48 protein-coding genes and 1 riboswitch (1 of these 49 only partly in view) are annotated in these 57,671 nt (G+C 42.3%); of the genes, 19 read left to right on the top strand and 29 right to left on the bottom strand.

The features are described 5' to 3' along the window. The 9 genes from PSH54_RS12825 to PSH54_RS12785 form a co-directional block, all read right to left on the bottom strand. Window positions 1-414 carry an OsmC family protein gene (locus PSH54_RS12825; RefSeq protein ID WP_004588192.1) on the bottom strand — a complete coding sequence of 138 codons (414 nt, stop codon included), beginning with the start codon at window positions 412-414 and terminating at the stop codon, window positions 1-3. Between the two features lie 149 nt (window positions 415-563). After that, the gene (locus PSH54_RS12820) at window positions 564-911 is read right to left on the bottom strand and encodes a DUF3802 family protein (RefSeq protein WP_004588191.1); all 348 of its coding nucleotides are present in this window, start codon (window positions 909-911) and stop codon (window positions 564-566) included. A 140-nt stretch (window positions 912-1,051) separates the two neighbouring features. Continuing rightward, on the bottom strand, window positions 1,052-2,521 hold the full coding sequence (gene astD / locus PSH54_RS12815) for a succinylglutamate-semialdehyde dehydrogenase (protein ID WP_273606280.1): 1,470 nt from the start codon (window positions 2,519-2,521) through the stop codon (window positions 1,052-1,054). Between the two features lie 16 nt (window positions 2,522-2,537). Continuing rightward, entirely contained in the window at window positions 2,538-3,554 is a 1,017-nt protein-coding gene (astA, locus tag PSH54_RS12810; protein WP_004588189.1) for an arginine N-succinyltransferase, read from the bottom strand. An 84-nt stretch (window positions 3,555-3,638) separates the two neighbouring features. Then, window positions 3,639-4,844, bottom strand: a complete 1,206-nt coding sequence (locus PSH54_RS12805; RefSeq protein ID WP_004588188.1) for an aspartate aminotransferase family protein — start codon at window positions 4,842-4,844, stop codon at window positions 3,639-3,641. 444 nt (window positions 4,845-5,288) lie between these two features. Next, the gene (locus tag PSH54_RS12800; RefSeq protein WP_138685754.1) at window positions 5,289-6,449 is read right to left on the bottom strand and encodes an HDOD domain-containing protein; all 1,161 of its coding nucleotides are present in this window, start codon (window positions 6,447-6,449) and stop codon (window positions 5,289-5,291) included. A 46-nt stretch (window positions 6,450-6,495) separates the two neighbouring features. Beyond that, window positions 6,496-7,077: an anthranilate synthase component II gene (locus PSH54_RS12795; protein WP_004588186.1), complete on the bottom strand. Its 582-nt coding sequence runs from the start codon at window positions 7,075-7,077 to the stop codon at window positions 6,496-6,498. A 128-nt stretch (window positions 7,078-7,205) separates the two neighbouring features. Then, window positions 7,206-9,479 (bottom strand): putative bifunctional diguanylate cyclase/phosphodiesterase, encoded by a 2,274-nt coding sequence (locus PSH54_RS12790; RefSeq protein WP_273606279.1) that lies wholly within the window; start codon window positions 9,477-9,479, stop codon window positions 7,206-7,208. A 332-nt stretch (window positions 9,480-9,811) separates the two neighbouring features. Continuing rightward, window positions 9,812-10,801, bottom strand: coding sequence for a zinc-dependent alcohol dehydrogenase family protein (locus tag PSH54_RS12785; protein ID WP_273606278.1), 990 nt, complete (start codon window positions 10,799-10,801; stop codon window positions 9,812-9,814). A gap of 300 nt (window positions 10,802-11,101) precedes the next feature. Here PSH54_RS12785 and PSH54_RS12780 point away from each other — a divergent pair, with 300 nt between their 5' ends. Beyond that, window positions 11,102-11,341 carry a YdcH family protein gene (locus PSH54_RS12780; RefSeq protein ID WP_004588182.1) on the top strand — a complete coding sequence of 80 codons (240 nt, stop codon included), beginning with the start codon at window positions 11,102-11,104 and terminating at the stop codon, window positions 11,339-11,341. 145 nt (window positions 11,342-11,486) lie between these two features. Here the strand turns inward: PSH54_RS12780 and PSH54_RS12775 are convergent, their stop codons facing one another. Further along, entirely contained in the window at window positions 11,487-12,314 is an 828-nt protein-coding gene (locus tag PSH54_RS12775; protein WP_264390831.1) for an SDR family NAD(P)-dependent oxidoreductase, read from the bottom strand. Between the two features lie 306 nt (window positions 12,315-12,620). Here PSH54_RS12775 and galE point away from each other — a divergent pair, with 306 nt between their 5' ends. From galE to glpD, 7 genes are all read left to right on the top strand, one after another. Then, on the top strand, window positions 12,621-13,634 hold the full coding sequence (gene galE, locus PSH54_RS12770; protein ID WP_004588180.1) for a UDP-glucose 4-epimerase GalE: 1,014 nt from the start codon (window positions 12,621-12,623) through the stop codon (window positions 13,632-13,634). A 1-nt stretch (window position 13,635) separates the two neighbouring features. After that, complete coding sequence (locus tag PSH54_RS12765) at window positions 13,636-14,700, top strand: UDP-glucose--hexose-1-phosphate uridylyltransferase (protein ID WP_029774133.1); 1,065 nt, start codon at window positions 13,636-13,638, stop codon at window positions 14,698-14,700. Then, on the top strand, window positions 14,690-15,838 hold the full coding sequence (gene galK, locus PSH54_RS12760) for a galactokinase (protein WP_273606277.1): 1,149 nt from the start codon (window positions 14,690-14,692) through the stop codon (window positions 15,836-15,838). The genes PSH54_RS12765 and galK overlap by 11 nt, the downstream gene beginning before the upstream one ends. A 19-nt stretch (window positions 15,839-15,857) precedes the next feature. Further along, window positions 15,858-16,859: a Gfo/Idh/MocA family protein gene (locus tag PSH54_RS12755; RefSeq protein ID WP_273606276.1), complete on the top strand. Its 1,002-nt coding sequence runs from the start codon at window positions 15,858-15,860 to the stop codon at window positions 16,857-16,859. 31 nt (window positions 16,860-16,890) lie between these two features. Further along, complete coding sequence (locus PSH54_RS12750; protein WP_273606275.1) at window positions 16,891-18,219, top strand: alpha/beta hydrolase family protein; 1,329 nt, start codon at window positions 16,891-16,893, stop codon at window positions 18,217-18,219. Window positions 18,220-18,424: 205 nt separating this feature from the next. Further along, on the top strand, window positions 18,425-19,927 hold the full coding sequence (gene glpK / locus PSH54_RS12745) for a glycerol kinase GlpK (RefSeq protein ID WP_096041021.1): 1,503 nt from the start codon (window positions 18,425-18,427) through the stop codon (window positions 19,925-19,927). Window positions 19,928-20,128: 201 nt separating this feature from the next. Further along, entirely contained in the window at window positions 20,129-21,634 is a 1,506-nt protein-coding gene (gene glpD / locus PSH54_RS12740; RefSeq protein ID WP_273606274.1) for a glycerol-3-phosphate dehydrogenase, read from the top strand. A gap of 71 nt (window positions 21,635-21,705) precedes the next feature. Here glpD and PSH54_RS12735 read toward each other — a convergent pair whose 3' ends face one another. Then, complete coding sequence (locus tag PSH54_RS12735) at window positions 21,706-22,662, bottom strand: 2-dehydro-3-deoxygalactonokinase (protein WP_273606273.1); 957 nt, start codon at window positions 22,660-22,662, stop codon at window positions 21,706-21,708. A gap of 1 nt (window position 22,663) precedes the next feature. Next, window positions 22,664-23,422 (bottom strand): SDR family NAD(P)-dependent oxidoreductase, encoded by a 759-nt coding sequence (locus PSH54_RS12730; RefSeq protein ID WP_054983386.1) that lies wholly within the window; start codon window positions 23,420-23,422, stop codon window positions 22,664-22,666. Between the two features lie 178 nt (window positions 23,423-23,600). Between PSH54_RS12730 and PSH54_RS12725 the strand changes: the two genes are divergently transcribed. After that, complete coding sequence (locus tag PSH54_RS12725) at window positions 23,601-24,302, top strand: FadR/GntR family transcriptional regulator (protein ID WP_004588172.1); 702 nt, start codon at window positions 23,601-23,603, stop codon at window positions 24,300-24,302. Window positions 24,303-24,365: 63 nt separating this feature from the next. Here PSH54_RS12725 and PSH54_RS12720 read toward each other — a convergent pair whose 3' ends face one another. From PSH54_RS12720 to PSH54_RS12690, 7 genes are all read right to left on the bottom strand, one after another. Beyond that, on the bottom strand, window positions 24,366-26,498 hold the full coding sequence (locus tag PSH54_RS12720; RefSeq protein WP_273606272.1) for an alpha-galactosidase: 2,133 nt from the start codon (window positions 26,496-26,498) through the stop codon (window positions 24,366-24,368). 444 nt (window positions 26,499-26,942) lie between these two features. Continuing rightward, window positions 26,943-28,421 (bottom strand): SLC5 family protein, encoded by a 1,479-nt coding sequence (locus PSH54_RS12715; protein ID WP_024032020.1) that lies wholly within the window; start codon window positions 28,419-28,421, stop codon window positions 26,943-26,945. An 81-nt stretch (window positions 28,422-28,502) separates the two neighbouring features. Further along, the gene (locus PSH54_RS12710; protein WP_029774126.1) at window positions 28,503-29,264 is read right to left on the bottom strand and encodes a SapC family protein; all 762 of its coding nucleotides are present in this window, start codon (window positions 29,262-29,264) and stop codon (window positions 28,503-28,505) included. Window positions 29,265-29,276: 12 nt separating this feature from the next. Next, on the bottom strand, window positions 29,277-30,803 hold the full coding sequence (locus tag PSH54_RS12705) for a tryptophan halogenase family protein (protein ID WP_273606271.1): 1,527 nt from the start codon (window positions 30,801-30,803) through the stop codon (window positions 29,277-29,279). 173 nt (window positions 30,804-30,976) lie between these two features. Next, a complete protein-coding gene (locus tag PSH54_RS12700) occupies window positions 30,977-33,724 on the bottom strand; it encodes a TonB-dependent receptor (RefSeq protein WP_024032017.1) in 2,748 nt (915 codons plus the stop codon). Window positions 33,725-33,910: 186 nt separating this feature from the next. Beyond that, window positions 33,911-34,891, bottom strand: coding sequence for an aldose epimerase family protein (locus PSH54_RS12695; RefSeq protein ID WP_273606270.1), 981 nt, complete (start codon window positions 34,889-34,891; stop codon window positions 33,911-33,913). 181 nt (window positions 34,892-35,072) lie between these two features. Then, the gene (locus PSH54_RS12690; RefSeq protein WP_024032015.1) at window positions 35,073-35,462 is read right to left on the bottom strand and encodes an acyl-CoA thioesterase; all 390 of its coding nucleotides are present in this window, start codon (window positions 35,460-35,462) and stop codon (window positions 35,073-35,075) included. 36 nt (window positions 35,463-35,498) lie between these two features. On the opposite strand from PSH54_RS12690, the gene PSH54_RS12685 reads away from it, so the two are divergent. Next, the gene (locus PSH54_RS12685; protein ID WP_004588165.1) at window positions 35,499-36,203 is read left to right on the top strand and encodes a 2OG-Fe(II) oxygenase; all 705 of its coding nucleotides are present in this window, start codon (window positions 35,499-35,501) and stop codon (window positions 36,201-36,203) included. 101 nt (window positions 36,204-36,304) lie between these two features. Here the strand turns inward: PSH54_RS12685 and PSH54_RS12680 are convergent, their stop codons facing one another. The 6 genes from PSH54_RS12680 to PSH54_RS12655 all read right to left on the bottom strand — a co-directional run bounded on the left by PSH54_RS12680 (window position 36,305) and on the right by PSH54_RS12655 (window position 44,790). Beyond that, entirely contained in the window at window positions 36,305-37,537 is a 1,233-nt protein-coding gene (locus PSH54_RS12680) for a cysteine desulfurase-like protein (protein WP_273606269.1), read from the bottom strand. 9 nt (window positions 37,538-37,546) lie between these two features. Next, window positions 37,547-38,179, bottom strand: coding sequence for a 2OG-Fe dioxygenase family protein (locus PSH54_RS12675; protein ID WP_004588163.1), 633 nt, complete (start codon window positions 38,177-38,179; stop codon window positions 37,547-37,549). Window positions 38,180-38,377: 198 nt separating this feature from the next. Next, entirely contained in the window at window positions 38,378-40,975 is a 2,598-nt protein-coding gene (gene acnB, locus PSH54_RS12670; RefSeq protein ID WP_273606268.1) for a bifunctional aconitate hydratase 2/2-methylisocitrate dehydratase, read from the bottom strand. A gap of 308 nt (window positions 40,976-41,283) precedes the next feature. Continuing rightward, entirely contained in the window at window positions 41,284-42,342 is a 1,059-nt protein-coding gene (locus PSH54_RS12665) for an OmpA family protein (RefSeq protein ID WP_004588161.1), read from the bottom strand. Window positions 42,343-42,676: 334 nt separating this feature from the next. Next, the gene (locus tag PSH54_RS12660) at window positions 42,677-44,083 is read right to left on the bottom strand and encodes a protein adenylyltransferase SelO (protein ID WP_273606267.1); all 1,407 of its coding nucleotides are present in this window, start codon (window positions 44,081-44,083) and stop codon (window positions 42,677-42,679) included. Window positions 44,084-44,085: 2 nt separating this feature from the next. Next, complete coding sequence (locus PSH54_RS12655) at window positions 44,086-44,790, bottom strand: DNA-3-methyladenine glycosylase I (RefSeq protein ID WP_273606266.1); 705 nt, start codon at window positions 44,788-44,790, stop codon at window positions 44,086-44,088. A gap of 194 nt (window positions 44,791-44,984) precedes the next feature. Then, a riboswitch (Lysine riboswitch) is annotated at window positions 44,985-45,181 on the top strand. Window positions 45,182-45,309: 128 nt separating this feature from the next. Here PSH54_RS12655 and dapA point away from each other — a divergent pair. From dapA to PSH54_RS12630, 5 genes are all read left to right on the top strand, one after another. Beyond that, entirely contained in the window at window positions 45,310-46,194 is an 885-nt protein-coding gene (gene dapA, locus PSH54_RS12650; protein WP_029773500.1) for a 4-hydroxy-tetrahydrodipicolinate synthase, read from the top strand. Window positions 46,195-46,209: 15 nt separating this feature from the next. Further along, entirely contained in the window at window positions 46,210-46,950 is a 741-nt protein-coding gene (locus PSH54_RS12645; RefSeq protein ID WP_029773501.1) for a 2,3,4,5-tetrahydropyridine-2,6-dicarboxylate N-succinyltransferase, read from the top strand. Further along, window positions 46,950-48,155 carry a PLP-dependent decarboxylase gene (locus PSH54_RS12640; protein WP_273606265.1) on the top strand — a complete coding sequence of 402 codons (1,206 nt, stop codon included), beginning with the start codon at window positions 46,950-46,952 and terminating at the stop codon, window positions 48,153-48,155. Before PSH54_RS12645 ends, PSH54_RS12640 begins: the two co-directional genes overlap by 1 nt. A gap of 5 nt (window positions 48,156-48,160) precedes the next feature. Further along, window positions 48,161-49,282: a succinylglutamate desuccinylase/aspartoacylase family protein gene (locus tag PSH54_RS12635; protein ID WP_273606264.1), complete on the top strand. Its 1,122-nt coding sequence runs from the start codon at window positions 48,161-48,163 to the stop codon at window positions 49,280-49,282. 209 nt (window positions 49,283-49,491) lie between these two features. Continuing rightward, entirely contained in the window at window positions 49,492-50,526 is a 1,035-nt protein-coding gene (locus tag PSH54_RS12630) for a phospholipase A (protein ID WP_004588421.1), read from the top strand. Window positions 50,527-50,598: 72 nt separating this feature from the next. Here the strand turns inward: PSH54_RS12630 and PSH54_RS12625 are convergent, their stop codons facing one another. After that, window positions 50,599-51,492, bottom strand: coding sequence for a bifunctional GNAT family N-acetyltransferase/hotdog fold thioesterase (locus PSH54_RS12625; RefSeq protein WP_024032005.1), 894 nt, complete (start codon window positions 51,490-51,492; stop codon window positions 50,599-50,601). Window positions 51,493-51,924: 432 nt separating this feature from the next. On the opposite strand from PSH54_RS12625, the gene PSH54_RS12620 reads away from it, so the two are divergent. After that, a complete protein-coding gene (locus PSH54_RS12620; protein ID WP_273606263.1) occupies window positions 51,925-52,626 on the top strand; it encodes a spermidine synthase in 702 nt (233 codons plus the stop codon). On the opposite strand, the gene dtd is transcribed toward PSH54_RS12620, so the two are convergent. Further along, on the bottom strand, window positions 52,623-53,060 hold the full coding sequence (gene dtd / locus PSH54_RS12615; protein ID WP_273606262.1) for a D-aminoacyl-tRNA deacylase: 438 nt from the start codon (window positions 53,058-53,060) through the stop codon (window positions 52,623-52,625). The two genes, PSH54_RS12620 and dtd, sit on opposite strands and share 4 nt — an antisense overlap. After that, window positions 53,061-53,963, bottom strand: a complete 903-nt coding sequence (locus tag PSH54_RS12610; RefSeq protein ID WP_029773504.1) for a virulence factor BrkB family protein — start codon at window positions 53,961-53,963, stop codon at window positions 53,061-53,063. Between the two features lie 85 nt (window positions 53,964-54,048). On the opposite strand from PSH54_RS12610, the gene PSH54_RS12605 reads away from it, so the two are divergent. The 3 genes from PSH54_RS12605 to PSH54_RS12595 all read left to right on the top strand — a co-directional run bounded on the left by PSH54_RS12605 (window position 54,049) and on the right by PSH54_RS12595 (window position 56,725). After that, entirely contained in the window at window positions 54,049-54,705 is a 657-nt protein-coding gene (locus tag PSH54_RS12605) for a DUF2959 domain-containing protein (RefSeq protein ID WP_004588426.1), read from the top strand. A 130-nt stretch (window positions 54,706-54,835) separates the two neighbouring features. Next, window positions 54,836-55,927 carry an MBL fold metallo-hydrolase gene (locus PSH54_RS12600; RefSeq protein WP_273606261.1) on the top strand — a complete coding sequence of 364 codons (1,092 nt, stop codon included), beginning with the start codon at window positions 54,836-54,838 and terminating at the stop codon, window positions 55,925-55,927. Between the two features lie 63 nt (window positions 55,928-55,990). After that, window positions 55,991-56,725 carry a CBM9 family sugar-binding protein gene (locus tag PSH54_RS12595; protein WP_273606260.1) on the top strand — a complete coding sequence of 245 codons (735 nt, stop codon included), beginning with the start codon at window positions 55,991-55,993 and terminating at the stop codon, window positions 56,723-56,725. 813 nt (window positions 56,726-57,538) lie between these two features. Here the strand turns inward: PSH54_RS12595 and typA are convergent. Then, window positions 57,539-57,671, bottom strand: the end of a protein-coding gene (typA, locus tag PSH54_RS12590) for a translational GTPase TypA (RefSeq protein ID WP_004589455.1). Its footprint extends 1,691 nt past the window's final position; the window shows 133 of its 1,824 coding nt (coding positions 1,692-1,824); its start codon lies beyond the right edge, outside the window — the gene reads right to left on this strand; it ends in the stop codon at window positions 57,539-57,541.

Below are 57,671 nucleotides of genomic sequence, written 5' to 3'. Positions count from 1 at the left end.
TTATTTTACCTGTTCTTGCACAACTTCGTGGCTATGGGTAATTTCTACTGTTTTATCAAGCATTAAAGCAACAGAACAATACTTTTCAGCAGAGAGCGAAACCGCACGCGCAAGGTGTTTTTCCGAGACATTATTGCCTGTAACAACAAAGTGTAAATTAATTTTAGTAAATACACGAGGCGCTGTTTCGGCGCGCTCTGAGCTTAGTTGTACTTGCACATCAGAAAAATCTTGTTTGGCTTTTTTTAAAATACTTACAACATCTACCGACGAGCAACAACCTACCGACATAAGTACCATTTCCATTGGACTTGGTGCAGCGCTGTCGCTACCTGCATCAAAAACTACATTGTGATTAGAATTAGAACGGCCAATAAAGGTGTCACCTTCAACCCATTTTACATTTGCTTGCATGTGTTTATCTCTAAAAAAATTTTGTTGATTGTATAACAATCTGCAACGATACGTGAGCGCTGATATTAAATTTAGTGGTGTTATTAATAAGGCGAGAAGTAATAGAAGCGCAGTCATTAGGTCATACTGCGCTGTGTTAACGGGTAACGTTAAGAGGTTTGTGTTACCGCGTTATCAAATAAGTTTTTAATAAGCCCAGCAAACTCATCTATAAATGCGTGTTGTTCAACCGTAACGGGTTGTGAGGTTATGCTGCTTAGCACTTCTTGTAAGTCGTAAACAATACCGTCTACCTCGCGCACTATTTGGCTGCGTTGTTCGGTATTAAGATTGGTATGTTGTTCACAAATTAGCATAACGTTATGCGCTATTACGTCTTCTATGAGTTCCATAACGGTAGGGGCACCGGGTTTGATTTCGCCTGGCTTCTCAAATAACGCTAAATTTTGAGTTAGATACATGATCAAGTCATCGTACCCTTGCCTGTCTAAAACCATTGTGATTTTCACCTTTGAATAACTAATTGCATAGATTTAAGCAGAAAGCGCCACTAATTACTAGCTTTGCGCGATACCAATACAAAAAAAGCAGCCTAAGCTGCTTTTCTCATTCTTTATAACTACAAATAGAACAGTAATTAATCTATTTTTAAGCCTGGGCTTAGTGTTGCTGGCATCGTTACTTTTTCAAGTTCTACCGATGCTACAGGGTATGCACAGTAATCGGCTGCGTAATACGCGCTTGCTCTGTGATTTCCTGAGGCGCCAATACCACCAAATGGGGCTGCACTTGATGCACCTGTAATTGGGCGATTCCAGTTAACAATACCGGCACGAATACGGCGTAAAAAATGATTGTAGTCGGCTTCGCTGTCGCTTAATAAACCTGCTGATAAACCAAAGCTGGTATCGTTTGCTTTATCAATTGCGTGGTCAAAGTCATCAAAGCGGAACACTTTTAATAATGGGCCAAAGTGCTCTTCATCTGGGAAGTCGCTAATTGCTGAACACTCAATAATACCCGGTGTTACAAAACCAGTATTGGCTGTGTGCTCAAGCTCTACTAGTACTTCACCGCCAAGCTCAACAAGCTCGTTTTGTGCTTTTACCATGCCTGCTGCAGCCGCAGGTGAGATCATAGAGCCCATAAATGGCTGATCTTCATCATCGTAGTTGCCTACTTTAATGGCTTTAGTTGCAGTGATAAGGCGCGCTAAAATGTCATCGCCTTGTTGGCCTTTAGGTAAAAATACTTTACGTGCACACGTACAACGTTGACCGCTTGAAATAAACGCCGATTGAATAATATCGTGTACCGCGGCTTTAGTATCTGCCACATCTTTAATAATCAGAGGGTTATTGCCACCCATTTCAAGCGCTAAAATTTTACCTGGCTGGCCTGCAAACTGCTCATGTAAAATATGACCAGTACGCGAAGAACCTGTAAAGAATAAACCATCTATGCCTTTATGCGCAGCAAGGGCTTTACCTGTTTCTACTTCACCTTGAACAAGATTAATTACACCTGCAGGTAAACCGGCTTTTTCCCATAGTTTAAGCGTAAGCTCTGCCACCATTGGCGTAAGCTCTGATGGCTTAAATACCACGGTGTTACCAGCTAAAAGCGCTGGCACAATGTGCCCATTAGGTAAGTGCCCAGGGAAGTTATATGGGCCAAATACGGCAACTACACCGTGTGGTTTATGACGGATCATCGCACGCCCTACTGGCATAGCGTTTTCAACGTCGCCAGTGCGCTCTAAAAATGCTTTTTCAGAAATGGCAATTTTACCTACCATTGCGCCCGCTTCTGTACGCGTTTCCCACAGTGGCTTACCGGTTTCTTGGGCAATCGCTACAGCAAGCTCTTCGCTGTGCTCTTTAAGTGTTGCTGCAAAGGTTTTAACTATCTCTAGGCGCTCGCTAAAGCTTTTATCTGCCCAGCTGTAAAATGCTTCGCGCGCCGAATTTACCGCGCTATCTACTTGCTCTGCAGTCGCTGAAGATGCCTGCCAAATAACGTCGTTATTTGCAGGGTTTACTGAGTTAAATGCGTTGCCTTGGCCTTGTGACCACTGACCATTAATAAATTGTGCAGGATGAGTCATTATACTTTCTCCTTAATTAAACTGGGGTTGCGCTTACGGTGTCGCCCGATTGTAGCTGTAGGGCATCGGCTATTTGTTGCGATAAAATAAGGCTGCTTGCACGCTCATCAAAGCTAAGCGCTGCAACCGTTGCACGGTAATCTTCTAACTTGCCGTTAGCAAGCAGTACCATGGTATCGCCCGATGCTTCGCCTATTTCTACTTTAAAGTCTTTTGCATTACGAATAGTGGCAATGTTATCTACTTTTGCTTCTACTGTGGGACCCGCATCAAAAATATCGACGTAACCGTTGAAGGTAAATCCTTCATTTTTTAATAGCTCAATAGCTGGGCGTGTGTTGTCGTGTACTTTACCAATCACCGCTTGAGCGTCTTTGCTCAGCAAGTTTACGTAAATTGGGTACTTTGGCATTAGTTCAGCAATAAACACTTTTTGTCCTATACCTGTTAGGTAATCGGCGGTAGGAAAGTCCATTGAGAAAAAGTGCTCTTCTAGCCACTGCCAAAACGGGCTGCTGCCGTTTTCGTCAGACACGCCGCGCATTTCTGCTATTACTGTTTGTGCAAAACGCTGCTCATGTTGTTTTATAAACATAAAGCGCGCTTTTGAAAGAAGTTTACCGTTACAGTTTTTACGATAGCCATCTTTCAAAAATAAGGTACATAGTTCTGTCGCGCCGGTGTAGTCGTTACATAGGGTTAAAATATCAACCGCTTTGTATACATCTAACGTGCGTGATGAGTGAATTACTTTACTTAAGTGGTAATGATAAAACGCATCATCAAGCCCTACTGCAGCTTCAATAGCTGAAGTACCGACTACTTCACCGGTTTCGGTATCTTCAAGAACAAACAGGTAGCCTTCGTCACCAGGTTGTGACGTTTGTTTAGCAAATGAACTTACAGAATGGTCAATTTTCTTTTGCAGTAACTCTTCGTTTAACGGCAAAGATGTAAAACCATGGCCCGATTCGTGGGCAATTTTTAATAATGCTGCGTAATCATTTTGCTGGATTGGGCGAAGGATCATCATGAGTCCGCTTGCTCCCTTATCAATAACGGTAAATAGAATATGCAGGGCAAGCAGGCTTGCCCTTAATAAGGTGGTTTAACGCGCTTAAGCGTTTACTACGCTTGCTACTGCTTTTTCAAAACGCGCCATACCTTCGCGAATATCCGCTTCGGTGATTACTAACGATGGCGTAAAGCGTACTACATCAGCACCCGCTACAAGCGACATAAGCCCTTGCTCGGTAGCTGCTACTAAAAACTCTTTAGCACGGCCTTTGTATTGCTCGTTAACGGCTGCACCAATTAATAAACCTTGGCCACGAATTTCGCTAAACACGTTGTATTTTTCGTTTACCGCGTTAAGAAGCTCGTTAAATAATGCTGCTTTTTCTTTTACGCCCGCCAGTACTTCAGGGGTATTTACAGTATCAAATGCAGCTTCAGCAACTGCACACGCCAGTGGGTTACCACCGTAAGTAGAACCATGAGTCCCTACTTTTAAGTGCTGTGCAATCTCAGTAGTAGTTAGCATAGCGCCAATAGGGAAACCGCCGCCAAGTGCTTTAGCTGACGTTAAAATATCAGGCACTACGTTTAAACCTTGGTATGCGTATAGCTCACCAGTACGGCCAACACCTGTTTGTACTTCATCAAAAATAAGCAGTGCATTGTGTTTAGTACATAGCTCACGAACGCCTTGTGCAAATTCGTCAGTTGGCGAAATAATACCGCCCTCACCTTGCAGTGGCTCCATCATTACGGCACATGTTTTGTCGCTAATTAGCGCTTCAAATGCAGCTAGGTCATTGTAATCACAATGTACGATGTCGCCTGGCTTAGGACCAAAACCATCTGAGTATGCAGCTTGACCGCCTACGGTTACGGTAAAGAACGTACGACCGTGAAAACCTTTGTTAAATGAGATAATTTGTGATTTTTCAGCACCAAATTTATCAAGTGCAAAACGACGAGCTAATTTAAGTGCAGCTTCGTTTGCTTCTGCGCCTGAGTTTGCAAAGTAAACTTTTTCAGCAAAGGTCGCATCGACCATTTTTTTAGCTAAACGCAGCGCAGGCTCGTTAGTCATTACGTTTGATAGGTGCCAAATTTTTTCGCCTTGCTCTTTTAATGCACCTACTAATGCAGGATGGCAATGGCCAAGACAGTTAACAGCAATACCACCGGCAAAGTCGATAAATTCTTTACCTTGTTGATCCCATACGCGAGAGCCTTCGCCTCGAACAGGAATAACGCTTGAAGGCGCGTAGTTAGGAACCATTACGTGATCAAATAATTCGCGATTGACTGTCATTTTTTTTCCTCTTAATTGTGAGCAACACAAAACATCAAAATAGGTGTTTGGTTATAAATGTAACCAAGATATTTACGCACTAAATAGCAAAAGGTTGAGCGTAAAACTGCCTTGTGGTTCAATTTTCAGGCGCTCATTATTTCAGATATTTGTGGTGCTGTCTCGTTAAAAACTTTCATGCAGGCCTTTAAAATAAAGGCCTTGGGATATTATTTCATAGATAGTGAATAACTATCTGCATAGAAAATAAATGTCATTTTTTAATACTTATGCGCCTGCGCAGTGAGTCGCGCCTTACATTAAGTGCTTAAAGCGAGGTGTGCTTGGGGAGATGTTAATGAATGAATAGTCGCAAAAAAATTAACAAAAAATTCAATAGTTAATGAAAATTTGCCGCCATCAGCGGCAAATTACCTATATAAGGACCAGCGAGTAAGCTGCTTTTTAGTCAATTTGAATAGCTAGGTTGGTAAAATTGCTTGTTTCGAGGGCTTTTAGCTCATTTTTAGTGAATTGGTGATACGAAAACCATGCCTGCATTTCATCTTGTTCAATAAGTTGGTGCTGTTTTAGATTTAAATACTGCGAATAGCATCGCGCTTTAAGCATGACTTCACTCATAGGGAAAACATCACTACTTTGCTCAATACCATGAACAAGTTGCGCCATGACATGATTAAACGGCAAAAACTTAAAAGCCATTTTTCGAATAACTTTAGCACTTAACTCAAGCGACTTATTACTTAACAACGTGGTTAAAAATAAGGGATCTGGCTTTAGCTCCATCAATGCCGTGTGTAAATCTTTTTGCTGTGCTTCGCGTGCTATTTGCACTTTACGTTGCCATACCTGTTCAAAGGTTTTTAAGTACAAACGTACTAAGGCAATACGCCCTACATCTATAAGCATGCCCAGTGTAAACGCATGTACGGGGTTTACATCGTTAAGCTCTGCAATTTTTTGCGCGGCAATTGCATTGGCCATGGCGGCATCGCGCAAGCGGCGTTTTAATAATGGAAATGGCTCTGTGCTGTGTGGCATCCAATGGCGCATAGCAAAAGTAGGAATTACCAATTGTAAGTTATCAAGGCCAATATAGCGCAGTGCAAGTGCGGGGCTGTCTACTTTAACTGAGGTACTTTTGCTGCGCTGCTTTCGGTAGTAAGGCAGGTTTACCAATGACACTAATTCGCGGCCAAGCCAACTAGAATCATTTACCAATGGCTCTAAACGCCCAACACTTGCCGACTTAACCGCCAGTATATCTAGCATGGTAGCAACGTTATCTTCTATGCCTATGGTGTTTTGAATAACAGCATCCATATCTTCTAATTGCTTAAATATGGCTGTTTCTATTACTTTATGAAGTTGCTTGCTCGCTTGTGCTCGGTACTTATGATGCGCGGTGCTACTTTGCTGGCGTTTATGCTGTGCGGCAACTTCTACTTCTAATAAAGTGCGTTGCTTCATTGGTTCGCCATAATCAATTTCCAGCGTATGAATAAAGCCAATTTGTTGATGTGCAAAACTATGGCCAAGCAGCAAGTCGTGAGCACGCTGGTCAAGCATTGAGGCTATTCGCTTTTGCGACGCAAGTTCAGTCATAAAGTCCATTCAGTATAAGTCTTACCATTCGGTGGTTACTGTAAGGTTAGAAGCGAGATAAAAAGTTAGCAAGCAATTCGAGCCCTTGAGTTGTTAAAATAGCCTCGGGATGAAATTGCACACCTTCAAGAGCAAGCTCTGTGTGAAGTAGCCCCATAATTTCGTCAAACTCACCTTGCTCGGTTTGGCTCCATGCGGTAATGGCTAATTCACTCGGTAAACTGTGTTTTTCTACCACCAGCGAGTGATAACGACACACAGTAAGCGGGTTTTCTAAACCGGTAAATACCCCCTTATTATTATGAACAATAGGTGAGGTTTTACCATGCATGACTTGCTTAGCACGTATAACCTTGCCCCCTAGCGCTTGCGCGATGGTTTGATGCCCTAAGCAAATACCCAAAATAGGGTAAATGCCTTTTAGCTGCTCAACGACATTGAGTGACACGCCCGCTTCGTTTGGCGTACAAGGCCCCGGAGAAATAACAATATGCTTGGGGTTAAGTTGCTTAATTTGCGCAACAGATATTTCGTCATTACGCTTTACCAGCACCTCTTGGTTTAAGCGCTGAAAGTATTGTACTAGGTTATAAGTAAACGAATCGTAGTTGTCGATCATCAACAGCATTACACAACGACCTTATTTAATAATGTAGTGCTCTTTGCTCACATGTGTGGCTTGTAAAATGAGCGATAGAAGCTTTTATAGGGCCATTCTATCACTAATAATTACCCAACATACATTAGCAAAATGCCTTAAAAACTTACGCCTTTAGCTAAAAATGCTTCAAATTCGTTTGCTGGTATTGGCCGGCTTAACAAGTACCCTTGAATTAGGTCGCAGTTATACTCTTTTAGTTTTTCAAGTTGGGCATGCTCTTCTACACCTTCGGCGATAATATCGAGCCCTAAGTTTTTAGCTAATTGGCAAATACTCAATACTAAAGCCTGATCCCGTGTGTCTGTGGCCATATTGCGCACAAACGACTGATCTATTTTTAATTTATTAACCGGAAAACGCTGTAAGTAACCCAGCGACGAATAGCCCGTACCAAAGTCATCAATTGATAAGCTAATACCCAGTGCACTCAGCGCCTGCAGTACTGAAATACCAAACTCTTCATCGTCCATAATGGCGGTTTCGGTAATTTCTAGCTCAATTAAATGCGCGGGCACGTTAAAGTGCGCCAACCGCTGTTTTATGCTTTGCACAAAGTCTTGCTGTGTAAATTGCCTTGCCGATATATTAATAGCCAAGCGGATATTTAAGTTTTGCTGATGCCATTTTTTAGCTTGGGCAAAGGCACTATCGAGTATCCATTCGCCTAATGGCAATATAAACCCGCTGTGCTCGGCAATAGGAATAAACTGCGCCGGAGAGACAAACTTCCCATCATCAAACCACCTAATTAAACATTCGCAGCTGTTTATGGTTTGCGATTTAAGGTGCATTTTAGGCTGAAAATAAAGCTCAAACTGCTGCTTTTCAATCGCGGTATCAAGGCGCCGAGCAATATGCAGCTGTTGGGCGTGCTTAACTCCGCTTTCGGTATCAAAATGAGCGTAGGGAATATTACGTTTTACCGCCTCTTCTAAGGCAATATTGGCGTGCAGTAGCAGCGTTTTATAGTCATTACTAGTTGGGTAGCGTGTTACACCGCAGTTAAAGCTCATGCGCATTTCACCGTACGGTGTGCTGATAGCCTGGCTTAAACGGCTTTGTACGCCTTTGAGTAAGTCATCTAGGGTTGTTGAGCAATCTTTCTCGGTATAAATAACCACAAAGTTAGCATCGGCAATGTGGTAAAAAGTCAGTTTGTTTTTACTTTTTAACTGCTGAGAAAATTTATTAGCGCTGCGCGATAAGTGCATAGCAAAGGCATTTATACACTCGTTAGCCCCCGATAAACCATATTGCTCAAGCAATAGCTTAAAGTGGCTTACATCAATCAGCATTAAACTAAAAGGCTGCTCAAGCGAAATTAGCTCATTGGTGTATGTTTCTAAACTGGCTTGGTTAGGCAACTTTGAATACGGGTGGTGAAAGGCTAAATACTCTAATGAGCGCTCTGCCTCAAATTGCTCTGTTACATCGCGTATGTGTATATCAAAGGCATCTATTTCTTGCAGCCAATGTATTTGGTAAGTGAGGTAATGGTTATCTAGCTGTGTATAAAAACGCTCAACATGACTAGCCGACTGCTTAGTGTCTATTAGTTGCTGCTTTATATTAGGGCTGAGTAATGCAATGGGCGTACTGTGTTTATCGCTTACATACGCTTTATGCATAGCAATAGCGGCAGGGTTACAGTAGTTAAGCTCAAGGTTGGCACTTAAACTCACAATTGGGTTAGGGTTGCGCGTTGGGAATAGCGCTAAACGTTCGTTACGGGTACTAAGTTTTATAAATTTAGATGCGTAACGCCCTGTATAAATGCTTACCAGCACTATGGCAAACGTAAACAAAAACACAATATTGACTGTGGTGTGCAAGTTGCTTTCGGTGTCTTTGTAGCCGCTATCAACCGCATTTGAAATAACCGTTTCTGCATTTGTTAAGTGCCCCATCACTTGGGCTTGCAGTTCGGTGAGTTGCTCTAGTTGCTCTCTGGCTAAATCCCAACTAGTGCTGCTGCTTGATAGGTTTTCGTGTAATTTAAGTGCTAAGTCTAAACCACTTTTAAACTCATCACTTAAACTACTTTCTAGCGCTAATGTACTGTGGTTTTGATCTAGGTTTTTTATCAGCGCAAGTATACGTACATGGTTTTCTAAAAAGTCGATTAAATAAAGTTCACGCTTACTCGTTGCGTAATACTCATATAATAAGCGCTCTTGCTTTACTAGGTAGGTTTCGATTAATCGAATATCGCGTAGCGCCGGAATTTGTTGTTCCATTAAGGTCGATGAGGTGCGCTTAATGGTTTCTGCCTGATAATAAACCATCGCAGACAGTACACAACCTACCAGCACAATACCGATATAAAACTGCTTAGCTTTACTGGCAAATTTATTAGTGAATATTTTCATATAAACGCTTGATCTGACCCTAAAATATTAACAACTCATTTTAAAGCGTAATTATATACGATTAATAAAAGCACTATTGTTTATATTTGGTTATAAAAAAGGGTGCGCAAACGTTAATCAGGCGGGCATAAAAAAGAAAGAGGCCGGCGAGAATGCCGGCCTTAATGATACCAATCCGCAATAATACTTAATCATTTTCAGGGGCTAAACGTGTCGCTATCTACGTTAAAAAATTCTCATTTAGAGCAACTAAATAGCGAATTTTTTGCCTTGCTATCAACACGCTTTTCCATCCTCAAAATAGATCACTTCATTATGCGGATTGGTATAATTTATTGTACAGAAATAACAACTTTACCCATAGCTTGGCCACTTGCTAAGCGGTCATGCGCTTTAGCGGCTTCTTCTAAACTAAAGTCTTGCTCATCAAGTACTGGGCGCATACCGCCTGCTTCAACAATTTGTGCAAGTTTAGTCAGTTTGTCGCCGTGGTCTTGACGGTTAAAGTCGTGGATCATTGGAATAAGCATAAAGATTACGTTTAACGATAACCCTTTAAAGTGTACAGGGCTTAAATCTACTTCTAATAAAGAAAGCGTTGTAGATACCTGTGCATTTAGCTTTGCTGCAGCAAATGAGTTAGTCAGGTTACCACCACCTACGGTGTCAAATACCATGTCAAAACCAACGTTGCTTGTGTGTTTTTCAACGTACTGCTCTACGGTTTCGTCTTTAAAGTTTATGCCTGTAGCGCCAAAGCTTTCTATTAGTGCTAGTTGCTCTGCGTTACCGCCAGTTGAGTAAACATCAGCGCCAAAATGCTTAGCTAGTTGTACTGCTAAATGGCCTACACCACCTGCGCCGCCATGTACTAATACTTTTTGGCCTGCACTTACACTTGCACGTGTTAAGCCTTCAAGTGCTGTAATACCTACAAGTGGAATAGCGGCTGCTTCTTTCATGCTTAGATTTTTAGGTTTGTGAGCGATTAAGCGCTTATCAGCAAGAATAAACTCAGCAAGTGCACCTGGTAAATCGCCTAGGCCACCAGCACAACCGTAAATTTCGTCGCCTACTGCAAAGCCTGTTACGCCTTCGCCAACAGCTTCAACGGTGCCTGCAAAGTCCATCCCTAAAATGCCCGGTAGTTTTGGAGCAAAGGGTAAGTCAGCACCCATTTGACGAATCATCATATCAATTGTATTTACGCTTGTTGCAGCAATACGAACTAACACATTACCTGCTGTTACTTGTGGTTTTGCAACCTCAGCTGCTACAAACTCTTCAGTGCCACCAAAATTATTAATTGTCATTGCTTTCATGGGTATTGCCTCTGTTATCTGTTGATAAGTAATTATGTAATGAAGCTTCATTGTAGACACACCCTTTACAAATGATAATAAGGCTAAACATACAATCAGTTTCAAAATAATATTTATAATAGAGTTTAAAAATCACTCCATCACTGTTTAAAAGTAGGTGTTAAACAACATCCTACTAGTCGCTGCGCTATATCAATTTAAACTAGCTATGGTTGATTTATTATTGCCTAAGCCCCAGAGTAATATATGAAAAGGTAGTAATTCACTTAAGTAACTCATTTATCCTACTAAGGAGCGAATATGTTAGGCGAAGACCACTCACTTACCAATGACTTTCCACAGTACCTAAATACCATTGCAGAGCTAAATAAAAGCGACACAGAATTTGCTAAAAAGGCAGATAAATACGACAAGCTAGATAAAGAGATTCGTGTTTTAGAGCTTAAAGATGCGCCCATTAGCGATGAGCAAATGAATCAACTAAAACATGAGCGTTCAGAATTAAAAGATTGGTTGTACGAGCGTTTACAACAAGAGTAATGTTTCACACAAAAAAAAGAGTTCACCGTTAGGTGAACTCTTTGACGATCAACAAAGGGTAAAACATTTAAAACACATATCGGCTTTATAAAAAACAACTAGGCCTTATAAGGCATGAGTAAAATCTTTTCGCGTTAATTTACTACTAGCTATCAGCATTTAGCTGAGCAAGCAGGCTATCTAACGTATCAACTAACTGCTGATTTTTAGTAGGGTTGAGCGCATCTGGATGTGGCGGTGCAAAGCGCTCTGCATCGTTATCGAAATAAAGGCCAGTGGCATCTTTAAATTCGTCACTTAATGCGGCGCGGCAAAAAATATCAGCGCCTAGTTTTAAGTCGCCACCAGCAAGCCCGTAGGCATCTTTTACCATTTTACTACCTAGTAACGACTTAGGGTTTACCGCAACAACTAACGGCCCGTTACCTTTAAGTGCTAAACCTAAGTGACGCGACCACATAGTAATAGCCAATTTGCTTTGCGCGTAGGCTGCGCTATCTGATAGTGGCTTTTTGCCCACTAACGAGTCAAAGTTAACGCTAGTTTGTGCAGCCGATGACACGTTAACCACACGTGATTGCGTGTTCATTACAGGCAGTAACGCTTTAGTAAGTAAATAAGGCGCTAACGTATTAACTGCAAAACGTGCATCTAGCCCATTTACAGTAGTGATATTTGCCAATTTATAAACACCGGCGTTATTAATAACTACATCAAGTATTTTATTCGCGTTTTGTAAGTCGGCTAACACTGACTGAGCCAAGGTGTTTACTTGCGCCATATCGCTTAAATCGGCAATGTAGGTGGCTGTGCTTGCTTGCGGGTAATCAGCGTTTAAGCTTGCTTGTACAGTATTTAACTTGTCCTGGTTGCGGCCATGTAATAATACAGTATGCCCTTGCGCTAACAACATTTTAGCGGTCTCTAGGCCAATACCGTCGGTGGCACCGGTTAATAAAATTGTTTTTTTCATGTTGAACGTTCCTTTTTGTATTAAGACTTTGGCCATTGCATTAACGACAAATTACACACGCATTAGCTCACTGCTATTTGCTAATAGTACCACCACTTTTAGCGACTAATAATTAGTGGCTCAGTAGAATCAGTTTATAGAATTAATTGATAAACCTATGCGCCCTTATTAAGTAGGTATAGCCATTGTGCCTTTGCTTGGGTGAATTTTAAGCGTTTATTTGAAATAACGAGCAATCATAACTATTGTTTTTAAATTACCTTAATAGTAGTATTTATCATATAAATACACTTTTCGAGAAAACACATGAAAGTTTTAGTTACAGGCGGTATGGGTTATATAGGTAGCCACACATGTATTGCCCTTCATGAGGCAGGCATTACCCCAGTTATTTACGACAACTTATCTAACGCAAGCCCCCGTGTGCTTGATCAACTCGAAAAAATTACCGGCACCCGTTTTGAGTTTATTTTAGGTGACATTCAAGACGAGCAGCAGTTTAAACTTGCCCTTAAACACAGCCAAGCTGAGGCTGTGTTTCACTTTGCAGCACTTAAAGCGGTAGGTGAATCAACCGAGCAACCACTGCGTTATTACCAAAACAATGTGTCGGGCACATTAAGCATGCTACAAAACATGCAAGAGGTAGGCGTTAACCATATTATATTTAGCTCATCGGCCACTGTGTACGGCGAGCCAGACTACCTACCTATTGATGAAAAACACCCTATACGCGCTACTAACCCATATGGTTGGACTAAAGTGATGGTTGAACAAGCCATGCAAGACGTATGCAATGCTAACAGCCAATTTATGGGCATTGCTCTTCGCTACTTTAACCCTGTTGGTGCACACCCAAGCGGCTTATTAGGCGAAAGCCCAAATGGTATCCCAAATAACTTAATGCCGTTTATTGCTCAAACTGCGGTAGGTAAACGCGAAGTGGTTAATATTTTTGGTGACGACTACGACACCAAAGATGGCACCGGCGTGCGCGACTATATTCACGTTTTAGATTTAGCTAAAGGCCATGTAGCGGCCTTTATGCAACACAAAACAGATACCGCCTTTCATGCTTACAACTTAGGCACAGGCCAAGGGTATTCGGTGCTTGATATGATCAAAGCATTTAGCGCATCAGCCAATAAAGATATTCCTTATAAAAGTGCACCGCGCCGAGCAGGCGATATTGCCTGTAATTACGCCGATGCCACAAAAGCGCAAACCACCCTTAACTGGCACGCAGAACTAACACTGAGCGACATGACTAACGACACATGGCGCTGGCAAACTAATTACCCAAGTGGGTTGGAGAGTTAACATGGCTTTATTAGAAAGTACTCACAGACGTAAAAACCCGCTAACGGGACGCTGGGTATTAGTATCACCGCATCGTAATAACCGCCCGTGGTTAGGCGCTACAGAAGCAGTAAACGAAAGCGTACTACCAAAACACGATGAAAGCTGCCCACTTTGCCCAAGCAACACCCGTGCAAATGGCGACAGCAACCCAGATTACAAATACACCCATGTATTTAGAAATGACTTTGGCGCACTTACCCCTAATGAGAGCGAGCAATCGCAAAGCTTGGACTCAGACAGCGATTTATTTATTGCTGATGAAGCAAGCGGCGAATGCCGTGTAATTTGTTTTTCGCCAGAGCATAACAAAACACTGCCAGAGCTTGAGCACGATGCCCTACACGAAGTAGTAAAAACCTGGAAAGACAACTACACAGAACTTGCACAACACTATGAATGTGTTCAGGTGTTTGAAAATAAAGGCGAGATCATGGGTTGCTCGCAACCTCATCCACACGGCCAAGTATGGGCGCATTCGCACTTATCAACCGAAATAGAAGCCGAAGATACCCAGCAGCTTGCCTATTTTAAAAAGCATGGCAGCGCGATGCTTGCCGATTACGTGCAAAAAGAGCAAGCAGATAAAACCCGCGTCGTATTTGAAAACGAGCACTGGCTTGTTGTGGTGCCATTTTGGGCAGCGTGGCCGTTTGAAACACTGCTTGTAACTAAAGATAACATTCAAAACTTTAGCCAGCTAAACGATGCGCAAACAGACGCCCTAGCACAAGCGCTTAAAGTATTAACCACTAAATACGACAACGTATTTAATTGTAGCTTCCCGTATTCTATGGGGTGGCACAATGCACCGGCTAATCGTGGCTCAGATGAGCAACATTGGCGCTTACATGCTCATTTTTACCCGCCGCTACTTCGCTCTGCCACCGTTAAAAAACATATGGTTGGCTACGAAATGTTAGGTGAAAGCCAGCGCGATTTAAGCGCAGAAACAGCTGCCTCTATTTTACAAGCAGCCAGTACCACACACTACAAAAAAACAGCAGGACACACAGATGACGCTTAACGATTTTCAACAACAATTTTTATCACTGTACGGTGCGCCTGCTCAAGGTATTGCTGCAGCACCTGGGCGTGTAAACCTAATTGGCGAATTTACCGATTATAACGACGGCTTTGTATTTCCGTGCTCGTTAGAGTTTCGTACTCAAGTTATGTTTAAAGAGCGCGACGACAACATCATTACCGTGCATTCGTTAAATTACCCAGGCGAAAAAGACAGCTTTCGTGTTGATGAAGACATCAGCGAAGGGCAATCGCAATGGGGTAACTATATCCGTGCCGTGTCATTTGTACTAAAGCGCGCGGGCCATACTTTACGCGGCGCCGATTTACTTATTGACAGTAACTTACCGCAAGGCAGTGGCTTATCTTCATCGGCGGCATTAGAAGTGGCCATTGGTGGTATGTTTAACCATATTGCACAGCTTGGTTTAAGCGAAGAAAAAATTGCCTTACTAGGCCAAGAAGCCGAAAACGACTTTATGCATTGCCAATCGGGCATTATGGATCAGCTTATTTCGGCAAAAGGCGAAAACGGCCATGCGCTTTTAATTGACTGTGAAAACCTAGCAACTGAATCAGTAAAAGTACCCGATGATTTAAACATTGTTATTGTTAACTCTAACTACCCACGTAAATTGGTAGATAGCGAGTACAACCAACGTCGTGTTGACTGTGAGCAAGCAGCTGCAAAAATGAATGTAGCCACGCTTCGTAAAGCCACCATGGACACGCTTGAAGCAACTAAAGATGCACTAAGCGAAAACGAATACAAACGTGCACACCATGTAATTAGCGAAAACGAGCGTGTAATTGCAGCAACTAAAGCGCTGCAAAATAACGACATTGATACGCTGCGCGAGCTAATGGCGGCATCGCACCAATCGCTTAAGCATTACTTTGAAGTAACCGTACCAGCGACCGACGGCCTAGTAGAAATTTGTAAAGAAGCGATGGGCGAACGCGGTGCAGTACGTATGACCGGTGGCGGCTTTGGCGGTGCGATTGTGTGTTTATGCCGTGATGCAGAAGTACCACTTATTAAAGCAGCGGTTGAGCAGCACTACTTTGAGCGTTTTAATTTAAATGCCGACATTTACGTATGTTCAGCAGGTTCAGGGTTACAAATTACGTCTTTTTAAACATCATTAAGGAATAAGCATGGCAAAGGTTAATTGGGGTATTATTGGGTGTGGCAATATTGCTCACACCTTTGCTAAAAGCATTGCGCATTGCGCTAATGCACAGCTTATTGGCGCTGCATCGACCAGCGAGCAACGCGCAAAAGAATTTGCCACACACTATTCAGTTAAAGGCTATGAGAGCTACCAGGCCCTTATGCAATGCCCACACATTGACGCCATATATATTGCTAATACCCACGAGCAACACTTTAAAACTATTGCGCAATGCTTAGTGCACGATAAGCATGTACTCAGCGAAAAGCCCATTACTGTTAATGCACAGCAACTCACAACCCTTAGCCAGTTAGCCGAACAACAAAACTGCTTTTTAATGGAAGGTGTTTGGATGCGCTTTTTACCTGCCATAGTAAAACTGCAGCAGTTATTAAGCGAGGGCGTAATAGGCAAAGTACACAGTGTTAATGCCAACTTTAGCCTAGCGGGCAACTTTGCTGACTCACACCGTTTAATGAACCCTGCGACTGCAGGTGGCGCATTGCTTGATTTAGGTATTTACCCTATATCGATTGCCGATGTGGTATTTAATAAAGCCCCTGAACAAGTTAAATCATTAGTACATAAAAGCACGACCGGCGTAGATGAGCGCAGTGTAACCCTTATAAATTACGGCCAAGGGCAATTTGCGCAGCTTAGTAGCGCGTTACAACAAAATGGCCCTACCGAAGCCTATATTTTAGGGGAGCACGGGTATATTCGCATTGCTGAATTTGTTGGTGCACAGTCGCTAGAGCTTCATTTAAACGCACAACAAGTACAGCAGTTTGACTTTAGTTTTAATGACGATGAAAACTTTAAATTTGAAATTGCTCACGTTAGCGAATGTATTTTACAACAACAAACACAAAGCAATGTATTACCGCTCAGCACAAGCCTGCGGGTAATGCACACAATGGATACGCTTCGGGCGCAGTGGCAGCTTAAATACAGTGATAGCGTTGAAGCCCATCAGCTAGATTAATAATAAAAAATACACACAACAAGGATACACAATGACAACCACACACACGTTAAAGGCGCTTTCAAAAGCCTTGCTGCTAGCAACGGGCTGCTTAACAGCAAGTACTGTTTTTGCAGATCAAAAAACGCCAGAGCAACTCTACCCACCTTTAACCAGCGAAGTACTTCCTGAGCTTGCTGCTAAAGGTAGTTACAGCGTTGGCGTACAAACGCTTGATTTAATAAATCCCGCGCAGTTTGACCCTGCAACCCAAGGGAAAAAAGATCGCCCTTTAAAAGTAGAAGTGTGGTACCCAGCAGCAAACAGTGCAAACGCACCCTTAACCAGCTACAGCGACCTAACCCGTACAGGTAAAGCGTTTACCTTACAAGCCGATGCCATGCGCGATGTAGCCATTAATAACAAAGAGCACTACCCTGTTATTGTGCTCTCACACGGTTATACCGGCTATCGTACAATTATGTATTACTTAGGCGAACATTTAGCATCGCATGGGTACATTGTGGCAGCCATAGATCATACCGACTCAACCAATGCAGATGTTGATTTTAAAAATGCGCCGTTTTCGGGCTTTTTTAGTACCCTTATTAACCGCTCACGCGATCAACAATTTGTACTTAACTACTTTAACGAACAAAACAACTTTGCCAGCAAGCAAGTAGATAACAAAAAAGCAGGCGTAATTGGTTACTCTATGGGTGGTTTTGGCGCGGTTAATACAATTGGTGGCTGTTATGACTTTAACGAGCAAACCACTGCAATGTTTACCGGTATGAAAGACCCTGCACAAATTAAACAAGTGCAGCAATTACTCAATAGCTGCGCAGGTGGGCAATATAAAAATCCGAAAGTAGATACACGCATAAAAGCTATGGTGGCCTTTGCGCCTTGGGGCGGGCAACATAACTTATTTAATGCCAGTGCTATGCAAAACATTAAAGTGCCTTCGCTTTATATCGCGGGTAGCTTAGATGATATATCCGGTTATGAAGGCATTAAAAACCTATATAACCAAACGGGCAGCACCGACAAGTACCTGCTTACTTACAAAAATGCGCGCCATAATATTGCGCCGCACCCTGCTCCTGCTATTGCCAAACGTAGCAGCGAATTAGATATAGGCCATTACTACGAGCCATCGTGGTCAATGCGCACCCTAAACGAGACCAACAAACACTTTGTACTTGCTATGATGGACTGCCACGTAAAAGGCATTACCAGCCAATGTGAATACCTAGACTTACCACAAAATGGCGACCAAGCTGTGGTTAATGGTAAGCCACTACCAGCATGGCATGGGTTTGATAATCGTTTTTCTACTGGTATGGATTGGCAACAAGCTAAACCGCGCACCAAGTAACACAAACTTTGGCGGCTATTTTTATATTTAGCCGCATACGCACTTAAAATAATGCTGCTATAAAACACCTGTTATTTAAAAGAGTTAGCAAATAAAAACAGCGTGCTTATTTTTTAAACGGCTATTTTAAGAAAAAATCATTGCCATTAATGTAAGTTAAAGGCAATCTAGTCATATATAAGATAAGATAAATAACACAAATATCATGTCAAAATACATACTCTCAATTGATCAAGGAACCACAAGCTCTCGGGCCATCTTGTTTACAAAAGATGCAGACGTTTTTGGCTCAGCACAACAAGAATTTTCGCAGCATTTTCCACAAAATGGTTGGGTAGAACACGACCCTAACGATATTTGGCAAACCGTGCTAAGTACCAGCCGCGAAGTATTAGCAGATAAAAACGTTAAGCCTGAAGAAATTATTGCCATTGGTATCACCAACCAACGTGAAACCACTTTAGTGTGGAACAAAAAAACCGGCAAACCTATTTATAACGCCATTGTGTGGCAAGACCGCCGCACCAGCGATTACTGCGAAAGCCTAAGCACTGACGAGCTTTGCCAAACCATAAGCGATAAAACCGGCTTACTGCTAGACCCGTATTTTTCGGCCACTAAAGTACGCTGGATTTTAGACAACGTTGAAGGCGCACGCGAACAAGCTCTTGCAGGTGAACTGGCGTTTGGTACCGTTGATACCTACTTACTATGGCAGTTAACCGGTGGTAAAGAGCACCGCACCGACGCCACCAATGCATCACGCACTATGTTATTTAATATTCATACTCAGCAATGGGATCAAGAACTCCTCGATTTATTCGAAATTCCTGAATCTATGCTGCCCCAAGTGATGGACTCAGCCGACGAATTTGGCTCAACCAGCGATGAGATTTTTGGCGCACCTATACGCGTATGTGGTATTGCCGGCGACCAGCAAGCAGCCCTTGTTGGCCACGCATGTTTTGAACAAGGTATGGCAAAAAGTACTTACGGTACGGGCTGTTTTTTAATGCTGAATACCGGCGAAAAAGCGCTTACCTCTGAAAACCGCTTACTAACCACGGTGGCTTACAGGCTAAATGGCAAACCAACATATGCCATTGAAGGCAGCATTTTTATGGCAGGCGCCACGATGCAGTGGATTGTTGAAGGCTTAAAACTATTAAGCCATGCCGGAGAGAGCGAATCGTTAGTAAAAGATGTACCGCTTGATCATGGGGTATTTTTAGTGCCTTCGTTTACAGGTTTAGGCGCGCCCTACTGGGACCCAAATGCGCGTGGCGCTATTTTAGGTTTAACCCGCGACTCTGGCATTAGCACCATTGTTGCAGCTGCACTGCAATCGGTTGGGTATCAAACCAAAGACTTACAAAAAGCAATGGAACGTGATGGCTTACGCCCAAGCGTGTTACGGGTAGATGGCGGTATGGTTAAAAATAACTGGGTACTGACCTTTTTATCAAACATTTTAGGCGCAACAGTAGAGCGCCCAACAGTGACCGAAACCACCTCTTTAGGCGTAGCATACTTAGCAGGCTTACAAACCGGTGTGTATGAGTCAACTGAGCAATTAGCAAAAATGTGGACCTGCGACCGTCGCTTTGAGCCAACAATGAGCGCTGACGAACGTAACGATTTATACGCAAAGTGGCAACACTGTGTAGCGCAAGTTTGTCTCTCTAGTGACGATAGCAAACAAGCGTAATACGCCTAGCCGCTAATTAGAATTAGCGGCTTACAAAACACCGGCAACTGCGCTTAAATGGCGCGTTGTACGCTGTATGTTTTAAAAAGATCAGGATTAAAAATTAACAAGCAAAAAGCGCGGTTATCTATTGTCAAATAAGAGCCGCAGCTTTATGATGCTATATGTCTTATTTATATTACAAATAAAAAGGTTAGCTCGGTGGAATTAGCAGATAACGAATACGACCTACTCGTCGTCGGTGGCGGTGTAAACGGCACTGGAATAGCAGCTGATGCAGCAGGCAGAGGATTAAAAGTTCTATTGTGTGAACAATCAGACCTTGCCAGTGCAACGTCTTCAAATAGTTCTAAGCTGATCCACGGCGGTTTACGCTACCTTGAACATTACGAATTTAGATTAGTAAAAGAAGCCTTGGCTGAGCGCGAAGTGCTGCTTAAAAATGCCCCGCATATTATGTGGCCGCTTACCTTTAGGCTACCGCACCAATCCCACCTACGCCCAGCATGGATGATCCGCATTGGCTTATTTATGTACGACAACCTAGCTAAGCGCGAAACACTTGCTGGCTCGCGTGGCATTAAGTTTGGTGAAAACAGCGTATTAGAACCTTCAATTACCAAAGGGTTTGAATACTCAGATGGCTGGGTTGATGATTCACGTTTGGTAATTTTAAACGCCTTGGCCGCCCAAAACAAAGGCGCAACCATTGCTACGCAAACCAAGTGTGTAAGTGCAAAACGCATCGATAACCAATGGCAGGTAACGCTTGAGCAACAACAAACTAAGGCACAACAAACTATTAAAGCCAAAGGTATTGTTAATGCAGCAGGCCCGTGGGTTGCAAAATTATTTGACGAAGCACTGATAGAAAAATCGCCACAAAATATTCGCCTTGTTAAAGGCAGCCATATTGTGGTGCCGCGTATTCACGATGAAAAACAGGCCTACATTTTACAAAATAAAGATCAGCGCATTGTGTTTGTTATACCGTTTGAAGATGACTACTCGCTAGTAGGCACCACCGATGTTGAACACAAAGGCGCGGCGCAAGATGTAAAAATTAGTGATGAAGAAATCGATTACTTAATCGATATTACTAACAGCTACTTTAAAAACCACATTAAACGCGAAGACATAGTACATACCTTTTCGGGTGTGCGCCCACTGCTTGATGACGAATCAGTGAATGCACAAAAAGTAACGCGTGATTACAAGTTAGAGCTATCAAGTGAAGGCAAACACACACCACTGTTAAGTGTGTTTGGTGGCAAAATTACCACCTACCGTAAACTTGCCGAAGCTGCAGTGAATAAGCTTGAAGAATTTTACCCGCAAATGAGTGAGGCGTGGACCAAACACAGCGCCTTACCTGGTGGCGATTTTAGCTCGGTAGAAGCGCTGACCAATGAGCTTAAAGCGACTTATAGTTGGTTACCAGAAATCACTCTTAAACGCTTTGTACGTACCTACGGGACTCGTGCAAAACTAATTTTAGGCAGTGCAAACCAGCTCAGTGATTTAGGCCAAGATTTTGGTCATGGCTTATTTGCAGCAGAAGTCGATTACTTACTAAATGAAGAATGGGCGGGTAACGCTTACAATATTTTATGGCGCAGAAGCAAACTAGGACTGCGCTTTAATGAAGCACAAGTGGCAACGCTTAATCATTATATTACGCAAAGCCAAGCGGCTAAAACAGCTTAACAGCAGCTTTAACCCTTACTTAATTTAAGAACTAGCCCCCAACAATTGCACAATCAATATTGGGGGCTTTTTTATATTTGCTTGGCTTTATTACTATTAAATAAGTAGTTAAAACCACTTAACGTAGCCTCTTTCACGTCAAACTCTAAACATTGCACACCAATGCAATTTAACGCATGGGTAAAGCAGGTATTTAGTTGCTCTGTGCCAATAACCACTACTTTAGAATTATTCACCAATTGCCATTCACTGGCATGGCGTGCAGCGCGTACATCACTACCAATAAGCACGCCCGACAAGTATGCCTTGGCTTGCACTGGTGTTAACTCTTTTGAAAGCTGGCGCGTACGGACACTAAAAATACCGTGCGCCAAATTACCGCTGTCACTGCCTAACGTGAGTTCACAGCCTTGCTCAAATGCATCCCAATCAAATTCCCCCGCTTCACAGTCGTTAGGAATAAGTACACTTTGATGACATAGCAAGTCGTATAATTCGCCGGTCATGGCGGTTTTAAAACAGATGATTTGGCCATCTTTTAACAGCACCCATTTAGTATGGGTACCGGGTAAACAAATGAGTACGTTGCCTTGCTGATAGGCCGGGTTTTGTTTTAAAAAACCTAAAATTTGCAGCTCTTCGCCGCGCATTACATCAAATAAATTGTTTTGTAATGTGCATTTTGTACCAGGCAAAGCACTGACTTTGTTACCTGCACAATCAAAATTAATTGCGCCACTAAGCAGGCTTTCGGGGTTTATGGGGCACGCTAAATAAGGGGTTTCTTTCCAGCCAATACTTGAGGTGATTTGCCCTGCCATATAAATAGGTAAAACGCCGTATTCGCTGGTCCATGGTGCAACGACACCAATTAAAGTATGTTCAAAGTTTTGTTTATCTCTAATCACACCTGGGCCGTCGCGCTGAGCAATTAAAGTTAACTGCCCTGTGGTATTTACGCTGCATAAATAGGCGCGTAAATGACTCGTGCCCCAATCTACGGCTATAAAAAGGTTTAAGTGCTGCAACTTAGAGCCTCCCACCGTCAATTTTAATACCTTGACCGGTGATCATACTGCTTTCGTCGGCAGCTAAAAAAAGTGCCAAATTAGCTACATCTTCAGGGGTTACTAACTTTTTAAGTGCCATGGCTTCCATCCACTTCACTTGCTCTTGCTCGGTAAACCAACTGGCTAATTGGCGGTCGGTGGCAACCCAACCCGGTAAAATAGCATTCACCCGAATACCAAATTCACCATAATCGCGTGCCAGTGCTTTAGTCATGCCGATTAAACCGGCCTTTGCCGTTACATAACCCGCCATTTGTGGCTGCCCCATGATGGCATTGATAGAGCTAAAATTAATAATGCTCCCCGCGCCTTCGCCCTTCATAAAAGACATAGCGACTTGCGAGGCAAAAAACGCCGGATTTAAGTTAATTTGTAGGCATTGATCCCAATCTTGTACTGTAACGTCTTCACTGGCTTGGCGGCGGTCATTGGCTACATTGTTTACCAGTACATTAATAGCGCCTAGTTCAGCACATGCATCTACCAAAGATTGCTGTAAAGCATTTGAGTCGGTTACATCAACCTGCCTAAACCATAATTTAGCATTAGGCAGTGAGGCTATAAGAGATTGGGCAGCCTCGTTATTAATATCTATAAAGGCAATTTTGGCAGCTTGAGCGGCGAACGCCTTTACCATTGCACGGCCAATGCCTGAAGCGCCCCCGGTAATAAAAACAACTTTGCCAGAAATACTGGGGTAGTGAGCGTGATTATTCAAATGCGTTTCTCCATAATACAGACTGCCCCTCTTAATATTTATAATTATTTGCTAAAGAGGATTACTGTTACAGCTGTGTTAAAATACTTGCCTTTAACAAAGTTTATAACATATCCTTTCGTACATTAATATGATATATGATATATAATAAAGCAATAACTCATTCGGATAACGCTCAATGAAAAGCCAACCTCGTCAAAATTTAACACAACAATTAACCCATGATTTAGGCTTTGCAATTGTGCGTGGCGTTTACCCTGTTAACGAAGGCCTGCCCTCAGAAGCTGACCTATGCGTAAAATACGATGTGAGCCGCAGTGCAACACGCGAAGCTGTAAAAATGCTCTCTGCTAAGGGCTTAATATCTTCTCGCCCTAAGCAAGGGATCCGTGTACTGCCAGAAAGCAGCTGGAATATGTTTGACACAGATGTACTGCGCTGGATTTTAAGCAGTAAACCGTCGCTTTCTTTATTAAAAGAGTTTACGCAAGTACGTGTCGCACTTGAGCCACAAGCCGCTGCCCTAGCAGCTGAAAATGCCAGCGCCGAACAACTTGCTGAAATAGACAACGCACTTGCCCGCATGGCCGATGCAGACCAAGGCTTAGACGATCCGCTTGAAGCCGATATTGCCTTTCATACCAGTATTTTAGTAGCCAGTAATAACCGCTTTTTTGTACAGCTCACTGAATTTATTAGCACCGCGCTGCGCGTAAGTATTCGTTACACCAACCACATTAAAGGTGTGCCAGGGGCCGACGTTGCAAAGCATGCTGATATTTTAGATACGATTAAATCGCGTAATCCAGAGCGCGCTAAAAAAGCAGTAGAAACCATTTTAGAAGAAGCGCTTGAGCTGATTGAGTCTAAACTCGACTAATAGCTTAAAAAACATTATTAAAAAAGGGAGCTAATTAGCTCCCTTTTTACTGCTTGCTATATTTTAAGCTTTGTTAAGCTCAAAAATAAGCGATGTTTGCGGGAATGAAATTGGCATTTGTAGGCCAAATTCCATCAACGCTTCACCCGTAAAAGTTTGCCCGTTAACAGCGGCAATAGACGAAGGTCGGTATTCTTCAAATTTAACCGGCCACACTAAATTAAGTGTGTACTGTGTATCTGCATCTAATCCAACAAAACGAAGCTTATTAGGCGCAGTACGCGGTGTTTCGCGTACACTGTTATACGCAAATAACGCTTTTGATTTTTGCTCGTCGATTAAACCAAAGTTAATTGATAAATCGTCGCTATCGAGGCGGTACAAATCGGCAGCATGAATAAATTCACGGTGCTCTTTGTGCAGCGCAATAGCCGCTTTAAGCGCATTATATTCGTGATCGGTCAGCTCACGTGGGTCCATTTCTATACCCATATGACCAAACATAGATACCGCAGCACGCATTTCAATACTGACATTACGACCTGTGATATGACAATCACGAGGGCCTACATGTGCACCCATAACCGACGATGGGAAGAAGAACGAACAACCACGTTGAATTTCAAGACGATCAAGTGCATCGTTAGAATCTGACGTCCATACACGGTCTGTGTGTGCAAGCACACCATAATCTACACGGGCACCACCTGACGAACAGCTTTCTATTTCAAGGCCAGGATGCGCCGCTTTAATACGGTCGATTAAGCGATACAGTGCCAGTGTTTGCTGATGCACCGCAGGCTTGCCTGAGAAGTTACCCGCGTGGTTTATATCGCGGTTCATATCCCATTTAATGTACTTAATTGTTGGGTATTCAACTAAAATGTCATCAATCGCTTTGTATAGGTATTCAACAACCTCAGTGCGCGTTAAATCAAGCACTAGCTGGTTTCTAAAGCTAAGTTGCTCGTTATTTTCTGAGCCTAATACCCAATCAGGATGAGCGCGGTATAAGTCACTATCTGGGTTTACCATTTCAGGTTCAAACCAAATACCAAACTCCATGCCTAAGCTGTTTACATGATCAATCACTGGCGATAGGCCGTCAGGGTAAATTTCATAATCTACGCTCCAATCACCTAGGCCTGCATAATCACCTCGGCGACCTTTAAACCAACCATCGTCCAGTACAAAACGCTCAATACCTAATGGCGCTACTTTATCGGCTAACTGCTTTAGCGTGTCTACATCGTGATCGAAGTAAATACCTTCCCACGTGTTGTAATGCACTGGGCGTGTTTTTTCGCGCTGTGCTTGGCTAAGTAAGTTAGCTTTAACAAAGCGATGAAAATTACGCGACAGCGCACTAAAGCCATCGCTCGAAAACGAGCCATAAATACTTGGGCTTTGATACGTTTGGCCTTTAGCAAGGGTTAGCTCGCCCGGTAATAATAACTCACCCATTTGCACATAGCGGCGCCCTTCTGGTAGTAGCTCAGCGCGTAGCTTGTTGTTACCGCTCCAACCTAAATGAAAGCCATAACACTCGCCTTGTTGCTCGCCTGCGCCTTCGCTATGAACTAATAAACCAGGGAATACGTCGTGCGATGTTTTACCTTTGCGGTTTTCGCGTACAAAGCTGCCTAATACTAAATCAACCGATTGGCGTTGAAATTCGTTAGACCAACGTCCTTCAAAGCTCACTAGCTTGTTCATGCTATCGGGTAGTTGGAACGTGGGTGCGGCGCAAAAATTAACGCTTAGCGGTGCATCACTTAAATTAGTTAATACGGTATGCGCACTTAGCACATCGGTGTTGCTATCAAGTGTGATGCTGTGCACTACTTCAATACCACGCAGCTCATCAACACTTACAAACTCTAAACTAGAAGGGGTTGGCTGACGAACATCTTGAAGAGCAGGCCCAACTGACCAAGCTATGGTGTCGTTTGACAGCTCTAGCCCTGGCGCGCCTGTAAAGCCTTCACCTAATAGTGGAGAAAGAGAAATAGGTGCTTCTTCAACCACGGCACATTTTACTTCCTGACGAGTCGCAAGCTGAGTTAGCATTGTTTCAGTTGTTTGCTCAGATAAGCGCTTACCAAAATAAAGTAACGCTGGGGTTTTGCTCTGGCAGTCGAAAATAACGGTGCTGTTTGCGCTGTCTAATCGAAAGAATGGTTTAATATCAGCCATGATTCTCCTGTCCTCTTTAATGAAGATGAGTTTAATACGCGAGTACATTATATGTGTGCTTACTCGCCGCTTACTGCATCAAATTGCAGTCAGTGATTTTAAAATAATAGTATATATCATACAAATTACTTTTAGATAGTGTTTACGGTGTAATTTAGCCAATATTATTACTGGCTATACCAGTAATTAACTTAAACAGCGGTTAAAAATTTAATACCACCTTGAGCAATATTATATTTAGTGGGCTTTTAGCCTGAGGTAGCCATTAAAGCCCCAGCAGGTAGTCACACGTTTAGCCACGCAAAATGATTAAGTATTATTGCCCATGGGTGTTATCTACAGTGTCGATTAATTGAATAAATAAAAATCGGCCTAAGTTACCTTAGGCCGATTTAGTAATGTGTTAACTAGCTAATAAAAAGTGACTTAACTTTTTACTGCTGGTTATTTTGGTGCGTGCACTGGTGGCGTATCTTCAATAGCAGGTGTTTTACCTGCCCACTGTGCATTTAAACCAAACACTACTTTATTAACGATTAACGCAAAGGCTACACATACAATAAGTGTAATTGGCATTAAGTGAATATAGTGTAGTTCAGTATGTAGCGGCGAATTTTCAAACGTCAGCATGCCATACATAACCACGCCTAAAATTACCGCGGCAATACCTGCACGCGCATCCACATTTTTAAACAATAAGCCCACTACAAAAATTGAGAATATAGGCATACTTAATAAGCCGTTTAACTGTTGTAGTAAGTTAATAATGCTGTCGGCTTGCTGATAAATTGGCACAAGCACAAGCGTTAAACTAGTAAGTAACAACGTAACATAGCCACTTAGCTTTACTACACTTGGCTCTTTATTAAAGTAAGCTTCGTGAATATCACACACGTAAAGTGCCGTAGCCGAGTTTAATAAGCTGTTATAAGTAGAAAGCACTGCCGCCGCCATTGCTGCGGCAAACACACCCGTTAACCATGCAGGCATTACATCACCTACAATTCGACCATAAGCTGCATCGCCAATGTCGCCATACAATTTGTACGAAATAATACCCGGTAGTACCACAATCGCCGGTACAATTAAAAAGCGAATACCTGCTGCTGCAAATATCCCTTTTTGCGCTTCTTTAACGTTTGGCGCAGCCATTGCACGCTGGGTAATGGTTTGGTTAGTACCCCAGTAATACATTTGAATAAAGATCATACCGGTTAAAAGCGTAGGCCAAGGGATTGGCGAGTCAGCGTCACCAATTAATGTTAAGCGCTCTTGTGGAATACCGCTAAAGTCGTAATCAATCGCGTTAAGCGCTAAAAATACGACCAGTATTGCCATACCTAACACTAATAAACCATTGTAGGTATCGGATACGGCAACCGCACGTAAGCCACCAAAAAATGCATAAATAGCGCCTACTAAAGCAAATGCGGTCGCTATGTACATTAGCGGAATATCAACTTTAAACATGGTTTGCATAAATAGCGCACCAGAATAAATAACCGCAGGCATGTAAATTAGCGCGTTACCTAAAAAGAATAAGCCACCAATAACAGCGCGAATGTGCTTGTTGTTGTAGCGTTTTTCTAACAGCTCCGTGGTGGTTGTACAGTTGTACTTGTAATAAACAGGAATAAATACTTTGGCTAAAATAATAAGCCCTAAAATAGCCGCCAATTCCCACCACACGAGCAAGGCCATTTGATTGCCATTCATGCCCACCAGCTGGTCGGTACTTAAATTTGTGAGCGTAATTGAGCCTGCTACAAACATCCAAGTAAGGCCACCGCCCGCTAAAAAATACTCTTTTGTTTGATTATCACCACTATTACGGTTTTGGCCTCGGCACTTCCAATATGTAAGTCCACCAATTAAAGCGGTTACAAAGAAAAAAACCACCAACTGCAAAATGTTGTCTGACATGTGTGTGTCTCCAGCGCGTTAAACGCAATGTCTGTCTATGTGAACGTATTAACCTATGAAGGCTAATTAATAAATTGCACCTTACAGTGCGTGTGCATCTCGACTTAGTTCTAACTTAATTTGCTTTAATGGCATAAGTTCAGGATGCTGGTTGTGACGCTTTACTAACGCATTTAACTGAAACAACGAAATAAGCATGCTGTTAAGTACGCTCAGGTAACCTTGTTTGTGTAAATTGGCAATGGTATCGCTGTCTAAAGTTTGCAGTTTATCTTCATCAACAGTGCTCAAACCTTGAATAGTTTGCGCCTCGCCTTGTTCAAACTGCAAAACAATATCTATGTTTTTAATAAGCCCTAAGCGGGCAATTTCTTGGGTAAATTGGTACGTTTGGTAATCATTTTTTAAATCGCTTTCTAGTAGCTTTTGCTGCGCACTTAAATACAGGCTTGGGTTGCCTTTGGCATCAAATAACGGCTCGCCTTGCTGGGTATTAACGGCTGAGCTTTGCTCATCAATAGCAATAAAGTAATCACTGCTATTTGCCTCACGAGTGAGTAAATAAAGCGGCTGGGTTTGCATGCACACAGGCGTGTACAGCGCTTGCCATTGATTGTTACTCACAAATAAACTTTGCTGAGCACTAAAGCTGGTTAAGCCCGAAATGGTGTAGCTGCCGTTGTGTGCGTTACGCGCTAAAAAAATAGGTAAATCGCAGGCCGCTTTTGCTACTTCGTTTGCACGTAGATTAACTAAATGCTGTGTTTTTGCGTATTCAACACCCGCATTAGGGTTAATTTTTATTGCTTGGTGCTGAGTATTTGATAGTTCACTAATTGCCATAGTTACACATCCTTAAACTGGGTTAGCCGCAAGCCACTGCTCAATATAAGCACGGTGAGGCGGCAACGTTTGCAACATCTGCTGTGTAAGCTGGCTGTTACGTTCAATTATTTGATTTGCTTGCGCATCGTTTGAGTACAAATACGCTTGCTTAGTAAAGTCGGGCTTAAAGCCCATACCGTATAAAACATACTGGTAACTGGCGGCAGGAAATAGCTCTAATGCGCCATGAAAATCTTGAATAAGTGGGCCACGTGTCCCCCAAAGCAGTAAGTCTTCTTGTAAACTTTGCGGAATGCTTTGCGGTTGTATGTGCGCTTGCCAATAAGGCTCTGGGCGCTTAGTTAACATGTAATGTAGTTTTAAAAAGTCGATAATACGCTGCCAACGATAATCCATTTGCTCATTAAAGCGCTTTGCAACAATGGGCATTACTTGGGTGTTGGCTGGCATGTGCTCTGCAACAAAGCGAGACGAAATTTCAACCAACATAATGGCGGTTGCTTCAAGGGGCTCTACAAAACCTGCCGACATTCCCACTGCAACACAGTTTTTGTGCCAAAACTTTTCGCGATAGCCTGACTCAAAACTTATTTTTCGGGCAGTTAAGCCTTTAGCGGCATCACCTAAATAGTTACGTAAGTTTTGCTCGGCTTCTTCATCTGATAAAAACTTGCTTGAATATACATGCCCTACACCACGGCGATGCGTTAGGCCTATATCCCAAATCCACCCAGCATTTTGTGCGGTGGCAATGGTATGACTGGCCAGTGACTCATCACCTTCGTCGTAGGGGACTTGCATAGCTAGGGCGCTATCGTTAAATAATACGTGATCCATTTTTTTAAATGGCACGTTAAGGGCTTGGCCTAGTAACAGCGATGAAAAACCCGTGCAGTCTATGTATAAATCAGCGTTTATGGTGCGGGTTTGATCGGTTAAGGTAAGGGTGTCTATAGCCCCGCTTTCATCAAGCTTTACCTGATCAACGGTGCCAATAATGTGCTCAATGCCGAGTTTGCTCTTACAATGTTGCTTTAATAGCTCAGCAAAGGCACCGGCATCTAAATGGTATGCGTAATTACAATTTGCTTGATACTCGCCTTGCGCAATGCCTCTCGGGGCTAGGTTTGCTTCGCAAATATCGTGCTGAAAATTAGTTTGCTGAGCAAAGTTTTCAACATTATCTAAATAGGGGGCTAAATCTATACGGCCGTAGCCTAGCGGTACCGTAAAGGGATGGTAGTAAAAATCGTTGTTGCCATGCGTCCAGTTTACAAATTTACCGCCTTGTTTAAAGGTGGCATTACAGGCTTTAAATACATCCACTTCTCGCAAACCAATTTGCTGAAGCGTGTTTTTCATAGTGGGCCAGGTACCTTCACCTACACCAATTGTTGGAATATCAGATGATTCTACCAACATCACTTTTAAGCCATCACCCTTATTACCTTGGTGATACGAAGCGATAATTGCAGCGCTCAGCCATCCTGCTGTGCCGCCACCAATTACGGCGATTGTTTTTATTGCTTTATTCATAACGGACTACTCTTTGAGTACTTTATTGATAACCGGTTAGACAACAAATGCCCTTTCGGGCATTTGTTTAAATTAGTCTCATTTTGTGCAAATTAGCTACTAACTTTATTAGTAACAGTACTTATAATGCACTGCAATGAAAACTAAGAGGCAATCGCTGCCTCTGCTATCAATTAAAACGTACCGCGAATACCAAACGCATAACGTGAGCCATTATCTTCTACAGAGTAGATTTGATTAGCAAAACGGCCCGTTTGCACTAGCTCTTCTTCAGTAATGTTGATGCCTTCGGCAAAAATAGTGAAGTTTTCGTTGATATCGTAGCTTGCACTAATATCCCATTGACCGTACGTTTCTACGTTCACTGGTTCGCCGTTAAAGCCGTTATCAACTAAGCGTAAAAAGCCCTCACGGTTGTTAAATGCAACACGTGCCTGCCAGTTATCTTGCTCGTAAAACAGCACTAAGTTTTGTGAATCACCTAACCCTTCAAGCGCAAATGTTTGGCTTGTATCGCCATCAACACTAATATCGCTATCTACTACCGTGGCATTAGCAATAAAACCAAAGCCGTTTTCAAACATATGAGTTACACCGATTTCGTAACCCGTTACCGTTGCAGACTCGCCATTTTGCGGGCGACTTACAGTGTAAACTTCTGAGCTACCGTTAAGTTCGGCATCGGTTTGGTCAGTACAGGTTGTACACGCAAAATCAGGGCCTGTACGGTCAGTCATGTCGTATGTTTCGTCGCCGGTTAGGGTAACAATAAAGTCATCCACTTCTTTACTAAATACGGCAAAGCTAAATAAGTTAGCGTCGTTGTAGTACCACTCGTAAGAGATATCCCAGTTTTCAGATTGGAACGGCTTAAGTGCAGGGTTACCACCACTTGCTGTTAAGTTTTGACGACGAGGCTCGTTAAACGTGGTCGCAGGTGATAACTGTGACATAGTAGGGCGAGTAATACTGTCGTACGCTGCAAAGCGTAAAATCATGTTGTCTTGCAGTTCAAGCTTAACGTTAAAAGAAGGAAGTAAGTTTGAGTAACTCGTCCCTTCTTGAATGTCTGTTGCCGGGCCAAATACGTTTTGGAATAAAGTGGCATCAGAGGTAGGAATAACATCGCTGATAAAGCTTTGTACAGCCGCTACTTCAATATCAGTTTCTGAGTAACGTGCACCCATGTTAACCGTAACTGGCATATCAGCTAGGTCGAAACCAATGGTAAAGTCCATGTAAAGGCTAGTGATATCTTCGTTAATTGTGTAACGGTTATTTTGTAGTGTTGGCTCTACAGGGAAACCTTGGTCAGCAAGGTAATCAAGCATTTTGTCGCCGTCGTAGCTATAAAATGTATCGATTAAACCTGGGAAGTAGTTACTTGCTGAGTAAGCTTCAAAATCAATTTCATCAAGTGGTGCTTCAGTGCCGTAACCACAAAATTGACATTGGCTACCAAAAATTTGGAAGCTTGATTTTTCACGTTCTTGACGATAAGCACCAAAGTTAATGCGATCAACTGGGCCTTTATCTGGTACGTATTCAAAATCGGCTTTGATTTCGGTAATTTCATCTTCATCAGTAAACTGGTTACCAATTTCGTTGTAGTGAAGACGCGCAAGGCTTGCATCTGGCAGCGAGCCATTTTCAAAACCATCATGCTGTACGGTAGGAACGCTACCGGTGCCGTCAAAGCTGTAGCTGTTAATAATACCCACTACGTTAAAGCGGTCATTACCAGCACGGTCGTTTTCAGCTGTTGAGCGAGATACGTCAAATTTTGCTTTTAATGACTCGTTTACTTGCCAGTCAACGTTAATACCAAATGCTTTGTTAGTTACATCACGCGAGTTACGTGTGTGTGATACAAAGTCGGTTGCAGGGTTGCCACTGGCGTTACCTAAACCTACTTCTTGGGTAAAGGTAAGCAAGGTGCCCGTTTCTGGATCGATTGTTGCGCTACCTACGCGGTCTGGTTCAAACCAAGAAGCTAAATCGCGTACTGATGAGTCCACTTCAAATTTAGAAATTAAACCATCTACGGTAATAGTAATATCGTCAGACGGTGCATATTGTAATACTAAGCTTGCATTAGTACGTTCACGGTCTTGCTCATCTACAACTTGGTCCCAGTTACGTGGGATGTATGCATTGTCGTACAATACGCCATCTTGTGGATTTGAAATAGTTTGTCCACCGCGCCAACCAGCCGTTAAAATTTGGTTGTTTTGCAGCTTACGTTGTTGGTTAGTGATGGCAAAAAGCACACCGAGCTTGTCGTCGTTAAACGTATTACTTACTAAAAATGAAGCCGATGGCGATACTTCTTCAGAAAGGCTTTCGTACATACCTTTTACTGAACCAATCACATGTAAGCCACCAAAATCGAATGGACGAGCTGTGGTTACGTTAACCGTACCACCAATGCCGCCTTCTTGAAGCGTTGCACTGTTACTTTTATAAATATCAGCACCGGTGATTTGATCTGCCGCTAATACATCAAAATTAAATTCACGCCCTGCACTATCAGTCGCAATTTGACGACCATTTACAAGTACCGTGTTAAATTGTGGGCCAAAACCACGAATTGTTACTGCTTGCCCTTCACCGCCACTACGGTCAATGGCTACACCTGTAATACGTTGCAGAGACTCTGCTACGTTTAAATCAGGAAATTTACCAAGATCTTCTGCTTTAATCCCATCGGTTACAACATTAGATGCTTTTTTATCTAACATTGATGAACGTAAGCTGCTGCGAATACCCGTTACTGCGATAACCTCAACATCTTTATCTACTACTGTCGGTGTGTCGCCTTCAGCGCCTTGAGCTGCAACGTGGCCGCTTGCCAATATGCCTGTAATAGCAATACTGAGTGCGGTTTTCTTGTTGAACGATAACTTATTGTTAATTATCATTTTTTAAAAACTCCTGATTGTGTGTAGTCATTTTGTCGTTGTGTGGTGTGTATAGCTTCAAATACTATTTATAATATAAATACTTTAAATTGAGCAAAAGTGCAACCTTTTCCTTAATTATGGCTATCTTTTTGTTACTTGTATTTTTCTTTTTGTTTTCTTTAATTTAACAGTGGAATTAGTATGTTATTGCGAAAACGCAAAAATTATTTGCTGATTATATTCTTCATTAGGCAATAAATTTGCTTTTGGATAATCGCTTCTATTTGCTGCATTAGGCCAGTTTTGAGCTTCTAAACACACTGCTTGGCGTGCTTTAAAAGGAGAACCTACAAAATTTGCCGTATAAAGCTGCATACCAGGTTGGGTACTTTTAAGGGTTAAATTAACGCCCGTGTGTGGTGAGGTTAATGTAGCCATTGTTTTTAAACGATTGTCATCACTAAAAATATAGCAATGATCAAAGCCACTACCGGCATCAAGCTGTGCATGCTGTGCGCACAATGCATCGCCAATGGGCTTAGGGTAAGTAAAATCAAAGCAGCTGCCCGAGCCATCTTCATGATGGGCAAGCGGTATACTGTTACTATCGATAGGTAAATACGTTGCGGTATTTATTTGCAGCAGGTGATTATTAATGCTCTCACTGCCTTCAAGATTAAAATAGCAGTGGTTGGTAAAGTTAACGAGAGTTTCTTTATCGGTAATGGCTTTGTAACTGAGGATTAGCTCGCCATTGCGTGCAGTAATTGTTTGCCAAACTTGTAACTGCCCAGGAAAGCCTTCTTCTCCATCTGCCGAGCAGTAATAGAGCTCCACTTCATTATTGCTTTGTTTAGTGACTTGCCACAGTACTTTATTAAAGCCTTTTTCGCCGCCGTGTAAGCTATTTGGGCCATTATTTGCTTTAAGTTGGTACTCTGTGCCTGATAATACAAAACGTCCGTTTTCAATACGATTTGCGTAGCGCCCGACTGTTGCCCCTAAATAAAATGGGTTTTCTAAATAATAAGCAGGTTCGTTAACGCACAGTGTCATCTCTTGGTTATTAAACTTTATGCTTTTGATAATAGCGCCAAATGGTAATATTTCTGCAATTAAGCTTTTACCATCGCTAAGCGTTATTACCTCTAACGGTTTATTGCCAGTTGTAGATGCCACATTCATTCTCCATAAACTACCAGCTCAACAGTACCTGTCATAGCGGTGCAACAATATATAATATAAATAGTATATAAGTGAGAAGCGTAACTCAATCAAAATGCGTTAAAATAACGCTATAAAAATTCACAGCTGTCGCTTGTGGTTTACATCACCGCTCCTCATTGCTTGGAGTAAATGCACCTAGTTAAACTAGGTGTTCGCTGAGTGCTGCGACTTCTGCTTCGCTTAAATTTTGTTTAGCTTTGTTTTTAAAGTTATAACGCACTAATACAGTTTTACCCACAACACAGCATTTACCTTGCTGCCACGCCTCTTGCTTAATGGTAAAAGAGCTATTTCCTACATGCTCAACAGCTGTTTTAATCGTCACTTCGTGAGCATAAAATAATTCCCCTACAAACGATGCTTCTATTTTAGCGATGATCAGTTTCCAGTCGTGTGGGTTTAGATCGGGGGTAAAAAATTTAAAAATAGGGACGCGTGCGGCTTCAAACCACACAGGTAGTACGGTATTGTTGATGTGTCCGAGTGCATCTGTTTCGCTAAAGCGCGGCATCACTTTTTCAATAAACATAAAAATCCAAATAATAACTAAATAAAAAGGTAAATCATGACGGACTTTATCCACGTTATTGATAACGCGTTAAGCGATGATTTTTGCGATAACTTTATTACCACATTCTCTAACAGCCCGCATGTAAAACAAGGTGTAACCTCTGGTGGTGTGGACTTAAAAAAGAAAGACAGCCACGACCTGCAATTAAACAGTTACCCAGAATACGCCCAACAATTAAAGCATATTCAGCAAACCACTGCACAGCATGTTTTTAACTATGTAGAAGCACACTTTTTTATGCTAATTGGCGCATTTGGCTTAAAAGTTTATCACCCAAAAACGGGGGATGTGGTGGATTTAACACAGGATAACTTTGACGAAGTGGGCAAACCACAGCTCTCTGTGTTGGTACAACAAATATTTAGACTTGGGAACATTCAGGCGCAAAAGTACGAGGTAAATAAAGGCGGCTACCCTTACTGGCATAGTGAAGTGTATCCACAGCTACAACACAATGAAGCACTGCACCGTGTATTATTATTTATGTTTTATTTAAACGATGTAGAGGAAGGTGGCGAAACAGAGTTTTATTATCAAAAACGTAAAATTGCGCCTAAAAAAGGCACTATGGTCATTGCCCCTGGCTACTTTACGCATACCCATAGAGGTAATAAGCCGGTATCGAACGATAAATATATATTAACTTCATGGGTGCTATTTAATCGCGCAGAGCACATATACGGCACACCTAAAAGCTAAAACAGTCAGCGGGCAAAAACTAACTAACCGCTGACTACTTTAATGCATTTGAGCTTTAATAAGAGTTATTCAAAAGCGCAGATTGGTATAATCTGTCAGTTTCAAAGAAGTTGATCAAACAAATCAAATAACTTATCTAGCTCTTCGGTGGTGTTGTAATGCATACAACCAATGCGCACTACACCGCCTTTATCAAGTACGCCTAACTGCTCACATAAGCCTTGTGCATAAAAATTACCATCCCATACACAAATATGCTGTTTGCCTAAAAACTCAGACACTTCACGCGGCTCTAGCCCTTCAAAGGTTAAAGCAAATGTAGGCGTACGCTCGTTTAAGCGCTCTAGGTCATCAATGCCAAATAGCTTAATGCGCGGGTAATTAACTAAACGCGTTAAAAAGTACTCACTAAGCGCCATTTCATGCTGCTTTGTTTTAGCAAAAGCCGCCGTTAACTTTTCACGGCGCGTGTGGCCTTCATCAAGCCCGCTAATTGCAGCAATGTAATCAACAGCGGCAATAAAACCCGCTAAGGCTTCGAAGCTTTGCGTGCCTGTTTCCCATCGACCTGGTGCTACATCTTTAGCGGGTTCTACTTTGTAAGGCGTAAAACCTTCAAGATGCTGTGTTTTACCGTACACCATGCCTAAGTGAGGACCAAAAAACTTATATGCAGAACAGGCCAAAAAGTCGCAATCAAGGGCCTGAACATCAACAAGCTCGTGCGGTGCATAATGCACGGCATCAACGTACACTAATGCGCCTACAGCATGGGCAAGCTCTATAATACGTTTTATATCGTTAATAGAACCCGTGGTATTTGAAGCGTAAGTTACCGCAACCAGTTTAGTATTGCTGTTTAATAAGCTTTCAAACTGCGCCATATCTAAGCTGCAATCAGCCTCGTTAATTAAAGCTGTTTGAACTTTAACGCCTTTATCTTGCGCTGCTTGCTGCCATGACGATACATTTGAGAAGTGATCAGCGTTAGTTACAATAATCTCATCACCGGCTTGCCAACCGCGTGAAATAGCACGGCTAAAGCTAAAGGTAAGGCTGGTCATGTTAGGGCCAAACACTATATTTTGTGCACTTGGCGCATTAAGTAAATCGGCTGCTGCTTGGCGCGCATTTGCCATTAACTCAACGGTTTTATCACTTGAAAAAAACGCACCGCCTAAGTTTGAGTTGTAGTGCCCTAAATAAGCAGTCATTGCACTTAGTACAGACTGCGGCACTTGAGAGCCACCTGGGCCATCTAAAAATATTGGCGATTTACCATCAACGGTTTGTATTAATGCAGGAAACTGCTCACGTAATTGCGCTATGTTCATGAGCATTCCTTAAGAGGTAAGTACAAAACAATCCAGGTAACCTGGCTTGTTTGTATCTACTTTGTTCATTGGCGTTGCATTGTGCCAAACTTGACGGTCGTTTATTAGTGCAAACATTCCGTCTTTAATTTCCATTTTAAAACACGGTTCAGCTTGCTTGTTTTCGTATACTAGCAGCTCGCCGCCTTCTAAGTTTTCGTGAGAAACACCACATACACAAACATGGTCAAACCCATCTTGATGCACACCTTCTGGTGCTGCGGGCGTATCGCTATCAATGGCAAGCATTCTAAATTGGTGAATTTCAATATCACGGCCTTCATCAATGCCGGTAAGCTCACAAAACTCACTTACAATGCTTTTCATACCTTCTGACTCAAGTAAGCTTTGCTCTAAGTTTTCATAAGTACGCTCAACATTACCCTGAAAGGTATTAATAGAATCGTCTTGAACAAACGCTTTGGCAGCTTGTAGTTTTAGCTCACCATTTTGAAATTTAATTACCGAGTAACGACGCTTACGAAATTCACCATCTGCATACGGATTAGCAGGTAGGTTATCAAAAGAAGGCTTAACCAAGTCAATATTTGCTTGGTTAATAAAACGAAGTTGCAGTAAATTCTGGTTGTTTAATGCAGTCATAAAATCTCGCTTAAAATAATGAGAATATTGAAAGAGATTTTAATGCATGTAGAAAGGAATATTTGCTTTATTATTTATATAAAAAGCGGGTAATGGTTATATTTAATTCATTTAAAACTTATTACAGCATGAAATATTCAATTTTATTTTAACCAATAAAAAACCCGCCTAAGCGGGTTTTTTTAAAACAGCTTTAAATTATACAGCTTGCTGAATAATTACGTTGTCTGCTTTTTTAGTGTACTGAGGCATACGGTGGAAGTTCAAGTAACGGTATGTATCTGCAGCCGTTGCATTGATTTTCTCTGCGTATTCTTGGTACTCAGCTGGTGTAGGTAATTTACCTAAAATTGCCGCTATTGCAGCAAGCTCAGCTGATGCTAAGAATACATTTGCGCCTGTACCTAAACGGTTAGGGAAGTTACGTGTTGAGGTAGAAACAACCGTTGCTTTATCAGCAACACGTGCTTGGTTACCCATACACAGTGAACACCCTGGCGTTTCGATACGTGCACCAACACGACCAAAGATACCGTAGTAACCTTCGTCAGTTAGTTGGTCTTTATCCATCTTCGTTGGTGGAGCTACCCAAAGTTGAGTTGGGATACGACCAGTAAAGCCATCTAGTAATTTACCCGCAGCACGGAAGTGACCAATGTTAGTCATACAAGAACCGATGAATACTTCATCAATTTTCTCGCCAGTAACATCAGAAAGTAAACGCGCATCATCAGGGTCATTTGGAGCACAAAGGATTGGCTCTTTAATTTCTGCTAGGTCGATTTCTACAACGTGCTTGTACTCTGCATCAGCGTCAGCTTCCATAAGTTCTGGGTTTGCTAACCATTCTTGCATTGCATTAATACGACGTTCGATTGTACGTACATCGCCGTAACCTTCAGAGATCATCCACTTAAGCATAACAATGTTAGACTCAAGGTATTCGCTGATAGACTCTTTAGAAAGCTTAACAGTACAACCTGCTGCTGAACGCTCTGCTGATGCATCTGATAATTCAAACGCTTGCTCAACAGTTAAGTGCTCAACACCTTCAATTTCTAGTACGCGACCAGAGAATTCGTTGATTTTACCTTTTTTCTCTACTGTTAATAAGCCTTGCTTAATACCGTAGTAAGGGATTGCGTGTACTAGGTCACGTAAAGTGATACCTGGTTGCATTTCACCTTTAAAGCGAACCAAAATAGACTCAGGCATATCAAGTGGCATAACACCTGTTGCTGCTGCGAACGCTACTGCACCTGAACCCGCTGGGAACGAAATACCTAATGGGAAACGTGTATGTGAATCACCACCAGTACCTACAGTATCTGGTAATAACATACGGTTTAACCAAGAGTGAATTACACCATCACCAGGGCGAAGTGAAACACCGCCACGGTTCATGATGAAATCAGGAAGCGTATGGTGAGTGTTTACGTCAATTGGTTTAGGGTAAGCAGAGGTATGACAGAATGACTGCATTGTTAAATCTGCAGAGAAACCTAAACATGCTAAGTCTTTAAGCTCATCACGTGTCATAGGACCTGTAGTATCTTGCGAACCTACAGTGGTCATTTTTGGCTCACAGTATTGGCCTGGGCGAATACCTGCTACGTTACATGCTTTACCAACCATTTTTTGCGCTAGTGTAAAGCCTTTATCAGATACTTCTGTTACTGCTGGTACTTTAAATACGTCAGTAGCACCTAAACCTAAAGAGGTACGTGCTTTGTCTGTTAAACCACGACCAATGATTAGAGGAATACGGCCGCCGGCACGTACTTCATCTAAAATTACGTCTGATTTAAGTTCAAAAGTAGAGATAACGTCATCAGTACCGTGGCGCTTAACTACACCTTCGTATGGGTAAATATCAATTTGATCACCCATGTTGAACTCATCAACATTTAACTCGATTGGTAACGCACCTGAATCTTCCATTGTGTTGAAGAAGATAGGCGCAATTTTGTTACCTAAACATACACCACCAACGCGCTTATTAGGTACGTATGGGATATCATCACCCATAAACCAAAGCACAGAGTTAGTTGCAGATTTACGAGAAGAACCAGTACCTACAACGTCACCTACGTATGCAAGTGGTAAACCTTGTGTTTTTAATTCTTCAAGTTTAGTGATTGGACCTACTTCACCCGCTTTGTCAGGAGTGATACCGTCGCGCTCATTTTTTAGCATTGCTAAAGCATGAAGTGGGATATCTGGACGTGACCATGCATCTGGTGCAGGTGATAAATCATCAGTGTTTGTCTCGCCGGTTACTTTAAATACAGTAACAGAGATTTTTTCAGCAACAGCTGGCTTGTTAGTAAACCATTCAGCGTCTGCCCAAGATTGAATAATCTTTTTAGCGTGCTCGTTACCTGCTTTTGCTTTTTCTTCTACGTCGTAAAATGCATCAAACATTAATAATGTGTTTGATAGACCTTTTACAGCGATAGGCGCAAGTGTTTCGTCATCAAGTAGCTCAATCATTGGGGCGATGTTGTAACCACCTAACATTGTACCTAATAATTCTGCTGCTTTTTCTTTAGATACTAATGGAGATTGTGCTTCGCCTTTAGCAACTGCCGCTAAAAAGCCTGCTTTGATGTATGCTGCATCATCAACGCCTGGTGGTACGCGGTTGATTAGTAAATCTAAGATGAACTCTTCTTCACCCGCTGGTGGGTTTTTAATTAGTTCAATAAGATCAGCCGTTTGCTGAGCATCTAATGGCGCTGGTACGATACCTAACGCGGCACGTTCTTCTACGTGTTTACGATATTCTTGTAGCACAATATTGCCCTCTTGGTGACGTGAAAGTATTCGGTAGCGCCTCATGCGCAAAAAAAGTAACCCAATACTTATAGTATTCTAACGCGGGATTATAAAGCTTTTATGTATAGATGAAAATCCATCCAGCTAAGCAACTGATTATACCGACTATAAATATTATGAATAGTGGTAAGCATAAATTCTATTTTCGTGAATGTTTGTTAAGTAATAATCATTCTTGTTTAATCAGGCTAATACTGCATATGCTGTTTTAAAGGCATAAAAAAACCCAGCACTAAGCTGGGTTTTTAAAATAAAGTAAGTAACTATTAACGCTTAACTTTTACACGTTCAATAGATTTTACATGTGCTTCTACACGACGGTTTTCAGCGTGAGCTTCTTTCGTGTTAGCTGTGTTTTTAAGACGTTCTTCACCTAGACCAACAGTTGTAATGCGATCTTCAGCAATGCCATCTTTTATTAGCTCTTGTGCTACATCATCAGCACGCTTTTTAGAAAGCATCTTGTTGTAGTTTGCGTTACCTACCGCTGACGCGTGGCCTTCAAGTAGTACAGTTGTATCTTCGTGCTCTTTTAAGAACTCAGATACTGATGCAATGTCGTCAAAGTAACGTTGACCAACTTGTGCAGAATCATGTGGGAAAGTAACTAATAAGCTTGTTGTTACTTCACGGTCTTCGTATAAAGTACAGCCATCGCCATCAACAGCGTCTGTCATTGGCGTGTTAGGACATTTATCATCTTTATCTAGGATGTTGTCGTTGTCGCTGTCTTTAGGTTCTACAGGTACTTCTACTACTGCTGTAGGTGCTGGCTCTACAGGCTGTGCAGGCATAGAGTTTTGGCCAAATAAGTAGTTAATACCAATTTTAGCACCTACATCTGTGTAACCTTTATCAAGACCTTGATATACCGCAGTTTCCGCGTTTACGAAAAAGCCATCAGTAATAAAGTGTTGGTAACCAACACCTGCGTTTAAGAATGTGTTGTCATCTACTACGTCCATTTCTTTAATACCGAATAGACCGTAGAAAGGACCGCCGTCAAGGTGGTAAAGCGCATCAATACCGTAACGCTCGCCGTCGATATTATTACGATTGCCCGCAGCTTTATCGAACGCGTTAAAGTCCATATCTGCATACTCAAGGCGTGCGCTCCAGTAATCGCTGAAACGGTAACCTGCTTCTACACCCCAACCAGTTGACTCGTTTACGTCAAGGCCAGCTTGAGCGCGCATGTTTTCCCATGACGCATCATAGTAGTCACCAAATGCACCAATGTAGAAACCTTCTTCTTTATCGGCAGCGAATGTAGACGCGCTAGTTGCAGCTAACGCAATTGCAATTGTAAGTGATTTTAATTTCATTGTTTTCTTCCCATTTTAACAACTTAGAAAATTGTAGCTAATCAATACTAGCTCAACCAGTTTTGTACACACTACCCGAGCTTTTGTTAATCGATACTTAACGAAAAATAAAGTTTATAAATTTTTTCAACGATCTACAGGCATTCCAACCACCAATTGTAGGTTAAGTAAAAATTTTTACCTAATCTGCAATTAATAAATTATGGTAATTTATAAATAGTTACTTTTTATGAATGCGCACAATACCACCGAGTGTGTAACTGCTCAATCATTGTACACTGCATTATTTAAAAATGACTATTTATAATCAAAAACTTACAATTAATTACAATACTTAAGTACCGCAAAAAGTTTGATAGCCCTTGTCATCTTTACCTGTCTCTTGAAAGCGGGCTAAATTAGCTGTTTTATCATATGGGTTACTCATCACCGTTAACAAGTCGCTTAGCAGCTCGCTCTCGCCGTGTTGATTATATTGCGCAAGGATTTCTTCGACGATGTGATTACGCGGTATAACCCTTGGGTTAGCCGCTCTCATTAGGTTATAGCTGTTTTCATCACATCTTTTTTTCCATAACTGGGCCCATTGCGTTAATTCATCTGGCACTTTGCCACCCTTTAGTGACTCGGTTAAGGCATCAAAGGTGTTGGTGTAATCGAGCTTATGCTCTTGAAATAACAATAATAACTTACTTACAAGCTCTACATCGTCTTCGTTATAACCTGCTAAGCCTAATTTTTGTGCCCACATTTGATTATATTGCTCGTTAAATAACGTAGAAAACTGATTAATTAGCGGCGTCATTAAACTTACAGCTTGTTCGTCATCTTCATGTATAAGCGGTATTAGGCTCTCGGCTAAACGCGCACAGTTCCAACTTACAATATTTGGCTGATTACCATAGGCATAGCGACCTTGCTTATCAATTGAGCTAAACACGGTATCAAAATCAAAGGTATTCATCATTGCACACGGGCCGTAGTCGATAGTTTCGCCGCTTATCAAGGTATTATCAGTATTCATAACGCCATGAATAAAGCCTACTCGCATCCAGCTAATAACCAGCGCTAGCTGACTATTTATAACGGCTGCTAAAAAGTCTAAATAGCGCTGAGCCCCTGTTGATTGAATACTTGGGTAATGGCGTTCAATGGCTACATCAGCTAATTTTTTTAATCCCTCTACATCACCTTGAGTTGCTAAATACTGAAACGAGCCAACGCGAATATGGCTACTTGCTAAGCGGGTAACAATTGCGCCAGGTTGCGGCGGATTACGATAAACAGCTTCGCCTGTGCCGACAACAGCCAAACACCGCGTGGTTTTAATCCCTAAGCCATGCATAGCTTCGCTCATAATATACTCGCGAATAGCGGGGCCTAGTGCACATCGCCCATCGCCTCCTCTTGAAAAAGGCGTGGCGCCTGAGCCTTTTAACTGAATATCCCACAGCTGATTTTTATCATCGCTGATAGCACCCAGTAAGTGCGCTCGCCCATCCCCCAAGCGCGGCGAAAAGTGCCCAAACTGATGCCCAGAATAGCCAAGCGCTATAGCACTTACCGGTTGTGGCTCGTTACCAGCAAAAGTACTGGCGCGCAGCGCAGGCTCAACATCTATATTAAACTGCTGTGCTAACGCTTCGTTCCACAAAAGTAATTGCGCAGCAGCAACGCTTGATGGACTGTCCTCTATAGCGAAGTTATCTGCTATATCAGTGTATCTTGGCACTAGTTTCATGGTTAATCCTCTGTTTGTTGGCTTATGCCTACGCGATTGTCGCCCACGCTGTAAGCCACAATTAAGCTAAGTTCTTGCAGGCTCAAACCACTTTGCTTTTGCATTTCGTTAAAAAACGCCTGTGCGGCAGTGAGTGATTTTTTAGTTTGCAGACCGCCATCTATAATTTTGTGCGCTCTTAGGTAACTTTCCACATCTCGCGAAAGTAAAAAAGTATCTTTACCAAGCGCTCTCAAGGCATACGGGCCAGTATTTCCACCCAAACGGGCGCCGTGTTTTTTTAAATATGTCCATAAACCAATAATGTCATCGCTTGGCCAGTTAGCTACAAACTTGCTAAAACTGCCATGTTCCTGAGCTATTTCGTGGATCATGTAGGCATTTTCAGGAATTGTTTTTACCTTTTTATAATTACGAATAATGCGCTCATCAGTTGCTTTTTGCTCTAGCATATCGGGCGGCATCATAAGTAATTTATCAACACTAAACTGCCAAAAAACCTCTCTAAAACCTGGCCATTTACTGTTTATTACCGACCAGTAAAACCCGCTTTGAAATACTTTACGGGTAAACTCTTCAAGCCAATCGTCGTCACTTAATGCGCTTAATGCTTTTTTAGATAAGGGTTTTGCGAGTAATAACTTAAGCATTTTTTCAGAACCTTTTCGCTCTACTGCTCGCTTATAAATATCGCTAAATTTTTCCATACTTATTAAATACCTCATCACTGCTCATAGGGTTAGTTTACGAGAAAAGCAGCTAATACGTAACCACCCACATTTTCGATGAACTAATCTGTATCCTGCAACTTGACACCTAGACGGCTAAAATGTTTTAATCGCCGCAATTACCCTATTTAAATTGTATTTTGTTAAACCTTTTGCGGTTAAACAAAATACAAAGGGCTAGAAGAGGTGCGTTATTCAGGTAGCGTATGTTAGGAGCGCAAACTCCAGTGAGCATATGTGAGGGGAATACCGCCGAGAGGTAAACGCTTTTGCGAAGCAATTACTTCGGGCGACTAGGTTGAATCCTAGCGACTGTCACCAATAGCTGTTTTAGAGCAGCTTATTAGTTTGGTGGAGAGCTTCTGGTCTTAAATAATAAGGCCGTGCGCCCTATTATTTTAAGCCCATTCGCTCTTCGAATACTGTTCGAACGACGTTAATGCGGCTCACATCATACAGCCTCCTTAATATCTCGAACACCTTATAGGTTCGTAAGAGATGATTCACAACTTCAATTTAGACGACTACGCACTGTGGACAGCGCTTGTTACGCCGTTTGATCAACAAGGTAATGTTGACTACGACACGCTCACAACACTTGTTAGCGAACAAGAAGCGGCACACAACGGTATTTTACTGCTCGGTAGCACAGGTGAAGGCTTAGCCCTTACGCTTAAAGAGCAGCAAGGCATTGTTGAGCACGTGTGCCAATTAAAACCCAGTGTACCGCTTATGGTTGCTGTTGGTGGTAGTAATTTGGCCCAACAAAAAGAATGGGTTAGCTACTGTAACCAATTACCTATTCACAGCTACTTATTAGGCTCGCCTCTTTATGCAAAACCAGGGGCTGTAGGTCAAACACATTGGTACGAAAGCTTATTAAACGAAAGCGCGCATCCGTGTATGTTGTACAACGTACCTGGGCGCAGCGGTGTAAGCATTCCTATCGAAACCATTGAAAACTTAAAAGCGCACCCAAAACTGTGGGCTTTAAAAGAAGCCAGTGGCAACATCACCCAATTTGAAGCATACCGACAAGCCGCGCCTAATTTAGCGCTATACAGTGGCGACGATGCACTTATGCCCTACTTTGCCCAAGCAGGTGCAAAAGGCTTAGTTTCGGTTGCGGCCAATGCATGGCCTTTGCAAACACACGAATTTGTAAAGCGCAGCCTAAGCGGTCAACACCCCAATTTATTTGCTCAGTGGACTCGCGCTATCAATAGCCTATTTGCTGTAGCAAACCCTATTCCCGTTAAAGTGCTAATGCACCAGCAAGGGCGTTTAAATAGCCCACTGTTGCGCCCACCTTTAACGCATCTTGAGTTAACGCAAACCGATTGCATTACCACTGCAAACGACACCATTTTATCTTGGCATTAAACACAGGTTTTTATAATGAGCTGGTTAGAACTACTAAATAATTTAGAATCGGGCGCAGTACGCGCAGCATCACAAAACGAAAGCGGCCAATGGGAAGCTAACGTAGAAGTAAAACAAGGCATTTTAGAAGCCTTTAAAAATGGCACTAACACCGAGTTTGCAGGCGGGTTTGTTGATAAGCACAACCTTGCACCGCAAGAATTTAGCACTGACGATGGCGTGCGTATGGTACCAGGTGGCACCAGTGTTCGCCGCGGTGCCTACGTAGCTAAAGGCACTATTATTATGCCACCAGCGTACGTAAATATTGGCGCATACATCGACGAAGGCACTATGGTTGATAGCCACGCATTAGTGGGTTCATGTGCACAAGTTGGTAAAAATGTACATTTAAGCGCAGCTGTGCAACTTGGTGGTGTACTTGAGCCAATTGGGGCAAGCCCAGTCGTGGTTGAAGACGATGCGTTTATTGGCGCAGGTTGTGTCATTGTTGAAGGCGTAGTGGTTAAAAAAGGCGCTGTACTTGCACCAGGTGTGCGTTTATCTGCAACTATTCCGGTTTACGACTGTGTTAACGAGCGTCAGCTAGATAAAGGCGAGCCAATTCCAGAGTACGCTATTGTAATACCAGGCTCTCGCCCTGCGTCTAACGAATGGGCTCGTGAGCAAGGCTTAAGCATGTCGTGTGCACTCATTGTTAAATACCGCGACGAGCAAAGCGATGCATCGTTATTGCTAGAAGAGGTTTTACGATAATGAGCTTTTTGAGCACGCCTATCAAGGCCGCCGTGAATACACTTACTCAGCAACTTGATACACCTTTTTTTGTTTACGACTTAGACAAACTAAACGCACACCTTACCCGTTTAGTTGCGCAAACCGATGTAAAGCTTTGGTATGCGGTAAAAGCCAATCCGCTTTCTAAGGTTATTCAATGCCTAGACAGCGCCGGATTTAACTTTGACGTAGCAAGTAAAGGTGAGCTTGAACAAGTCCTTGCACAAGGTATTAGTTCACAGCGCGTGCTCAACACAGGGCCTGCAAAGAGCCCTAAACAAATTAAACACTTTATTGAGCGCGGCGTGCGTATTTTTGTTGCCGAAAGCCTCAATCAAGTACGTTGGTTAAACCAGCAAGCGCAGCTGCAAAATACGCAGCTGCAAGTATTACTGCGTGTGCAATTACGCTGGCCAGAAGGTGAAAAAAACCCATTAGGGGGTGACAGCCTTACACCGTTTGGGCTTGGTTGCGATGAATGGCAAGCGCTCAATACTGGCGATTACCCAGCACTTAATTTTGATGGCCTGCATATTTTTCAGTGGGGCAACATGCTTAGCACGCAAAAGCTAAGCGAGCTGTGGTCGCAAATGATTGCACCGCTTACCACCTTGGCTAATAACTTAAATATAAACCTGAAAATTTTAGACTTAGGCGGCGGTTTAGGTATTCCTTACACACCAAACGATGCAACACTTGAGTGGGATGGATTAATCACCGCGCTGGCAAAAATTAAAAAAGATGCGGGTGTAGACGAGCTTTGGATGGAGCTTGGCCGTTACGCTGTAGGCGAATGCGGTCATTACGCTAACCCCGTCGTTGAGTGCAAACAAAACTACGACCAACAGCAAGTTATTTTAACCGGTGGTATTAACCACTTATTGCGCCCAGCTGTTACAAGCCAAGATTTTCCTGCAGCGTTACTACGCGAATCAACAGCGCCAGAACAAGCAATGAGCTTATATGGCCCATTATGTACTGCCCTTGATTGCTTAGGCGAGCATAGCCTACCAAGCGATTTAAACGAGCAAGACTGGCTGGTGTTTAGCCAATGTGGTGCCTATGGTTTTACCGAAAGCATGCCCTATTTTTTATGCCATGAACTAGCTGCAGAATACGTGTTACAAAATGGCGAGCTCACGTGTGTGCGCCAAGCAGAAGATGCCAATCACTACTTAAGGTAATAAACATGAGCATAACAACACCCATTAGCCAAGAAAATATTGTAGTAGGGGAAGTAGCAAACGGCTTACCCCTCACTATTCCGGTGTATCGCTTAAAAGGCGATGGCAGCGGGCCAAGCGTGTATATTCAAGCCAATATGCATGGCGCCGAGGTACAAGGTAACGCGGTTATTTTTCAGCTGCTAGAGCAGTTAAAACAGCTCAATTTAAAAGGCGACATTACCTTAGTACCTTATGCTAACCCTATTGGTTGTAATCAAAAATCAGGGGAATTTACCCTTGGCCGATTCGACCCTATTACTGGCACTAACTGGAACCGTATGTATCACTACAATAGTGATTTAGTCACCCAGTTTGCACACGAGCATAGCCAGTACGACGATGCAGCTTTAAAAAGTAATTTTAAAAAAGCCCTGCTTGATGAAATAGATGCCAAACTTAACGGCCCAGCTTACTTGCTCAATACCGGTAAACGCATTGCGCTTAACCTGCAAAAGCTTGCGCATCAAGCCGATATAGTGCTCGACTTACACACGGGGCCTATTTCAAGTAAGCATCTGTACTGTCCAACGTATGCCAGCGACAGCGCACGTTATTTTAATATTGAACACGTACTGCTTATTCCAAGCGACTTTGATGGCGCAATGGATGAAGCTAGCTTTTGCCCATGGTGGCATCTAAGTGATGCACTTAGTGCGCAAGGCAGGGACTTCAATGTACAGGTTGAGGCCTTTACAGTAGAGCTAGGCAGCCAAGAAAAAATAGATTTAGCAGCCGCCTTTGATGATGCAAACAGCATTTTAAGCTATTTGAACCATAAAAATGTATTGTTAGATGCAGCGCATCAACCTAAGCAGATGACTCGTTATGCGTGCCATTTAGATGACTACTTTGCTTATTATGCGCCGATTGGCGGCATGGTTGAATATGTTGCCCCATTAGGCGCACACATAAAGGCAGGTGAGCCAATAGCCCATATATTGCGCATGGAGCGCTATTTAACTGAGCAGCCCCTACAAACATTAAGCCTTGATTGCGATGCAATTGCTATTTTGCATTTTGCCTCAGCAAGCGTAAACCAAGGCACTGAACTTTATAAGTTTTTTACTAACGTATTTGAGTTATAACGCACCGCGCTATAACTCCCCCTTCTCATTGCGTGAGAGTAAGTTAACTAACTTACAATATAAGCGGCTATATGCCGCTTTTTTTGATCTGTGATAACGGTGTAAACGTAAGGTAATCAAATAAGTGTAAATTCAGTGAAAGTTCACCGTTACAAATGTAAAAACACGTTATAATTTATAAATCTACCTTACTCTCAAAGGAATAAACAATGAGCTGGCGTTATTGGATTGCAGTTACGGCTTTACTAAGCACACCCTCTTTTGCCCAACAAGAGGTTAAAAAAAATGAACAAGACAACGACATAGAGCTAGTTAAGCAATGTATTTTAAATGAAGTAATTGGTGGCGATGGTAAGCAAACCTTAGACGAGCTGCGCACAAAATGCTCCGCCCTTGAAGAAAACAAACAACTTACCGCACTTGATAAACGCAAGGCTCGCGAAGAGGTAAGCAAAAAAAATCGTAACGTAATTACGCCGCATAAACGTAACTACATTTTACCTTTATCGTATGTCTCGCACCCTAACGATCGCCCGTTTGATGGCTTTGACGAGCTAACAGATGAAGAAAATGGCGAACCCCTTGATAACCTAGAGGCTAAATATCAGCTTTCTATTAAAGTGCCACTGTACGATGATTTTGCAGATGACGACCAAGCCATATTTTTTGGCTTTACCTTGCAGTCGTATTGGCAAATTTATAACTCAGAGATTTCTTCTCCGTTTCGTGAAACCAACTACGAACCAGAAATATTTTGGGTAAACTACCTAGACCAAGAAAACGTACTTTGGGGCGACGAAATGGCCATAGCGCTGGGTATTTCGCACCAATCTAATGGCCGCAGCCAGCCAAACTCTCGTTCATGGAACCGAATTTACGCCGATTTTATATGGGAAAAGAGCGGTTTTGTATTTAGCTTTAAACCTTGGTATCGCATTGCCGAGGATGAAAAAGACAATATATTAGAAGCCGATGGCGACGACAATCCAGATATTTACAAATACATGGGTTACTTTGAATTTGGCGGGGCGTATCGTTATCACGATCACGAGTTTAGCTTTATGACTCGTAACAATTTAAATTCAGATAACCGTGGTGCACTTCAACTAGATTGGTCATTCCCGCTTTGGGGTCGTTTACGTGGCTACGCGCAATACTTTAACGGTTACGGTGAGAGCCTAATTGATTATAACGCTGATGTAGAGCGTATTGGTGTAGGTATATTACTTACCGATTTACTTTAATTTATTAATACACCATAAAAAAAGCCAAGCCCTTTTATAAAGTGCTTGGCTTTTTTATTAAAGCGTTACTCGTTATTTTTTAACGGCAAACACCCCTTCAAACTCTGCAACAACATCGCTGCCATCAAATATAGTAACAGGTACTACGTAGCTTGCTTTGCCTGTTGTTTCCAGCTCACTGAGCTTACCTTTACAGGTTTGCACATCAACACAACCACGTGGGTCGGTATTAAGTGGTTTTAAGTATTTTATAGTGGCATCGGCTAATACAATATTGCCCTCAAGCCCTGCCTCTTTAAGCGCTAAGTACGTTGCGCCCCAACCGGTTAAGGTTGCTAAGCTGTATATAGAGCCTGCAAACATAGTATTGTGTAGGTTTAAGTTAGCGTCTAAATCAGCACGCGTTGTAAACTGCCAGTCTGTGTAGCTTTCTACTTTTATACCCATTGCATCACTAATTGGGATTGATTCACGCCAAATATTTTGCAGTACTTGCGTCCAATCAGGGTGGCGAAACCAACCCGGCTCACTAGGCTTTTGTTTAATCATTTTGAAATGTTGTACATCGCCATACGCAAGGTGGGCTTTTTCTTTTAGCTCGTAGCCGTGGCGCTTATAAAACTCAAGCGCACGCTCGCGAGCAAATAACACTAATTCGCCTGCATTTTGCGTCCATGCTATTTTTTCAAGCTCGTGTAATAAACGGCTACCAATATGCTGGTTACGGTTGCCTTCGGCTACGGCCATGTAACGTACTTGCGCTTGTTCATGGTTGTTAAAGTGTAAACGGGCCACACCAAGCACATCACCGTTGTTATTTTTAATAAAGCGATGCTCTGAGTCTTGTTCCATATCATCTTGTTCAGAGCCACGAGGCTCATTCCAAGGCGCACGTAGTACTTCCCAACGTAATTGATAGTACGCTTGCCAGTCTTCGCTGCTCTGCGGTGTAGTTACTTGAAACATATATACTCCTGTTGTTTTGCCGTAAATAAAAAATAAAGGCTACGGCATGTAATCCAACTGAATAACTCTTTAACCTGCACATTGGTTTTTACATTAGAAAATTAAAGATTAAGTTGGTTGGAATTATTATGGCAAATACCATACTCCATCTTTTAAACACTGCCAATACGACTTTGGTAAGCAAGCGAAAAAATAACTGTTTTACCCATCGCATCAGCTAGTTTATGCTGGGCCTTTAGAGATTGAGCATGCACTGAGCGAAGGGTTCTGCCTAGGGGAAATTTACTCTTTGTTGCCTACATGGGTGTAAGCCAGTAGAGTAATGCAGGAGCAGTTACCTAGCCCACCAGGTTACAAATCTCGCGCCGCGATTAAATCGCCCCCTAGATTGAACAAACTTTAATCCTGAAAGGTCAACAGGCCCTTAATGTTATGAGCGATTTTATAAACCCTTTAACGGGTGTAGTGAGTAGCCACTTTATTAGTCACAGCCAAGATATTGGGCAACTAGTTTACTGGCATAAATATACAGGCGATCACATACAGGTTCGCCAATTCGGGCAGCTTCGCTGGCTGCTAATTAACGATACATTGCAATCGGTGATAGAGCTTAACAATCCACAGCGCTTACTATTTCCACATTTAACCTATTTAGCTAAGCAGTGGCAAACCTTAGCACCACCAAATCATGTGTTAGAACTTGGCCTTGGCGGCGGCGCTATACGTAATTACTTACAATACACTTACCCGCACGCACACGTAACATCAGTTGAAAAAAATGCAGATATAATTGCCTGCTATACAGATTTTTTCGCTCTTAAAAACCAAAGTGACGTGCAGTGTGATGATGCGCAAAATGTACTTAGCAAAGCACATAACCATGACTGGATTATTCTTGATTTATTTAGCCAGATAGATGCACCACGATTTTTGTTTGAACGCGCTTTTTATCAAAAAATATACGATGCGCTAAACGCAGGTGGCACGTTATTTATTAACTTTTTGTCGCAACATGAGTCGCAGTTAATTCAGTTACAGCAATTACTATTTAATGTGTTTGGCGTAAAAGTAAGCCCGCATAAAATTGCGGGCTTTGTGAATCATATTATTATTGTTACTAAAGCTGGTAATTAAACCGATAAGTTAAACGTAACAGGTCCATCGTTACACAAGCTCACTTGCATATCGGCGCCAAACTCTCCCGTGGCAACACTAATACCCTGCGCTTTAGCTTGAGTTACAAAGTACTCGTAAAGCGCGTTAGCTTGGCTAGGTGTGGCTGCCGGTGAAAAGCTTGGCCGCATGCCTTTTTTAGTATCAGCCGCTAATGTAAATTGCGACACCACGAGTAACTCACCGCCTATATCTTTTAGACTTAAGTTCATTTTGTCGTTTTCATCGGTAAATATTCGGTAATTACTTACCTTATGCAATAGTTTGTCGGCGGTTTGCTCATCATCTGGTTTTTCAACACCGAGTAACAATAATATACCTTGGCCAATTTCACCTATAACTTGGTTATCAACTTCTACTTTGGCACTTTTTACACGTTGTATTAAGCCCTGCATTTAACTGCGTTCCTCTGTTTTTAGTTCTTCATCAATGTCTATTTCTGGTGTTTGTGGTACATGATTAGGGCTTATACAGGCGGTAAATTCGGCCCCTAATAACACCACCACCCACGACAAATACACCCACACAAATAAAATAGGAATGGTCGCAACAGCGCCATAAATTACTTCGTACGAAGGAAAATGGCTAATATAAAGCGCAAAGCCTTTTTTAGTCAGCTCAAATAATACTGCCGCAAAAAGAGCCCCAGGTAGCGCAGCCCGAATAGATACAGGCGTGTTAGGCACTAAAGTGTATAACATTAAAAAGCCAATCATCGAAAAGCCATAAGGCACCAGCTTTAACAAAAAGCCACTAAACCCAGGAATGCCCTGATCGGCAAACGACACTAACGAAACAATATACGATGTAACACCAATACTTGCGCCCAGCAGTACGGGGCCTAAGCTCAATACCATCCAATAAACCGCAAAAGAGATCATCATGGGGCGTTTTTTCTTAATACGCCAAATACGATTAAGCGTGGCATCAACATTACGTATAAGCAGCAGTGCAATCGCCGCTAAAAAGCCAATACCCACCGCGGTCATTTGGTTCGCATTGCCAGCAAAGGAGCTTATATGCTCTTTAATCACATCAGATGAGGTAGGTACAAAGTTAGTAAACAAAAAGCTTTCTATGGCTATGCGGGTAGATTCAAACCCCGGAAAGGCCGAAAATATTGCCACGCCTACCGCTATCAGAGGCACTAAAGAAAGCAAAGTAACATAGGCAAGGTAGCCTGCATTCACTGTAATTTGATCGTCTATACAGCGGTTAACGTACTGCATCCACCAGCTTGGCTGTTGCCTTAAAAAGGAGATAGCTTGCTGTTTATAAAGGGAGAGCTTATCATTCATACAATTGACTTGTGCTAATCGAATTTTGATTATGATAGCAATCAGCACCATAATTTACAGCACTTACTGGTAAATAGGGATCCAAATGAAAAAACAAACATTACTTAGCGCCTCGGTACTGGCCATTACGCTTACTTTATCGGGCTGTCAGTCGGCCTATTATTCTGCAATGGAAAAAGTAGGTGTACATAAGCGCGACATTCTTATTGACCGCGTAGAAGAAACCAAAGATTCACAAGAAGAGTCGCAAGAAGAATTTCAATCAGCACTTGAGCGCCTAACAACTTTAATTAATTTTGATGGCGGCGAGTTACAAGATGCCTACAATCAACTTAACGACGATTATGAGTCGAGCTTAGCAGCCGCTAATGAAGTGTCGAGCAATATTAATAAAGTTGAAGATGTAGCAGAAGCTTTATTTGACGAATGGAGCGATGAGCTTGAGCAATACAAAAGCGCGTCGCTTAAGCGCGAAAGCAGTAAAAAGCTAGCGGCTACACAACGCCAATTTAGCCAGTTACTACGCTCTATGCGCAGTGCAGAGAGCAAAATGGAACCAGTACTATCGTCTTTACAAGATAACGTACTGTACTTAAAGCATAACTTAAACGCACAAGCGGTTGCCGCTATTAAAGGCGAATTCACTAATTTAAAGCGTGATATTCAAGTGCTGATGAACGACATGAATAAATCAATTGCCGATTCAAACAAGTTTATAGAGCAAATGAATAGCGCTGGCTAATCAATTAAAATCTGCCTAACAAAGCCTGCATATTGCAGGCTTTTTTGTTGTTACGTTTTGTTACCTTTGAACTATTTGTTAATCTTTTGATGTTGTTATACTTTTATAAAAATAATAATAGATAACAACAATGAAACTAAAAACCACCAGCCTTGTATTTATTTGTGGATTGCTTAGCGCTTGCGAAACTACTAATCGCATTGAGGTGATTGCAGGGGAAAACACGCTTACCCCGCAGCATCAAACAGGCGAGCGAAAAGGGCGCTTTTATAACCTCTACCCTGGCAAAAAAACCTACCCCACCACCTGCGAAACCGGCTGCTACCCGCCAAGCCCTAAATTACAATGCAAACAAGACGCTGAAGATTGCCAATTTATTGCTGAGCAAAAGCCAATTAATTTAAATACGGGCTTTACCGTGCGCTGGCTAGGACACGCTGGGTTTATGATCCGCACACCTAACGGACAACACGTGCTATTTGATCCTGTAAAAGAGCAGTTCGACTCACCTGTTGATTTAGCCTTTAGGTTAGCCTCAGGGTTTTACAGGCAACCCGGCGATTGGCTTACAAAAAACGAGCTTAAAAACTTAAGTGCAGTGATGTACTCGCATATTCATTACGATCACTTTAATAAAGCCGATATAGAAGAGCTTGGTAATCAACCTCGCTACTTAACGCCATTAGGTATGGCCGACAACTTCCCTACTGGTGGCTATAACATTAGCGAAATGGCCTGGTACGCAAAAACAGAGCTTGATGATTTAACGATTCATGCCCTACCAGCGCACCACTTTAGTAGCCGTGTATTGGTACCCTTTATTTACGAAGATAACGATAAAGACCTATGGAATGGCTGGTTGCTTGAGCAAAACGGCAGTACCGTGTTTTTTGCAGGCGATACCGGCTACTCAAAACACTTTAAAGACATTCAGCAAAAGTATGGCGATATAGACATATGCCTACTGCCCATAGCCTCGTATTACAGTGAAGACAGCCCTACTTGGTATCGTTATGTACACACCACACCAGAGGATGCTGTAAATGCAGCTAGTGACCTTAACTGTAAAGTAATGATACCGTGGGGCTATGGTAACTCAAGCTGGAAAATGGGCGACCGGACAAGTCATTCAGCACTGCTAAGGTTACTACATATGCACAATAAAATGGCTTCAACCACACCTTTATATATTTTAAACGAAGGCGAAAGTATTTCACTGTAACTCATTGCTGAACTGTTTTAGGATGATTGTAATATCTAAATACATATTAACATTGAGAAATTAATGAAAAAACACGCATTAGCTTTAAGCTGTTTATTAAGCGCCCCAGTAATGGCCATTGATGTAGCGCACACATCGACCCCTATTACTATTGATGGCATATCTGAAAGCGCATGGGATAAAGCAACGTGGCATGATATGCCGCATTTAATGGATGGCACCTTGCCCTCATCAGATGCCGACTTTAAAGGCCGCTACCGCCTGCTGTGGGATAAAAACTACCTGTATTTACAAGCCGATATAACTGACGATGTACTTATTGATACGCACCCAGACCCGACCGTAAAATATTGGGATGACGATGCGCTGGAAATTTTTATCGATAGCGACGCCTCAGGCGGTATTCACCAGTTTAACCATACTGCGTTGGCATATCACATCGGCCTTGATAACCAAGCTGCCGATTACGGCCCCGATAAAAAAGCCCATTTATACACCGACCACTTAACAAGTAACTGGAAGCGTAATACCCAAGCCCCTTATAACATCACCTGGGAAGTTGCTATAAAGCTCTACCCTAACGATTACCAAGAAGGCGCTGTAAATACGCCCATTACGCTTAATGAAAAACAAGTCATTGGCTTTATGCTCGCGTATTGCGATAACGATGGCAGCAAAGTACGCGAACACTTTATGGGCTCTCACGAAGTACAACCAGTCAATGGCGACAGAAACCGTGGTTTTATAGACGCAGATGTGTTTGGTAAAATTACCCTGCTGCCAAAAAGTAACTACTAATAAATAGTTGAGACGTAGGTTGGGTTGAGCGCAGCGAAACCCAACGAAAAAACACCCTACCAACAATGACAGATGCTTTGCGTTATCGATTGATTAAGCTTTGACGCTTTTACTTCTCTTTGTGCAAATATTTTTTAAGTAAATTATTCACAAAGAGAATAAGAGGCGCTGCGCTTTTAGAGATAAATACATTGTGGCAGTTTCACTATAGAACGAACTATAAACACTGAGGTATTTGGAAAAACCACTCAACCGCCAAAAAGTAACCACTAATAAATAGTTGAGAAGTAGGTTGGGTTGAGCGCAGCGAAACCCAACGAAAAAACACCCTACCAACAATGACAGATGCTTTGCATTATCGATTGATTAAGCTTTGACTCTTTTACTTCTCATTCCCTTCTCCTTGTGCAAATATTTTTTTAAGTGAATTATTCACATAGAGAATAAGAGACGCTGCGCTTTTAGAGATAAATACATTGTGGCAGTTTCACTATAGAACGAACTATAAACACTGAGGTTTTTGGAAAAACCACTCAACCGCCAAAAAGTAACTACTAATAAATAGTTGAGAAGTAGGTTAGGTTGAGCGTAGCGAAACCCAACGAAAAAGCACCCTACCAACACGCACTACCACTATGCATTGTTGCAGATTTATATAGCCTACTGACTTTCAGCTTAAACCAGCCTATTTAGCTGCGCCGTTCTAAACTGACCGCTGATAACTTATAGCTGACAACTCTTGTTTTAACCCACAAAAAAGCCGCTGTATTTTGCAATACAGCGGCTTTTAAACCATTACTCTAAATTAATAGATTATGATTTTGGAGCACGACCCGCACGCTTACGCTCACTTTCAGTTAAGTGACGCTTACGAATACGAATGTTCTCAGGTGTTACTTCTACTAACTCGTCATCATCGATGAACTCAAGCGCTTGCTCAAGTGTG

Source organism: Pseudoalteromonas sp. Angola-30 (assembly GCF_028599215.1).
GTDB lineage: Bacteria > Pseudomonadota > Gammaproteobacteria > Enterobacterales > Alteromonadaceae > Pseudoalteromonas > Pseudoalteromonas atlantica.
Note: the sequence above shows the minus strand (reverse complement) of the source record. Positions and strands in the feature narration are given on the sequence as shown.

What these genes read in the sequence shown, in the direction of transcription:
- PSH54_RS12690 (WP_024032015.1), bottom strand. Translation starts at nt 35,462, where the DNA reads ATGTTTATTGAAAAAGTGATGCCGCGCTTTAGCGAAACAGATGCACTC.
- PSH54_RS12610 (WP_029773504.1), bottom strand. Translation starts at nt 53,963, where the DNA reads ATGAATGATAAGCTCTCCCTTTATAAACAGCAAGCTATCTCCTTTTTA.
- PSH54_RS12705 (WP_273606271.1), bottom strand. Translation starts at nt 30,803, where the DNA reads ATGAATAAAGCAATAAAAACAATCGCCGTAATTGGTGGCGGCACAGCA.
- PSH54_RS12595 (WP_273606260.1), top strand. Translation starts at nt 55,991, where the DNA reads ATGAAAAAACACGCATTAGCTTTAAGCTGTTTATTAAGCGCCCCAGTA.
- galK (WP_273606277.1), top strand. Translation starts at nt 14,690, where the DNA reads ATGACGCTTAACGATTTTCAACAACAATTTTTATCACTGTACGGTGCG.
- galE (WP_004588180.1), top strand. Translation starts at nt 12,621, where the DNA reads ATGAAAGTTTTAGTTACAGGCGGTATGGGTTATATAGGTAGCCACACA.
- PSH54_RS12720 (WP_273606272.1), bottom strand. Translation starts at nt 26,498, where the DNA reads ATGGCTGATATTAAACCATTCTTTCGATTAGACAGCGCAAACAGCACC.
- PSH54_RS12765 (WP_029774133.1), top strand. Translation starts at nt 13,636, where the DNA reads ATGGCTTTATTAGAAAGTACTCACAGACGTAAAAACCCGCTAACGGGA.
- PSH54_RS12625 (WP_024032005.1), bottom strand. Translation starts at nt 51,492, where the DNA reads ATGTTTCAAGTAACTACACCGCAGAGCAGCGAAGACTGGCAAGCGTAC.
- PSH54_RS12710 (WP_029774126.1), bottom strand. Translation starts at nt 29,264, where the DNA reads ATGGCAATTAGTGAACTATCAAATACTCAGCACCAAGCAATAAAAATT.
- PSH54_RS12600 (WP_273606261.1), top strand. Translation starts at nt 54,836, where the DNA reads ATGAAACTAAAAACCACCAGCCTTGTATTTATTTGTGGATTGCTTAGC.
- astD (WP_273606280.1), bottom strand. Translation starts at nt 2,521, where the DNA reads ATGACTCATCCTGCACAATTTATTAATGGTCAGTGGTCACAAGGCCAA.
- PSH54_RS12700 (WP_024032017.1), bottom strand. Translation starts at nt 33,724, where the DNA reads ATGATAATTAACAATAAGTTATCGTTCAACAAGAAAACCGCACTCAGT.
- PSH54_RS12820 (WP_004588191.1), bottom strand. Translation starts at nt 911, where the DNA reads ATGGTTTTAGACAGGCAAGGGTACGATGACTTGATCATGTATCTAACT.
- PSH54_RS12605 (WP_004588426.1), top strand. Translation starts at nt 54,049, where the DNA reads ATGAAAAAACAAACATTACTTAGCGCCTCGGTACTGGCCATTACGCTT.
- PSH54_RS12655 (WP_273606266.1), bottom strand. Translation starts at nt 44,790, where the DNA reads ATGGAAAAATTTAGCGATATTTATAAGCGAGCAGTAGAGCGAAAAGGT.
- PSH54_RS12725 (WP_004588172.1), top strand. Translation starts at nt 23,601, where the DNA reads ATGAAAAGCCAACCTCGTCAAAATTTAACACAACAATTAACCCATGAT.
- PSH54_RS12775 (WP_264390831.1), bottom strand. Translation starts at nt 12,314, where the DNA reads ATGAAAAAAACAATTTTATTAACCGGTGCCACCGACGGTATTGGCCTA.
- glpK (WP_096041021.1), top strand. Translation starts at nt 18,425, where the DNA reads ATGTCAAAATACATACTCTCAATTGATCAAGGAACCACAAGCTCTCGG.
- PSH54_RS12785 (WP_273606278.1), bottom strand. Translation starts at nt 10,801, where the DNA reads ATGAAAGCAATGACAATTAATAATTTTGGTGGCACTGAAGAGTTTGTA.
- PSH54_RS12620 (WP_273606263.1), top strand. Translation starts at nt 51,925, where the DNA reads ATGAGCGATTTTATAAACCCTTTAACGGGTGTAGTGAGTAGCCACTTT.
- PSH54_RS12630 (WP_004588421.1), top strand. Translation starts at nt 49,492, where the DNA reads ATGAGCTGGCGTTATTGGATTGCAGTTACGGCTTTACTAAGCACACCC.
- PSH54_RS12750 (WP_273606275.1), top strand. Translation starts at nt 16,891, where the DNA reads ATGACAACCACACACACGTTAAAGGCGCTTTCAAAAGCCTTGCTGCTA.
- PSH54_RS12715 (WP_024032020.1), bottom strand. Translation starts at nt 28,421, where the DNA reads ATGTCAGACAACATTTTGCAGTTGGTGGTTTTTTTCTTTGTAACCGCT.
- PSH54_RS12635 (WP_273606264.1), top strand. Translation starts at nt 48,161, where the DNA reads ATGAGCATAACAACACCCATTAGCCAAGAAAATATTGTAGTAGGGGAA.
- PSH54_RS12780 (WP_004588182.1), top strand. Translation starts at nt 11,102, where the DNA reads ATGTTAGGCGAAGACCACTCACTTACCAATGACTTTCCACAGTACCTA.
- dtd (WP_273606262.1), bottom strand. Translation starts at nt 53,060, where the DNA reads ATGCAGGGCTTAATACAACGTGTAAAAAGTGCCAAAGTAGAAGTTGAT.
- dapA (WP_029773500.1), top strand. Translation starts at nt 45,310, where the DNA reads ATGATTCACAACTTCAATTTAGACGACTACGCACTGTGGACAGCGCTT.
- PSH54_RS12680 (WP_273606269.1), bottom strand. Translation starts at nt 37,537, where the DNA reads ATGAACATAGCGCAATTACGTGAGCAGTTTCCTGCATTAATACAAACC.
- PSH54_RS12790 (WP_273606279.1), bottom strand. Translation starts at nt 9,479, where the DNA reads ATGAAAATATTCACTAATAAATTTGCCAGTAAAGCTAAGCAGTTTTAT.
- PSH54_RS12675 (WP_004588163.1), bottom strand. Translation starts at nt 38,179, where the DNA reads ATGACTGCATTAAACAACCAGAATTTACTGCAACTTCGTTTTATTAAC.
- PSH54_RS12800 (WP_138685754.1), bottom strand. Translation starts at nt 6,449, where the DNA reads ATGACTGAACTTGCGTCGCAAAAGCGAATAGCCTCAATGCTTGACCAG.
- PSH54_RS12805 (WP_004588188.1), bottom strand. Translation starts at nt 4,844, where the DNA reads ATGACAGTCAATCGCGAATTATTTGATCACGTAATGGTTCCTAACTAC.
- PSH54_RS12795 (WP_004588186.1), bottom strand. Translation starts at nt 7,077, where the DNA reads ATGCTGTTGATGATCGACAACTACGATTCGTTTACTTATAACCTAGTA.
- PSH54_RS12665 (WP_004588161.1), bottom strand. Translation starts at nt 42,342, where the DNA reads ATGAAATTAAAATCACTTACAATTGCAATTGCGTTAGCTGCAACTAGC.
- PSH54_RS12645 (WP_029773501.1), top strand. Translation starts at nt 46,210, where the DNA reads ATGAGCTGGTTAGAACTACTAAATAATTTAGAATCGGGCGCAGTACGC.
- PSH54_RS12695 (WP_273606270.1), bottom strand. Translation starts at nt 34,891, where the DNA reads ATGAATGTGGCATCTACAACTGGCAATAAACCGTTAGAGGTAATAACG.
- PSH54_RS12640 (WP_273606265.1), top strand. Translation starts at nt 46,950, where the DNA reads ATGAGCTTTTTGAGCACGCCTATCAAGGCCGCCGTGAATACACTTACT.
- astA (WP_004588189.1), bottom strand. Translation starts at nt 3,554, where the DNA reads ATGATGATCCTTCGCCCAATCCAGCAAAATGATTACGCAGCATTATTA.
- PSH54_RS12685 (WP_004588165.1), top strand. Translation starts at nt 35,499, where the DNA reads ATGACGGACTTTATCCACGTTATTGATAACGCGTTAAGCGATGATTTT.
- PSH54_RS12755 (WP_273606276.1), top strand. Translation starts at nt 15,858, where the DNA reads ATGGCAAAGGTTAATTGGGGTATTATTGGGTGTGGCAATATTGCTCAC.
- PSH54_RS12660 (WP_273606267.1), bottom strand. Translation starts at nt 44,083, where the DNA reads ATGAAACTAGTGCCAAGATACACTGATATAGCAGATAACTTCGCTATA.
- PSH54_RS12825 (WP_004588192.1), bottom strand. Translation starts at nt 414, where the DNA reads ATGCAAGCAAATGTAAAATGGGTTGAAGGTGACACCTTTATTGGCCGT.